Here is a 57671-nt window from a genome sequence, read left to right as displayed (position 1 = left end):
TGCTAAACGTTTTCCAACACGATATTTCGATGTCGGTATTGCCGAACAACATAGCGTCACTCTCGCAGCAGGACTTGCTTGCGATAACATGAAACCAGTTGTTGCTATTTACTCAACGTTTTTACAACGGGCTTACGATCAACTGATTCACGACGTTGCGATTCAAAATCTTCCGGTATTATTCGCCATTGATAGGGCGGGCCTGGTTAATGATGGTCCAACCCATTCTGGCAATTTTGATTTAAGCTACCTGCGTTGTATCCCTAATATGCTGGTCATGGCCCCCAAAGATGCCAATGAATGTCGCCATATGCTTTATACCGGCTTACAAGCAGGCGTGCCTGCTGCCGTGCGCTATCCTCGCGGCTGTGGCCCGCAAACAACCCTTGATGACAAATGCCAGGCTTTACCCATTGGTAAGGCAGAGCTTATTCAAGAAGGCCACCAAATTGCCTTACTCAGTTTTGGTTCGATGTTCACCACGGCGAAAAAAGTGGCTGATCAATTGGGAGCAACGCTCGTCAATATGCGGTTTGTGAAACCCCTTGATGAAGACATGATCATCGCCATTGCTAAAAAACATGCTTTGATTGTCACCTTGGAAGAAAATGTCGTGATAGGCGGTGCCGGTGAAGGGGTCAGCGCTTGCTTACAAAAGCACGATTGCCATCATCCTGTGCTTCATTTTGGCTTACCCGATCATTTTGTAGAGCATGGTACCCAAGAAGAAATGCTTGCCAGTGTTGGCCTTGATGAACAGAGCATCCTGGCCGCTATCCAGAAAAAAGTCAGCAGTCACTCTTGTAATGAGACCCTTTCTCCATTAGAGTCGCAGTGACCTTCCATTTACGTAAAATAGGCTGTTAAAAACAATGCAAATTCACGATCTCATCGCCGATATTCAAAATAGCCCAGATTCACGCAACCTGGCTGTTGACCGCGTGGGGATCCGTGATCTTTGCCATCCGATTGTATTTACAGATAATCATGAAGGGAAAACGATTTCACAGCACTCCATCGCTCACTTTGATATGCTGGTCAATTTACCTAAAAATGTGAAAGGGACGCATATGTCTCGTTTTGTTGAAATTCTCAACGAAAAAGAATGCCTCTTAAGCATTGCGAATATGCCATCGCAGTTAACCGAAATGGTAACACGCCTAAATGCTGATGATGGCTATTTACAGGTCAAATTTCCTTATTTTGTCACCAAATATGCGCCAATTTCTAAAGCGGCAAGCCTCATGAACTATAATGTTTCTTTACAAGGGATTTTAGAAAAAGGAAAAATGGATGTTTTCGCAACCGTCGTTGTACCGGTCACGAGCCTTTGTCCTTGTTCAAAGGAAATTTCCGATTATGGTGCTCATAATCAACGCTCTCATGTTACCGTAACGGTTAGAGCAACGCCTGAATTATCGCTGCGAGAAATTATCCAATTAGTTGAAAGTAAAGCATCCTGTGAATTATTTGGTATCTTAAAGCGCGCTGATGAAAAAGCAGTAACCGAGCGTGCTTATGATAATCCTCGTTTTGTTGAAGATACCGTGCGCGATATCGCCGCATCTCTTGAAAAAATCAGCACGATAAAAGGTTATAAAATTAGCTCTGAAAACTTTGAATCGATTCACAATCACTCCGCTTATGCTGAAATTGATCGTTTAAACATGACCGCACCTGTCAGCCAAGAATCAAGCGAAGCCATACTTTGCTGTGACGCTTAAATTGTAGTCAAGCTAGCATGATGATGTTAGCTTGACTATTTATCAGGCCACCTTTTTGTTTTTTACAGCAACAAGCGCAGGCATTTCTTCTTCAACTTTACTTTGCTGTTGACGTAGCTTTTCAAATTGCGTTGTAACGGTATGCTGATAAAGCTCTTTATGATCTCCAAATTCCTTTGAAGCCTGTTCTAACTTTTTTACATCCAGCACTTGTGGCTTTTTAGAAAGCATTGTGGCGACCTGCTGTGCTCTTTTAGTCACGATTTAATCGATAGGCATTAACGATCTTTCCAGATTAAATTCTGCGCGATACTGCTCCATAAAGTATTCAGCATTGTCACCAAAATTTTTAGCGATTTCAGCTAATTTTTGTTCATTAATATCATAACCGGTATTTGCTCGCTTTATGCCCATTTCTCCAGCTATCGCTTTAATTTTCGGGAGATTATCGGTTTCTTGCATCGATTTCCATTGCAGCATGTTTCCATTATTAAATCCTTTGAGGAAAATAGATTCATGCGCTTGGTATAGGCTAGGAATACGACATTTATCTGTTTTAAATCCTTGCCGAGCGGCAAGAAACCCTTCATATTCGCCGCGATAATAGGCTCGCTTTTTCTCAGAAAGAGAAGACCATACCGCTTCATGCCCTGTTTTAAATCCATTTATATATTGCTCGGCATACTGAGAAGAAAATTGTTGAGAAATCTTTTTAGTTAATTTATCGACATCTAATGGATAACCTCTCGCTGCATTCCTCGCTCCATGCACTTTACCCCATTCAACTACACTTAACTCCAGTGCTATTGCAGCTTCTTCTAAGCTTTCACCTTGTTCAGGAATCATTGGTTCATCGTTCGTGATTTCAAGTTGCGCAAGATATTGTTGTTCTTTGATCTTTTGCTTCTTGATAGCATCTGTCACTAATTCCTTTATTCGAGCGACCACTAGCTTTTGATGATCGCTAATATTTTCTAAAACCTTATCTTCTAGTTTTAACCAAGCATTAGCTAATTGAAAATCAGTATTGCCTTTCGCTTTATTCTGGGCGGCTTGATGACGCTCATGCCAGGCTACGCTATAAGGAATAACCCCCGCAATGCCTTCTTGTCCCTGAAGTTGCATTAACTGAATAATCGCTAACATGCTAAAATAATCTTCACCCCAGAGTAATGAAAAAGGCGAGAGGATATCCTGTAGCTCTTTATTCTGCGTTTGCAATTCATTTTTTATTGCGTCAAAATCAACGAAAGTAATTTTTGTGCCCAAATGTTGCTGTAAGTCTTCGATTTGAGCTGCTTCAAGCGGACGAGCGATGTTCTTATAGGGAGCATAGCTGCCAAGTGTTGCACATACCGCCCCTCTTTCTTTATAAGCTCTAAATAGTTGAAATAAAGCATCAACACTACCATCGGGAACAACTGTTTCTGCCATTTGGATTTGGCGCGTATTATCATCCATCAATATAAAATCTTTTAACTCATAATGATGAGCCAAAGCATAAGCCATAACGCGTTTAATGTTACAGCTTCGCAAATAGCTTGGCGGCTGTGATTCGGGTTGTTTTGCCACTTCACAAGATTCGATAATACATAATTTGATATGGGCTGGCAGTTTGCAAATAAAGGAACGACCCAAAGTGAATTGCATTTCTTCAAACTCTTTCTGTGATACCATCACAATAATGGTCGTTTGGTCTTTATCGGTTATCTTTGGCAACCATGCCGCTTCTTTTCTGCCCGCTCTGACAAAAATAACATTCTTTGAAAAAACGATTTCAGCATTACCTTTTTGCGAAGAATATAGCTTAATGGACCCTTTGATTCCTTGGGTGTCAAATTTAACATGGCCTGAGAATCTTCTTTTATTATCCGTTTCAAGCAACACTTCTTGAAATGAAACAAATGGGATGATATGACTTTTCGGCAACACTGATTCTTGGCTTGTTTTTGATGTCTCAGAATCAATTTTCCACGGAACGCTTAAAGCATCCTCAAGGTATTTTACTGAAACACCACCCTTGGTGCTCTGGATTGTTTGCGTTTTACCTGTTCTTTTTACTACTCTCTTCTTTTTATTATTAGTCAGCAATGATTCCCTAATAGTAGGATTTGCGATCCAACGCTCATAGTGCTCTATACTCATTTCAATACGTTTTCGACGTTGCTCAAATTTTACATCAATAGCTAATAATTTTGCTAAATTTACAAATGATTCCAGTAAAGTTTTGCCATCATAGTAATAAACACCATTTTTTTTATCTTTGGTTAATGCCTGCCCATAAGCATGGTATTTTTTAGCTCTCATTACAGAGAGAACTCCAATATATATTTTGTAGTTGGCAGCAGATATTTTTATTTGATTAGCATCTTCACATTTCTCAAAAAGATCAGATGGTAGTGAAAGCTTTTTGCATTTTTTAATCAAGTTGGAAAACATATACCTAAAAGTTTTTTTAGAAGCATATGTTTTTACATGGCAATTTTGATCTTTAACGAATAGAAATCCATGATCATCAACATTCATTGATGTCGATGTCGTTTGTGTTGTCACATTTAATGATGCACTAATGATAGGGTTTGTTATCCAGCGCGTATAATCACTCACGCTAATTTCAGTACGTTTATTTCTATTGTGAAATTTTACTTTAATATCCAATAGGGCTGCTAAAGCATTAAATGATCTTGTCTTATTCACAGGGTCATCGGAATTATAAAAATAAACATTTTTATGTTCATCTTTTGTTAAAGCAACACGATATATTTTACTCTGCTCAGCTTGTCTTTGTTTGCTTAGTTCAGCAAAAGCCTCATAATTCTCCTTTGATAAGGTTATTTCACCTTTTTTAAAGTTCCTACGAAGAATATTTTCCGGCAACGATAATGTTTTACATTTTGCTTTTAAAATATCATAAACCATTTGCAGTGATTCACTGTTAGACTTTTTCACAATGTAACAATTATTATTTTTATCAAAAATAAATTCCCGCCGCCTTACACTTTTCGAGAGAGATGCTTTGTTATTGATGAGTTTACTTTTCCATAGCGCATATTGGTTTTTAGGTATGCAAATACAATTATTTTTCTCTTCAATACTAAGCGTTATGCCAAGTTCTTTATGACTTCGATCAAAATGCCTTTTTAAATCATTATGAAGATTTTTCAGCGTTTCATTATTGACAGGTCTAGTATAAAAGCAATCTTCTCTTTCTTGAAATTCTCTTTTAGTTGCAAATGCTTTAGGGCGATATTTTTTTTGAATTAATTCGTTAAATAATTGATAACTTTTTTCATCTATGTCAACTCTATTCAGTTTGTTGTTTCTTTTTAACTCACCAGAGTGGTTGTTTCTGTTTAAGATTGCTCTTAAACAACTTAAGAGTCCTGTTAGTGTTTCTCCTGAGGTAGGAAATGTATAATAGCAATTTAATGTTTCATCTTTTTTAAATTCTCATTCATGAACTGGAACTCCCGCCCTTTTAACGAACAAATCCTCTTTAAAAATAAGATATTCTTCCGAAGAAATTTCAACCGTTTCATCTTGTGTTTTGACAAAGTTAACATTTATATCTCTTGTAGTAGCATATTTTGCTAAATTATTTTTTAACTTATTTGCTATTTCATTATTTAAAGGAATGGTAAATAAATTATTTCCACATTGAAAAAAAACGCGTTCTTTGGGCAAAATTCATTTTTTGCCAACCATTTGAGACGTTAATATGGCTTTTTGCCAATGAATAAAATTGGCTTTAGTTAATTTAATAGTTAAAGCAGCAGGATCAGTTTCAAACAACCCCTCTCCTAATTGGTGAGTTAGAACATCTTTTTTAAATTGAGCAAGCACTCGTTCAAATTGGCTATCACTATTTGCTCGTAATTCAAAACCAGGTTTATCTATGCTCTGATTCCACGTAAATAATTGACCAATTTCTTCATTTCGAACATTTTTTGTGGGGCCTTTTAACATTGGGGATATCTCGCATTGCTAAAGTAAATGCGAGGATTGTAACGCTGTAAAATAGTGTCAACAACTTTTTTAAAGAAAAATGTAGCGAGAATATCAGAACAAATATAAAAAAATAAAAATTTCGAATAAAATGCTGCCCACGTTAATATGGACAGCATATGTTATGTAAAAGAACATTACATAGTCATGGTGACTTTGTTATTTTGCAATTGCTGCTGAAATTGAACAATGCTGTGAAACAAGTTATCTTGTAGCGCATCTTTAGCAGGCAGAGGTTGTTCGTGGTTAACCTTTCCATCTACCTTTGGATAGAAAACAACGTTATCACCTTCTAATGCCGCATGAAAATAACGATTGGCAATATACAACGTATTATTATAGCGACTCCTTCCTAGTTGAAAATCATATTGTGCTCCCACAGAGTCCGCTTGCATTGGTATGCAAACGCCTGGTAGGGGATTCTTGCTTTGCGCTACTTTTTGCATGAAAGCTTTAACCTGATTTAATGATTCTATGGTTGGATCAATAACAGGTTGAATTTCATGTGCAAATTGATTCAAAATTGGTTTTGTCGTGGTTTGTGTTTTAGCTGCTTGCAGTGATTTTAATTGACTAACGATGCTTGAGAGTAAATTTTCATCAGCTACTTCTTCATAGTTTACTTTATTTTTGTAATCGACAATACCTTCATGTTTTTTATAGAATGAAAGGGTTCCATTTTCTTCTAAAGCCACATGAATATTACGGTTGCTAATATAAAATAATCCACTGGTGGATCCTACGCCCACTTGAAAATTATATTGGCTACCAATCCTCTCTTTTTTGATCTCCATACACTTACCTCTTTTTAGATGAGCATATTTGTTTTTAGCCCTTGAGATAAATTTTATTAGTATATCCAAATCTTTATTATGCGCATTGGTTGATAATTTTGGCGCAGACACTTGTGGTACACAAACATCCACCTTAGCAGCCTCTTCGTCTTTTGCTTTTAATTCTAATACTGGCTGATTATTCAACGTATACAATACTTTATAGTCAGCAATGTTCCGCATTTTACCAAAGCTATTATCGATATTGAAACAATGCTCTAAATTAGGACTACCCGAATCATGACCATGGGCATAATTAATCTTAAAGCCATTATGTATGGCAGGACGTTTGATATAGTTTTCATCATATATTCTATTCCAGATACTGCGTACAAACGGGTTATCTGTCTTTACATATCCACTGTAAAGCCTGCTCATTTCTTCAGCAGGAAATAATTCATGCATTCTTTTTTGTTCAACATAGTTTTCAGTAAAATGCTTATTAATATTATCTATAGTTTGTGCTAATTCTTTCGCAGAACCGTCTTTAAATGGCACATTAAATTTCAGTGCTTCTTCTTCAATGGTTTCAAGGCCCACTCCAGCATGACTAAAGAAAGTTATTTCATCTCCTTTTTCATTTAAATTATAGAAAAACAACCTTAAAGTAGGCTCATATATTTTTTTGATTAAATTATCGACATAAGGACGAGTGATGTTAGGAAAATTTTCACTATCAATTAATACTTGAAGATTTTGCATCGAACAAGCATGCTCATACATTAATAATGATTGCTCTTCAGAAGGGAATCCATAACCACATTGAAAGTTAAGACCACGTTCATAGAGTTTAAGTGGTTCAATGGTATGATTGGATATGCTCACATTTTTCAGTATTTTTGCATCAACCATTTTTTCCATCAATAACCAAACGAAAAGATCGCATTTCCCTCGATCGCCCGCTTCATCTCCTACCATCTGGAAGAATACATTTTTCAGCGAAGGATTAAAATGTGATTTATCATTATGCAGTAATGCTTGAAATGCACTTATATCCTCTTCGGTTAATTCGTCAATTTCTTTTTGATAAATTGTTTTTGCAAAATATTCATATTCTTCTTTGGTAATTCCAAGCAACAACCCTTCGCGAATGAGCGAATGTAAAATACTCAACACATTCCCATGCGCATCACCCATCGTTATTGCCAGGTTTTCATGGTGCTGATGATCTTCAATCTTGGATGGAAATTCTAGAATATTTACTTTAGATTCTTGATGTAATTGTGCTTCTGACATGGCAAAACCCTTGTATGAACTAAACATAATGCATATATGCCCGTTCATCATTGAAACTAGGGGTTACCAGTCCTCACAGAGGGTCCTGAGTGAGAAGACATATTCTGGTGTTCAATATATATACCAGGTATTTTCCTGACAATGTTGTTACTCAGCAAAATAGTGCCACTTATCTCAATCAAGATATTTGTTCGAATATGAGTAAAAAAAGCATGAGATCGCTACAAAATAAAGAAAGAGAAGCCCAACAGGGCTTAGTGTTATCCCCACGTTGCGCGGCGAGCGAAGCACAATCATTGCAACGTGGGTAAATGTATTATTTATTCTAAATTAAAAATAGGTTCATAATTATTTAAGGACAATGAAGAAGTTTCTGTCGCATCTAATAAATCTTGGTTTGCATTCTCTGTTTCAACAGCAAGTTCTGCATTGCATTCATCACAACCACCAGAAATAGTAGATAACATTGCATTTTCTAATGTAAACATTTTTTAAATTCCCTATTTATTTTAAGCTAATAAAACCGCTGCATGATATTCAGCGCTACTACAAAGCATTAACCTTGTAGATACACTCAAATTACAATGGAGTGCAGCCAGAAACAATCTTTCGCTTTCAGTGCATGACTAATGGTTACAATAAGCAGATAATTGGTTTGCTTTGCAATACTTAGAATTATAACTTTATATATTATGCAGAAAAAAAGGAGAACCCTGTTCTCCTTTTTTATTATTTACTTATTTCTTGCGCAGTGAACTTTTCGAATGAGCTTTTCGTTGTTTTCTTGTTGCGCTTCAAGGCCTGCATAATAGGCTTTGGGTGAGCGATACGCTTGCCAAGCAACAAAACTATAAACCCTTGAACCATAACTTTTTGTAGCATTAACGCCAATATCAAAAGCCGCTTGCTGTGTTCCACTCAATTGTTTAATTTCATCAGAACTTTTTTCAACATACGTTTGATACTGATCGCGTTTGAATGATTTGAATAATTCGCGCCCGGTTCTTAAGAGCCCAACGCCTGCAAATACCAACGTTACCTTCACAATGAGTCCTAACGCTAACCCCAATCCTAACCCGTAATGTGCACCCACTAAACACGCAGAAATTGCTAACAATGTGAAAAAGTCCTTCAATATTTCTTGCGTTTGCCTTTTTTTGATTTCTTGGTACTTGTTCACTGGTATAGTTAAAAACTGGCATTGCATTTCTTTATTACAAATAGGGCTAAAATTATTCCCCTTTCTAGCCAAATTCTCAGCAATCGCTGCATCCACACTGCCATAATGCATTTCATTACCGGTAGGTGCATGCGGATCAGAACAATTGGTGGTTGCGGTGATATATTTTTTGGAAGTTTGTGCTAATGCATCTTGATTGGTAGCAGAAAACTCAATGTCATGTTGGGCACAAATACTTGCAATTTCGTTTAAGGTATTCTCAATTACAACATTATCGACTTCTTTATAAAACGGAAGTTCAATACGTTTTATTTTATTTCTTTGTGCTAAAGGAAGCTTAAGCCATTGATACAACCCAAGCAAAACACCTTTAGTTAAATGTTCAGATAGCTGATTTTTGGCTTCGCCTTCTAAATCTTCTGCAAAAAAACCTGCGCCATATTTTAAAAATTTAAAATTGAGCTCTTTTTCTTCATTCTTAGCTTGAATATGAAGTGCTTTTGCGGCCAATATAAAATCCTGTGCGATAAATGCATAATATGCTTGAGTATCAAAATACACTTCTTTGTCTTTAAATGTACCTTTGATAAATCGATTGGTTTTGTTCTTGCGCGCGTCACTATAAGTCGGTTTATTTTCACCCACCGTATTGAGGTATATTTCTTGATCTAAATCACCTTGAGGAAAATCATTATTTACAGCAATTAAAACATGCCGCCCTGTATTATCGAGTTGTTGAAATTGCAAACCGGGTAAATCACAAACATAAACTTCTTTATTTAATTTTGATTTTGGCTGCCCTGCGGGATACCCGCCAAAATGGGTTGCAACATCTTTTCCAACAATCACACAATGCTTTACTAAATCGCGCAAGGCAATGATGATTTTTTTATCAATCCCATTATATTGGTCATATTGAATAATACCGGTGGTATTTGCACTTTCATTGCGTGCAATCGCAACGAGATCGATTAAAGTTAATTTATCAGCAATTTTATATTTCGCACCGTTGCGATTGCCAATCGCAAATGTCGAGCCTTTTAATTTCTCTGATAATTTTTCTAAGGCTTTTTCAACCCAGTGAGGTGCAAAAATTTGCACCGCTTTATCATTAGCAACTGTTTTTGCATTTTGTCCAACACGAAATTGAATTATTCCACTTTTACCAGCCATGCGTGAGTTTCCCGACATACAAAAGTTGGATTATCAAATAAATAACAGGCTGAGTCAATTAAAAATACTGTATTTTTCAGGTTGTTTTATACATTTGAACTTTGGAACCATTTGAAAAGTGTTTTCTCATGGTTCCAATAAGAAGTGATTATTATGCAGACGCTAATTCTCTGCGACGTAAGGCTTTTGCGGTTTTATCTAAGACACCATTAACAAATTTATGGCTATCTTGCGCACCAAATTGCTTGGCTAATAAAATAGCTTCGTTAATCACAACTTTATAAGGGATCTCAGGGCGTTCACTGAGTTCATAAATAGCGATCAGCAACACTGCATATTCAACCGGATTCAGATCTTCTAATGGGCGATCAAGATGTGGTCTCATCAAATCATCTAACGTCGATTTTCTAGCTGCTATTCCATGAATCAGCTCATGAACATAAGGCGCATCAAAAGAAATCTTAGGCATAATATCAACAGTTTGAGGATTGAACTGGAAATCGCTAGCAACGAGATCTTGTTCAATACTTGGTATACTGTTATTGGTTAAAACCCAAGCGTATAGTCCCTGCAAAGCAAGCCAGCGCGATCCGTGCCGGCCATGTACTTTTTTACTAGTCATGAATTTTTCTCAATAAATTCATCATTTCAATTAATGCCGTTGCTGCTTCAAAGCCTTTATTACCAGCGGTTGAGCCTGAGCGTGCGATAGCTTGTTCCATGTTCTCAGTCGTTAATACGCCCAAAGTCATTGGAATATCGGTTTTGAGCTGTGCTTGCATAACACCTTGGGCACACCCCCCTGCAACATAATCAAAATGTGCAGTATCACCTCGAATCACAACGCCCAGTGTAATAATACCGGAATAACGACCCGTTTTTGCAGCAGCTTGAGCTGCCAAAGGGATTTCATAACCACCAGGGACCTTGATCAGATCAATATTTTCTTCTTTCACACCATGGCGCAATAAGGCATCTTTAGCCCCATCGATCAGTTTGTCCACCATAAAATCATTAAATCGCGATGCAACAATCGCAATATTCCCTTTCGGGGTCATTAAATCACCAACAATCTCACGTGAAGTTGTCATCTTGCCGCTCCTTTTATGGGGTCGTCTATCTTACTCAAATTTAAGCCGAAATGAAATCTGTGAGGCTACTCGCTTCTTCTACTGCCTCTAGGCGTTGCCGATAGGCAACCAAATCGGCAATCGTTCCTAATTTCAAGCCATGCTTTTGCGCAAAGACCTTGAGCTCAGGTAATCTTGCCATCGTCCCGTCTTCATTGAGGATCTCACACAAAACACCTGCTGGTGCTAATCCCGCCAAATGGGCTAAATCCACACTCGCTTCGGTATGTCCTGGACGCTCTAGTACGCCACCTGGTAATGCCATGATAGGAAAAATATGCCCTGGTTGTACCACATCTTCTGGTTTTGCTTTGGGATGCACCGCGGTCAAAATGGTATGCGCTCGCTCTTTGGCTGAGATCCCGGTGGTGACGCCTTGCGCAGCTTCAATAGAAAGCGTGAAATTGGGAGCAATTTTAGAATGATTCGTACCACGAATACGTGCTAACCCTATCTGCTCGCAACATTCTTTTGACATAGGTAAACAGATTAACCCACAAGCTTCTCGCGCCATAAAGGTAATGTGTTTGTCTGTTACCATTTGCGCGGCCATGATGATATCACCTTCGTTCTCACGATCTTCATCATCAATCATAATGACCATTTTGCCTTGACGAATATCTTCAATAATTTCTTCTGTGCTATGAATGGTCATGATGTCTCCTCGCAAAATCACTTATTGCTATTCTAAAACGCGCATCTGTCCCTATCTTATCAATCGATAAATATTTTCCCTGAATATTTTCATTTAATTGGTGAATACTGGGAAGATGAGCCATGCTAATACTATTATTTCCCAAAAGCTTAGGCGCAACATAAACTAATAATTCATCAATCAAGCCTTTTTCTAACAATGCACCAACAAATTGCGCACCCGCTTCAATCATCACTTCATTGACGGTTTTTTCCGTTAACCAGGCTAATAAGGCGTTGAAATCAACATGCTCATTCTCTTCAGATAAAGCAATGCATTCTACTTCGCCTTGCACCTTATTTTGCCATGCGGATATAGCTTGTGAAGTGTGCTTTGTGCAAGAAACCGCAACCACCGTTTTACCGGCTTGAGAAAAAATTTGACTTGACTGTGGGGTTTTTAGCTGTGTATCGAATAGGATACGCAGCGGTTGCTTTGCCCCTGGAATATCTCTTACGGTTAAACGACAATCATCCTGTATGACGGTTGCTGCTGTTGTGACAATAGCGCAGCTTCTGGCGCGCCATTTTTGTACATCAGCACGTGCATCAGTTGAGGTTATCCACTGGCTCTCGCCGGTTTTCATGGCTATTTTACCATCAAAACTCATTCCCAACTTTGCTCGCACATACGGCCTGCTTCTTTGGAAACGTGAATAAAAACCTGGATTTAAGGCTTTCGCTTCTTGGGTTAAAACCCCTTGGGTAACCAAAATGCCAGCCTCTTGCAATAGTTGAACCCCTTTACCATTCACTTGAGGGTTGGGATCTCCTGCGGCAATAACCACATGCTTAATGCCCGCTTGAATAACGGCATTCACGCAAGGGCCCGTTTTACCAGTATGGGCGCAGGGCTCTAACGTCACATATAACGTTGCGCCCTTGGCTAATTCTTTTGCTTGTTGTAATGCATGAATTTCCGCATGTGCCTGACCATATTGAAGGTGACAGCCTTCCCCTACAATCTGTTGATTGGCAACAATCACACAACCCACCATGGGATTGGGCTTTGCGCCATATTCACCTTGTTTTGCTAAGTGAATTGCTTGGCGCATATACATTTCATCAATATTATTTGACATTATTTAGCCGTTTCATGCTCTTGACGTAAACGTTGAATTTCTTCTTCAAAGGCATGAACATCCTGAAAACGCCGATACACGGATGCAAAACGCACATAAGCAACATGATCAATTTGTCGCAATTCTTGCATGATCCAATCACCTAGCACTTTGGTTAATACCTCACGCTCTCCCACCGCACGCAAACGACGCTTAATACGACTAATCGCATCTTCAACTTGTTCCATGCTAACAGGACGTTTTTCTAATGCTCGTAATAACCCTTGACGAAGCTTATTTTCATTAAAAGCTTCACGGCTAGCATCTCGCTTAACCATCCGTGGCAAAGTAAGCTCTGCGGTCTCATAGGTCGTAAAACGTTCTTGACATTCAAGACATTCACGACGGCGACGTATTTGATCGCCTTCACCAGAAAATCGCGAATCAACCACTTTTGTTTCTGTTGCATTACAAAATGGACAACGCATCGCTTTACTCCTTTATGCAGTCCTTAGCCTTTGGGTGGACCATAGACCGGGAAGGACCGGCACAATGTAACCACTTCTTTTTTCACTCTTTCTTGTGTTGCGACATCTTGAATATTATCCAGAATATCTGCCATCCAATTGGCTAATATTTGCATTTGTTCTTCTTTAAAACCACGTGTCGTCACCGCTGGCGTTCCAACGCGCAAACCACTTGTGACAAATGGCGAACGTGGATCGTTAGGTACAGTATTTTTATTAACCGTAATATTGGCAAGACCTAACGCTGCATCGGCTTCTTTACCGGTATAACTTTTATCGATTAAATCGATTAAAAATAAATGGTTTTCTGTTCCGTTAGAAACAATTTTATAACCACGTGCTTGTAAGGCTTTAGCTAATGCTTTTGCGTTTTTAACCACTTGTTTTTGATAAGTTATAAATTCTGGTTGTAATGCTTCTTTTAATGCAACCGCTTTTGCAGCAATCACATGCATTAAGGGACCGCCTTGGGTTCCTGGAAACACCATCGAATTAATACGTTTTTCAATCTCAGGATTTGCTTTCGCTAAAATGAGTCCACCACGAGGACCCCGTAAGGTTTTATGGGTTGTGGTTGTCGTGATATCAGCAATACCGACTGGCGAAGGATAAATCCCCGCTGCAACAAGCCCTGCGACATGAGCCATATCAACCATTAAATAAGCATTCACGCTATCGGCAATTTGTCGAAAACGTTCCCAATCAGCAATGCCTGAATAAGCCGAAAAACCTGCAACAATTAAGCGTGGACGATGTTCTTCAGCTAAACGCTGGACTTGATCATAATCAATTTCGCCTGTGCTTGCTGAAAGTCCGTACTGTACAGAATTGTAAATTTGACCGGAAAAATTGACTTTAGCACCATGGGTTAAGTGGCCACCATGATCTAAGCTCATCCCTAAAATGGTGTCACCCGCTTTTAATAAAGCCATATAAGCAGCAGCATTCGCTTGAGAGCCAGAATGAGGTTGCACATTGGCAAAATCTGCCTTGAACAACTCTTTAGCTCGCTCGATAGCTAATCTTTCAGCTTCATCGACATACTCACAGCCGCCATAGTAGCGTTTTCCTGGATAACCTTCCGCGTATTTATTGGTTAAATCAGAGCCTTGCGCTTCTAATACGCGAGGGCTCGCGTAATTTTCAGAGGCAATCAGTTCGATATGCTCTAGCTGGCGAAGGGTTTCTTGCTTGAGTGCTTCAGCCAATTCATCGTCAAAACCACGAATATGCATGTCTTGGGTGAACATCATTTCTTCCTTAAAAGCCGCCATTGTAACTCACTCGCAGGCCCACGCCCATCCTTTTAAGACCAAATGATTGAATTAGCAGGCCCGTTAGGTTAGCGTGTACCTCACAAAAATTCGGAGAAAGCATCTATGTCTAATAAAACCATCTTTTCAATGCTGGAAGTTGGCAAAATCGTCCCTCCTAAACGAGAAATTCTGAAAGATATCTCGCTGTCATTTTTCTACGGCGCCAAAATCGGCGTCTTGGGTCTTAACGGCTCAGGTAAATCTTCATTATTGCGCATTATCGCAGGTGAAGACAAAGAATATGTCGGCGAAATAACTTACCAGAAGGGCTTACGCTTTGGTTATTTACCCCAAGAACCTCGTTTGGATCCCAACAAAACCGTGCGTGAAAATGTGGAAGATGGCGTACGTGCACTCAAAGATAAATTAATTCGATTTGATGAGATTAGCACGCTCTTTGCTGAGCCTATGGACGATGATGCGATGCAGACGCTCTTAGATGAACAAGCCAAGCTACAAGATGAAATCGAAGCAGCAGATGGGTGGAATCTCGATAGAAAATTAGATATTGCTGCCGATGCTTTACGTCTTCCTGCCTGGGATGCTGATGTCACCTCACTCTCAGGGGGTGAAAAACGCCGTGTAGCACTGTGTAAACTGTTGTTATCAGCACCTGATGTCTTATTGCTTGATGAACCAACCAACCATCTTGACGCTGAAAGTGTTGCGTGGATGGAAAAATATTTACAAAACTTCCCAGGTACCGTCATTGCTGTTACCCACGATCGATACTTCCTCGATAATGTTGCAGGTTGGATTTTAGAATTAGATAAAGGCCGAGGTATTCCTTTTGAAGGCAATTACAGTAGCTGGTTAATCCAAAAAGAACAACGACTTGAACAAGAAAAACGCCAAGAAGCTTCTCACCAACGCGCTGTTAAATCGGAGTTGGAATGGGTTCGTTCTAATCCACAAGGTCGACGTAAGAAAAACAAAGCACGTATTTCTAACTTTGAAGAATTAAATTCAAAAGAATTTCAACAACGTAACGAAACCCAAGAGCTTTATATTCCACCAGGACCACGTCTTGGGGAAAATGTTATTCAAGCCAATGCTATTTCTAAGACATTGGGTGGTAAATTATTAATTGATAAACTCTCAATCAATATTCCACGAGGCGCGATCATCGGGATTATCGGCCCTAACGGTGCGGGTAAAACCACTTTCTTCAAAATGATGTGTGGTTTAATTGAACCTGATGAAGGTAATGTTACTATTGGTGACACCGTTAAGCTTGCTTATGTTGATCAATCACGCGATGCGTTAGATGATAAAAAGACGGTATGGCAAGAATTATCCGATGGTCAAGATTTCATTACGGTTGGTCAATTTTCGATGCCTTCTCGTGCTTATGTTGGTCGCTTTAACTTTAAAGGAGCTGATCAGCAAAAGGTTATTGGCAATCTTTCCGGTGGTGAACGCAATCGTGTGCATTTAGCTAAACTTCTGCAATCCGGTGGGAATGTGTTACTCCTTGACGAACCAACCAACGACTTAGACGTTGAAACATTACGAGCGCTTGAAGAGGCACTGGTGTCATTCCCTGGCTGCGTTTTGGTTATCTCCCACGATCGCTGGTTCCTAGACAGAATTGCAACCCATATCATTGCTTTTGAAGGTGATAGCCAAATCAAATGGTTTGAGGGTGGCTATAGTGAATATGAAAAAGATCACTTAGCACGCCTTGGTACCGATGCGATTAATCCCCATCGGATCCGATATAAAAAGTTGGAAGAAGTTTAATGCTTCGACATCATTGCAAGCACTCTAATCGAGTGCTTTGCAAGTGATGAGTTTACAGATAAAAATCCCCCGCTCGTAGCATGCTTCGCATCCACGAGCTGCCCCCTTTGAATAAAAGGGGGCAGCGAGCTTTTAAGCGAGCGGGGGATTTTTATCTTAATTGCCCAAACAACAAGCTAGTATAATTGAGAACTCACTATGCTCGACCAAACCCTCATTCAATTTTTAAACCAGCATCAACTGCCTTTTAAAATTCATGAACATGAACCCATCTTTACCGTAGAAGAAGGGTTACATCTGCATGAAATTATCCCCGGACCTCACTGTAAATCACTTTTTTTAAAAGATCATAAAAAAAACTTTATATTAGTGAGTCTACGAGAAGAAAAACGCGTTGATCTTAAAGCATTATCACTGCTTTTAAATAAAGGGCGATTATCTTTTGGTAAACCAGAAGAATTACTTGCCAAGTTAAAATTAACCCCAGGTTCTGTGACCCCTTATGGTTTATTGTTCGATGAAAATCATGAAGTCAGCTTTTTTCTCGATGAAGATTTAGCGGAAGATGATTTGACTAATTTTCACCCAATGAGAAACGATAGGACCTTATCCATGCCAATTCATTCCTTTCTCCAATTTTTCGTATTAATTGAACACTCTCCTACTATTGTGAAGATCCCCACAATCTAACATTTACTTTTTTTGTACTGTTCAAACACCTGATCGCCCTCAAGGATTGGGAGTTAATTTTCGATATATTGAGAATATTCCTTATAATACGTTTATCCGTTATATGACATTACTCAGTATTCGCGATAAATTAGTTTTATTTTCAAGCGCCATCATTTTTTTGGTCGCTATCACTATTACTATTGCTTCATACCTGAATGAAAGAAAAGAATCATTAGAAGCTTATCAACATGAAGCCAATCGCGTCGCGCGAATGATAGAAGCGCCTCTTATCGAAGAAATTAGTAAAGATAATATCAGTGAGGTAATTAAGCAATTACAAAATTTGAAGGTCAATCCTGATATTCAAGACACTGTTATTTTAAATACACAAGGCCAAATTATTGCCGAACTTTCCCCCTCTTACAACCAACAAAATGAGCAATTCTTTAAGCCATTTATGGAGCAACTTTTAAAATCTACAGGGCTTAATACTTTCGTTGGTGAAAGATTAATGGTTGCAGGTGGCCCACTTAAAAATGATGGCAAAACCATTGGCTATCTTTATATTCAATTTTCTCTGGATAAACATTATCAACGCTTAAGAACTACTTTATTTAGTAACTTATTTATTCTTGGCGTGTGCTTATCCATTGGCCTTATTTTAGCCAGAATATTATCAAACCATTTTACCAATCCTATTATTGATCTCATTCGCTTGACCAATAATATCAGTTCAGGAAATAAAGATGTTACCTTCCCCAAACCGACTAATAAAGAGTTTGGCATATTAAATCAATCGCTCAAAATTATGTTTAGAAATTTACAACAAACGAATACTCAATTAGAAGAGGCAACGATTGAGTTAGACAAAAAAGTCAAAGACAGAACAAAAGAACTTGAAAAAGCAATGTCCATTGCCGAAGAAGCTAATCTTGCCAAATCACGATTTTTAGCTAACGTATCGCATGAAATTCGTACTCCTATGAATGGATTAATTGGCACAGCGAGCTTATTGAAAAATACTCAACTTGATCATGAGCAACGACAATATGTTGAAATTATGCAGCTTTCAGCAGAATCTTTACTAAATCTTATTAATGATATTCTGGATCTATCAAAAATTGAATCTGGCAAGCTAGAAGTAGAAGAGATCCCATTAAATATCAGACAAGTCGCTGAAGAAGTAATGGATTTACTAGTATACCGGGTAAAAGATAAAAACCTTAGCTTGGGTTGTGTTGTTGATAAAAACATTCCAGAGAAGTTACTAGGTGATCCTAGTCGTATAAGACAAATACTACTCAATTTAGTCGGTAACGCAATTAAATTTACTCAACAAGGATTTATTAAAATTACGATTTCAACTTTATCTGAAAGCGCTGACAATGTAATGATAAAATTGAATGTTGAAGATAGCGGAATGGGGATCCCTACTAATAAGCTTGATCGCTTATTTAAGGCATTCAGTCAAGTCGATGCTTCAACAACACGTCATTTTGGTGGTACAGGGCTTGGATTGGCTATCTCAAAAAAACTCGCCGAATTAATGGGTGGGGAAATAGGCGTAGAAAGTGAAATGGGTGCGGGGTCTTCTTTTTGGTTTACCCTATCTTGCAAAAAGGAAGGTGAAAATGTAGCATCATACTCTCAAGCACTAAAAAACAAGCGTCTGTTGGTTTTAGAAGATGATGTCGTTAATCTTGAAGTTTTAAAAAATATTTTACCTAAATTTGAATGCAACGCCATTTTTACCAAAAAACAAGAATTAACATTCTCTGCGTTAAAACAAGCTTATGATACCCAAGCTCCTATCGATATCTTAATTGTTAATCAAAAAATGATTAATCCTGATTTTTTTGCACAAGCTAGAAATAATTATCTTGCAGCACAAACACCTATTATTTTTATTACATACGAATCTAATGCTACTTATTTTAAAGAGTATTTTAGTTTAGAAAAAAGTGACATTTTCCAGATCCCATTAAAAGAAGCGGAAATTTATCATAGTCTCCTTCGAGTTCTTGGTGAAGAAACAGCCGCCAGTGCCGCAAAGCTATCAACCCCTACTGAAATTATTCCTTTTGAAAATGCTAAAGATATTCAAATTTTAGTGGTTGATGACAACTTAATTAGCCAACAAGTGTCTATTAAAATATTGCAGCAAATGGGTTTCACAGTGCATGGCGCCAACAATGGGAAAGAAGCCTTGGAAGCTATTCATATTTTACAATTCGATATTGTTTTTATGGACTGTCAAATGCCAGAAATGGATGGATATGAAGCAACACGTATATTACGCCAAGATAGTAGTAAGGCCAATATTCCTATTATTGCGCTCACGGCCAATGCCATGAAAGGTGATAAAGAAGCCTGCATTAATGCAGGGATGACCGACTATATTACCAAACCCATTAAAGCCGCTTCATTAGCAAAGATTTTACATAAATACGCTGATCTGATTAAAGCGAACAAAGCTACTAGCTCACAACAATCAGCAAAAGGCTAGGGCTTACCAATATCCCTAGCTGACCATTTTGAAGGTTTTAAACGGTTTATATAAGCAATATACTTAGCAATGGGTTGGTCAATTTTTAGCAAACTGTTGGTATTAAACCGAATATTTTCATATATCATCCCATCTTCTTCTTTGAGAAAATAAAATAATCTTTGTGTCAACCATAAAAGAAAATGACTTATTATCCACCCCAATACTCCTTTGCGCTTTTGTGTCACATAAATGGGCACCACTTTTGAGCGTTTTTCTTTTAAAGGCAAATAAGCGTAAAGCATGTGTAACATTGGCAAATTCCACTTGCCGAATAATTTAACATTTTGCATCATTGTCAATGCACCTATCGTACCGTATGCATAAATCATACGATAAGCATATTGCCCACCAAATAATTTTCTCATCCATTGAGCCCGCTTATTACCTTGAGGAAATTCACCGCGCATTGAAATCTCTAAATGGTGAGGCTGCGGCTCGCATAGACTTGCTTGCATATTAACAGCGAGATCATGAACCGTGCGCAAATGTTGAGCATCAATGCCATTGACCATCGTAATATGAAAATGACACCCTCGAAAATAAGCTTCATCGTGTTTAAAGAAGATTGCTTTATCTTCTAATTCTGGGATTTCAAGCACTTTCGCTTTTGAACTTTGATCTGGCCAAATCCAAATATAACCATATTTTTCAGTAACCGCATAATGCGCTAAACATACATTGCTAGGAACTTCTTCTTGGCAAGGGATATCAACACATTGGCCGTTTTCGTTAAATTGCCAATGATGAAATAAGCATTGAATGTTTTCACCAATAACATTCCCAAGCCCTAAGTCAACTCCCATATGTGGACAAAATGCATCTAAAGCATAAACACTCCCAGAATCTCCACGAAAAAAAACAATACGTTGCTTGCCAAGCAAGCATGATTTGGCCGTTGCTTTCTTCAAATCACTACTTTTAAGCGCTATATACCAACCTTCAGTCATAACGTCCCAGTTATTAAAGACAGTATGCTCTCTTAATTGTTGTGTTTGTATATTGAGTTGTTCAGGGATAAAATACATCGTTAACTTTGCTATTGCTTGAAGACTGTGCAAAACATCGAATGAATATAACACGCAGAATTCGTATCTTAAAATATAATGGGTCTATCGCCGCATCAAAAGGAAAGGTTGAATCACTATGAAAAAGTTTATTGTTCCTTTTATTTGTTTGTTTATAACTTGTTTTTCCTCAGTTAGTTACTCACAAACTGAAGCAGATCATGAAGCATTACGTGAGTTACTTACCAAATCTTCTAGCGCGCTAAACGAAAATAATTTCGAAGCTATTCGCCCTTACCTTGATGAAAAATTTACCATTATCACTATTGATAATAGTAAATTTACCTCCCTTGATGATTTTAAAGCTTATTGGGATAAAATGTTTAAAGGAGAGCATGCTAAATTAAAAAGCATCTCTATCAAAGCCGTTGCCGATGATAAAACCTACTTTCCTAGCACCGACGTGGGTGTGGTCGACGGCACAGCCGATCAAACCTTCACCTTTTCTGATGGCGATGTTAGAACGATTCAAACTCGCTGGACCGCCGTTGTTCATAAAGAAAATAATCAGTGGAAATTAATGAAAATCCATTTTTCCGGTAATATCCTAGATAATCCGGTGCTTGATGCTGCCAAAAAACAGCTTTTTCTCTTTGCAGGCATTGGCGCTATTGCTGGTTTACTTTTAGGATTTATTCTGATGAAACTAAAATGTCGTTCTAAAACAGCCTAATGATGTTTGATCTCATCTTAAGTGGAGGAGTCATCTACGATGGTAGTGGTGCTCCTCCTTTTCGCGCAGATATCGCTATCAAAGATAAAAAAATAATACTAATAGCGCCTTCTATTGTAGAGCCTGCCTTTGAAAAAAGAGATGTTTCTTCTTTTTGGATCTGCCCAGGATTTGTCGATATTCATACCCATTATGATGCCGAAGTCGAAATCAAACCTGACTTAAGTGAGTCAGTTCGACATGGTGTCACAAGTCTCGTGATGGGAAACTGCAGTTTATCTTTAGGCATTGGTTCGCCCCATGTTAACGGCGACTTATTTGAGCGCGTTGAAACAATGCCCGAATTAATTACCTTATGGAAACAGCAAGCAAAAAAATGGCCCAATACCAAATCGTATTTATCATTTCTTGAACAGTTACCTCTAGGCCCGAACGTGGGTTGTTTACTAGGACATAGTGCCCTTCGTGCAGAAGTGATGGGCTTAAAACGAAGCCTCACCGAAAAAGCAACGCCAACTGAAATTAACGTGATGAAATTGCTGGCGCAAGAAGCCTTAGATGCTGGCTGTATTGGGATCTCCATCGACATGGTACATTGGCATCGCACGACTGGATTATACCCAGGCCACTCTTTGCCTTCTCATCATGCAGGATTTGAAGAATATGCCATGCTTGCAGCCCTCTGTCGTGAACGTGATGCGGTTTTTCAAGTCACCCCGAATCCTAAAAAATTATGGCCCTCGATTTTGGCCATTATCCGTTTAAGTTATGGTATTGTTCGAGCGCCCTTACGCTGTACTATTCTATCTGCCATGGATATGACGATTAATAAGCATGCTTGGCGTGCCTTTCCTGCTTTTAGTACCATCTGTAACCAATTTCTAGGTTGTAACATCCGTTTTCAGACGATTCCTGAGCCTTTCACTATCTATTCTGATGGTCCTATCACGCCGTTGTTTGAAGAATTTGAAACGGGCGCGCAGCTTAATAGTCTCAAAACGTCGATTGAGCGAAAAGCGCAATGGCAATCATCTGAATTTAAAAAACGATTTAAACAACAATGGAATTGCTTAAAGGGTCGAACTTTTGATGGTGACTTTGCCAAAATAATCCTGATCAAAGCGCCCCAACTAGCATGGCAAGGAAAATCTTTACAAGACATCGCTCAATCGATGAACGAAGATCCTTTAACCTTGTTTATCTCATTATTAGAAACTCAAGATACGGCCTTACGATGGAAGCATACTGGCGCCAATCATCGTGAAGCTATTCGTCATAAATTATTAAAGCACCCTTATATATTACCAGGTTTCAGTGATGCGGGTGCACATTGCCGGAATATTGCCTTTTTTGATAGTGCTCTATCTTTGCTTAAACAAAGTGTACAATCGCAATTTATTCCGCCTGAACAGGCGATTAAACGTGTCACTTATGAACCAGCAAAATGGTTTAATCTCGCAGCAGGTCAGCTTAAAATGGGCGCTAAAGCCGATCTGGTTATTTTAGACCCTCAAAAGCTAAATCAACCTATTACCATGCCAAATGAATATATTGATGCCACACTGTTACATTCCATGCGTATGATTAAGCAAGACTCGCATTCGCCGATTGAAAGCGTTTACATTGCAGGTCAAGAAGTTATTTCTCAAGGAAACCCACACTCATCATTAGGAAAAAAGAAGACGGGCACTATCTTAAAATCAACAGTGCCAGTCATGGGGCTTCAACCAATTTATGAACGTTATCGCAATCGCATTAATCATGAACTGCTTGATCACCCATTCACAAACTATTGGGATATCTTTATTTTAAAGCACCAGCAAAAATATAATGTTCTTTTTCATTGTATTGCTTTCTTTCTCATGTATACTTTCGGGATTTTAAGCATTGCGACTCAAAATCTGTGGTTTTTACTGCTCATGCCACTTTCTCAACTAACCGGTTTAGTGGGGCATTTTTGTTTTGAACGCTCAAGTATTGATCAACGAGATACTGCCTTTTCATTTCGTGCATTCATTAGCCTACATAAACTTTTTTTTCATGTTCTTACCGGCCAATATCACCATGAAACAGAACGTGTGCAAAAAGCTTTGGCATGCTATCAAGCGAGTAAAACATGAGCTCCTTACCTTCTTTTACCCATACTACTCGTTTAAGGCTTATCGTGTTGGGTTGTAGCTTCTTTGCATTGATCTATTCTGGCATTGGTGGTCATCCCATTAGGGAAGTTATGCAAGCACCGATGATCGGATTGGATACGCAAATTCCGTGGCTACCTTGGACGGTCATCATTTATCTTTCGCAATATGTGTTCTTGTTATTGGCGGTCCTCTATTCTCCTAATCAACGCATTGCTACGCAAACCTACTATGGTTATTTACTAGCGACCCTTCTTGCAGGTTGCATTTTCATTTTATATCCAACCCAGCTACCTCGGGTTTTTCTACCTCAACAAGATACTCACCTTGTTATTTATTATTTGTATCAATTTTTATACTTCAGTGATACACCCTATAATTGCTTTCCATCCCTACATACGACGCTTGCTTTGTTTGCATTGATAAGCCTTAAGCAACGCAATGCTTTTTGGCAAATAGTGGCGCCTTTGTGGGGTTTTGCTATTATCCTCTCTACATTAACAACGAAGCAGCATTGTCTTTTAGATGTGTTGGCAGGAATGTTATTATTTCTTCTTTGTATTGGATTGTATCAAAAAGTATTTGATGAGAGAGTCAATGGAGCAATTGCATCCCAAAATTACACCGATACAACAGTTAGATCTTGATAGTATCAATGCGATGTATCGTTTGTATGCAGATTATTACGCCTGCACAAACTTAGTCGCCTTTCAAAAAGATCTTTCCCAAAAGAATACTGTTTTACAAATTTTTAATGACGAAAAACAATTAATTGGCTTTACTACCATATTAAATTACGCCATCTCTTATCAAGGCCAAACACTACAAATCATTTATTCTGGCGATACCATTATGGCGGAGCAATATTGGGGAACACCCATTCTTGCTTTTTCTTGGTTAAAGTTCGCAGGAGGCCTTAAAGCACAATATCCCGAGCAATCGCTTTATTGGTTTATTATTGTAAAAGGTCATCGCACTTATCGATATCTGCCCGTTTTTAGTAAGGTTTTTTATCCCAACTATCAATATCCAACACCGCAGTGGGAACAACATTTAATTGATCATCTCGCTCATGCGACTTTTGGTAAACACTATCAAAAAACACTGGGTACTGTACATTTTCCAACTTCCCAAGGGCATTTAAAGCAACATTGGGCGCAAATACCTGAAAAATTACTACAGAGAAAAGACATTCAATTTTTTAAGCAAAAAAATCCAAACTATCATTTAGGGGATGAGCTCGTTTGTTTATGCAAATTAGATGAAAACAATTTAAAGCCATTAGCACAACGCTTGTTTCAAGAAGGATATTTAAAGCATTATGATGAACACGTTGTCGTTTAACTCTGCCACCGATATCCCTTTAGGTTGGATATGGGTTTTCCCAGCAAAGCAAATCAAAAGAAAGCAAATACATGCCGTCAATCTGATGGGACGCGAAATCATTGTGTTTAGGGGAGAAGATAATCAACTGGGTGCCCTTGATGCCTATTGCCCTCATATGGGAGCTCATCTGGTTGATGGAAAAGTTGAAGGCAATGGGATTAGATGTTTTTTTCATAATTGGAAATTTAATCGAGACGGTAACTGTATTGATATCCCTTGTCTTAAAACATTGCCTGCAAAAAAAATACAGCAGCGCTCTTTTACTGTCAAAGAAAAATATGGGCTGATTTGGTTATGGACAGGAGAAACTTCACCTTCTTTTGATATTCCTTGCGTTCCAGAATTAACCAATCAAGCACTTGATTTTTCTTTAGGTAATCAATGGCAAAAGAAATGCCACCCTAATGTGGTTATGATTAATGCGATTGATGAACATCATTTTCAAACCGTTCATAAATTACCTGGTCATGTTTTAAATATGTCTCCCAAAGTGATTGATGACATTAATATTCATTTTGAAAATCAGGGAAAACCCTCTGCGCATCATTGGTTTGGCCGATTGATGCAGCGCTTTTACCAAGGGCCTATTACCTATCAAATGAGTTATTGGTATGGCCTTGTTGGCACCGTAACTCTCGGGCCTGATTTTATGCATCTTCATCTGATGTTTGCTTTACGGCCACAAGCAGATGGGTCTACCTTAGGAAAAACCATTGCTTTCACTAAGCAACGCGCAGGGCTATTAGGTCGCATCTTTAATACCGCTTTATTACAAGTGACTAAGCTTGCAGGCTTTTATTTTGCTATCGGTGATACCAAAGTTTTTCAAAAAATTCGTTTTGATTTAAAACACCCCATAAAACATGATAAAACGGTCCTTGCCTTTATTAAGCATCTTGAAAAACAGCCAAAAGTAGATTGGCAAGCCTCGTTAAAACAATCTAGTCATGAAAATGTAACAAAAAGGATGATTCATGAGCACTAAGCGTGTTGTAATATCGGGTTGTTCTTCTGGTTTAGGTTTTGCAATGGCACAAGCTTTTTTAGATCGTGACTGGAAAGTCATTGGTTTATCTCGAAACGAGCAAAACCACCCTATCGCTCATAAAAACTTTATGCTTGTTACTATTAACAATGAGTCCCTTGATTTTAATGAACTTCAAAAAATCATGATCTCGCATTTGACACCAGGGATCGATCTCTTAATTAATAATGCAGGCTTTGCACTAGTAGGCGCATTAGAAAGTTTAGATGAGAAAAGCATCACCCAACAAATGACGGTTAATTTTTTATCTCATGTCATGATAACTAAAGCTTGCTTACCTGCTTTAAGAAAGAAAAAAGGGAAAATATTAAATATTTCTTCTGCTTTTGGTTTAGTTGGTTTCCCATTACATTCACTCTACTGTGCATCAAAGTTTGCGTTAGAAGGTTTTAGTGAATCATTATATTATGAACTACATGGACAAGGCATTCAGTGCAGTGTGATTGAACCGGGTCGTTATAAAACGCAATTTAGCCACCATATGCAGGTTACGCCTCCAAAGGAATCACTTCATGCGACTTATCTTGATTCCCACCATGGCTTTTTACGTTTAAAACAAGAACTTAGTAACAAAGCGGCTAACAACATCGATTTATTTGCGCAAAAAATTGTTCAACTAGCACAGCGGGATAAATTACCCATACGAATACCGATTGATCTTGATAGCCGATTGCCCTATCTATTAAAGAAATATTTACCTTCACGGTTATTCGCTTGGTTACAATATAAAATGATCGCTAAATATGTTTAAATGTGACGATATACTTTCAATTAATCATAATAAAGCTCATCCAAAGGCAACTCAGTTAATTGATAGCTTTCTTAAAAAAAGGCAACGCCCGCAACATGAAGCTTTAGCTATACAGCCTTATTGGCCTGCGGCATTTTATCATCTGGAAAAATCTTCGCTTTTTCGTCAGGCTAGCAACGATGTGCAACAACAGATTTTGGTTCATTGTGCACAAGATTTATTGAATGAATCTTATTTCATTGAAAAAATTGGTATTGCCTATTCTGCAAAATTGATATTGCTTTCATCAAGTCTTGAAGCCAAACAAGTCTTTAGTTTTATCGGCGCTGATGAAGCGGCCCATTTGCAATGGATTACTCCCTATATTCCAGAAGCACTTCGTATCCAGCCTCAAGGCCCATTACTGTCATTGATTAGCGAAGTAGTACAACTAGACAATGCCAATTTATTATATTATTTGGTACAAATTATTTTAGAAGGTTGGGGACTCAAACATTATAAATCTTTAAGCCAATATTGCCTGGAGCCTACCTTAAAAGGCGTTTTTACACTTATTTTGCAAGATGAAGCATTACATCACCATTCAGGAAAAACCTTTTTTTGTGCAGATCATCTGAGTACTGCTGATTTATTGTTAATCAAAGATCGCCTGAAAGCTTATTGTGAATTAGTTCGTATTGGGCCACAAGCAGTGATTGCAACGATGGATAAATCACTAGGCGGGTTAAATGTTGCACAACGCATGCAATTATTTGATGAACTGGGTGGTGAAGCAACCTCTCAAGAAAAACTCCATTTATTATTCAAATTAATGAAGCAACCTGGTCTTGAGAAAATACTACATGAACTTGCTGAGTGTGGATACTTTACACCTTACGCTGCAAAACACCTTGCAAAAGTTTCTCTCCCATTGTAGCGCAACAAATGAGTGAAACAATTTTCTGATCACCCATTTTAATACCTCGCTTTTCCATTGCTTGGTTCATAATCGCCATCATATCCGCATGGTATATTATTTCAGGAACGCAAAGTTGTGCCATTTTTCTTGCATTTTTATAATGAAAAGCATCACAGAGCATTTGGTCAAGCAATGCTTCTCTCTTTAATAACTGTGGATTATCTGTTAATAAATAGTACTGACCTTGGCCTGAAACCAATTGCGCCGGCACTAATAGCAAATAGTTTGCCTGACTAAAGGGCGCTCTATTAAATATGGTTGTCACAAATGCTTCATGTAACTTTTCGCCAACGAGATCACTGGTTTGTTTAGTACGTCCAATAAATTCCAAACAAGGCGTCTTCTGGTGAAAATGTGTCACTCGAATACTATCCCCCATTCGATAGCGATAAAGTCCAGACTGTTGGCTGATAATGATTTCATACTGCTCATTTTCTTTTAATTCATGTATTCGAAAAATATTTTGCTGATTATCTTCAAATTCAAAAAACACCTCTTGCAACATAGGCACATAACCATTCGCCTGATGTAAAGGAATAGTTATCGGTGCTTCTGTCGCTAATAATCCTTTACCTTGCACTAAGACATGAGGAAATTGGGCTGCTAATAACTCAGCGCTTCTTTGTGAAGAGCCAGCACACCAGCATGATAGCAGTTTTAATTTAGGCCATAGTTTTTGGTATTGAAAATGATTGTTTAGCGTCTTTAAATATAATCTTCTTTTTTGGGTTATTGCAGGCAATGTGATGTCAATATTTTTATATTGAAATGCAGATTTGCCAAGATAAAAACACATTTCATCAAATCGTTCTTCAATTATCCTTAACAAGATATGTAAATACGATGGGCTCCAAACAGAAATCATTTCTAGATTTTCTTCTGCCAAAAGCGTTAGTGCTAAAATAAAACGAAAATCTTCTGCTTCGTTCAATTGATGAATATTAGGTTGCGTCACTAAAAATGGTTTTACTAACCATTTTGTTAACCCCGTTAGATAATCACTATCCTCTTTCAATACGATGGTATTTGCTTCATGAGAAATATGTGGGGAAATACTCATGAAAATTTTCATTGCATTAAATGACAAACCACTTTGTAAAATATCCATTCCCCATATTTTAAAACAACTTGAAAAGCTTTTTCTTAAACGTTGGGTATAAGGAATTGACTTTTTTGCCCCCGTGCTACCCGAGGTCAATTCAAAAAAATCAATATTCTCTTTGGTTAAAATGCACTTGCTTGATTTTGCTTTTTCAATCCAATTCACTAAATCTTCATAATTCACGATGGGTACAGTGCGACAATAGGCGTCATAGTTTGCATTTTTAGGCAATTGCAAATATTGTCCGTATTCCGTTTCTCGTAAATGGGCAAGCATGATATTCAGCAGCTGTGTTTGAACTGCAGCCGGCGTTTTTAAAGCAGCTATAAAATGATGATAGGTATTAGCACTTATCGTTTTAAAGAGCGTCTGAGCTAATTGGCCTTGGAATGGGATCATGGTGCACTGCTTTTAGCTGGTCTTGAGATTCAATGTGTTGATCAATTAATAATGTACTACAAACAGGGATTGATATGTTATCAGCAATGATAGTTCCTGGCCCTAATCGTACTCCAGCCCCAACTAAAACCCTTTTACCCAAACGAACTTTACCGATTTGCAGTCGCAATTTATTATTTTTTTGACTAATAATATGGCTTGAGCACGCTGCACGGTGACCGAAAATAACATAATCACCTATTTCCAATAAGCTTCTATCTACAATTTCAATTCGTGGTGTCCAATAGACTTGTTTACCAATTTTAGAACCCCAAAGCCTTAACCAAAAACTGTAAGCCCCCGGAATGATCCGCAATAACCCTTCTAAAAAAGGTACTGCAGCATAAAGCTGTTGAATTTGATGCGCCCCCCACCACGGACAATATGGATGCTCATCAAAATCAAATTTTCCTTCTTGCAAGGGAACAAAAATGTCTTGAAGTCTAAATACGATGATTGGCAAAAAATAAATACTAAAAAGGAGCCCAGCAAACCATATCATTGAGGGTGAAAGGATGAATTGCCATCCTGAAAAAACAATGGTTACAATATGCAAAAAACCAAAGAGCGTCATCGCTTTTTTCAATATCAAACCCAAAATGTAATCTCCTTTTCTTGATCAGGTAACATTTGTGGTTCTAATCCATTATTTAATGCATCTATTATTTCAGAAGTATAATGATGAATAAGATCGGCAGAGGTCGTACTAAACTTCTGGCCATATTTTTTGATTACCGTCATTTGATCATTTAAAATATTCATGTCCTGATCAATCACTTTTTGAGCTTGCCGTTTAATAAGCCATTTTGTGAAGGGATGATAGTTCCACAGTCCAAAGTCGTAGCAAATTTCAGTATAGACAATCGAAGTCTCATTCGTTATGGGAACCGTTTGACTCGTGATCCTATATTCCCATTTTCCCGTAAGACGATAAATAACATGCGTAATATTAGGCGCATAATAATTATCTTGATGAAAAATAACTTTCTTCTTAGGATTTAATAGCCAAGAAAAGCTTCCTAAGTTATTTTTTTCATTCTCATAATCAATTTGAATGTGCCCATTTTCTCTTTTTACTTTAGCTTTAATTTGTTCGTTTGCTTTTTTACGAAAAATGCCTTGATGAACAAAGGCAGTATGGGGAATATCAATAAAATTCTCAACACAGTTAGCTAAAGTATTATTAAACACATTGACCAGCCGCACTTTTTTATAGCGACCATTATTAAATTGTGGCATCGCATAGGGTTTGGATGCGAGAGGCTTGTTGCTTAAACAAACATAGATATAACCTTCCTGCTCTATGCACGCAAAGGCATGAGAAACGTTCATTACCTCTTCTTTACGTTGACCAAAATGGGCCGGCACCGAAACGAGCTGTCCCTTTCCATTGTAAACCCAACCATGATAAGGACAAGTCAATAAGCCTTTACTCACCTCACCTTTTGATAAGCGCGCACAACGGTGCAAACATTTATCACGCATGACACAAGGTTTGTTATCTTCTCCACGAAAAACAACCAACCATTCATCTAATATTTGACGAGCTAGTACCTTATCTGCTGTTAACTCACTGGATTCTGCAACAATGTACCAATAATGTTGTAATAAACTATTCATAACATTCTATTTTTTTAATCGTGATATCTGCTAATAACTGTACCTGACAAGCAAGCCGTGCTTTTTTATTGCTCGGCGCATAAAGTGCTAAAGCATCTTGCTCTTCGAAACTGGGTTCTGGCAGTTGCCCTTGTATTGCCTCTATTTCGCATAAACAAGTACCACAAATTCCTGAGCGGCAGCCAAACAATACCGGTGAATTAATGGCCGTTAAATGTTCACACAGTTCTGAACCTTCTGTTAAAGTTATCTGCGCTTTATCTGAATCAATAAAGTTAATGGTGTATTTTTTCATTGGCAATAAATCTTTTGAATTGACGCTGATTTTGTTTTAAGTGCAACCCTATATTATTTTTAGACATGATGGTCATTTCTTTATTGGTTTTATTCAAATACGCTAAAGGTGACAATAATGCTTTATAAGAGGCAATCGCAATATTATGTAACTCAAAACTCTTATGCATTGCTTCATTTTCCTGGGTAAAGCATCTTTTCAGCATATTTAATGCTTCATGTTTGTCCATATTAAACACATTTGAGGTTAATAATTGATACATCGTGCGATATAATGCAGGTTCATACCAAAATATGCCGTTGACTACAACGGAGAAATTAAAATGATCCTGCTGGCAACCTTCAATAGCTTTATTCACCACCCATGTTTCATAAGCAGTGGGTTTTTCTAAGCATTTAATAATTTCTAATCCAACAATTTTAGAAGTATTAAAATGGTAGCTTTCATCCATGAAGTGAAAGTAATTAATTTGTGTTGGGATAGGCGCTATACTTTTATCTTGCAGTACCATGTAATCTTTGGCTAATTTATGCTGAATAAGCTTGCCATTGAGTGTGCGAAGACCTCTAATCAGTAAATATTGACTTGCTAAAAATGCATTTTGTGGAGAAATAAGTGAATATGCTTTTAGTCTTAATTTCCGCCAAAAATCACTAAAACGATTACGATCAGCAAAGACCATGGTTTGTTCTAATGGGCCTCTCATTGGATAAGTAAAAAGCCTTTTACCAAATAACCGCCATTCAACATCTTCACTAATCGTTTTAAAAGCATGAATATGTGATCTTTCTTGTCTTGTTTCTAAATCTAAGGTATCACAAATAATTCTAAAATCTTCTAACGAGTAAAGTCCAGTAGCGGCGATATGATTAAAATAAATTGTGGCGATTTCGGCTGAAACAATTTGACTATAATAAGCTATCCAATACAATTGATTTAAAATAATTCTCTGCGTTTGGCTTGCTTCATCCCACAAGGGTGTTCCATGCATTAAAGAAAGCTGTTCAGGATTCCAATACGATTCTTTACAAGCCTCATAATCAAAAGCCTCGGTTGCCTTGTCAATCAAAGCAGTATGATCGAGTTCTTTATTTTTTTCATAATTAAAATGTAGTTTTTTGTGAATAAGAGGTTCATCTAATAAGCTTTTGTTTTGACGCTGTGTTAAATGGGGATGCATAATTTTTCTCTATCGAGTAAAAGGATAGTAAAACTGGTAGCGATATGAGCTGGAGTTTAACAGTTGATATTGAATATTCTGCTGGCCACTTTCTTCAAAAGTTTTAAAAATTTTATCCCAAATAATTAAATTAGCACCAAAATTATGCGCTTTTTTTAACATGTTATGATGGCTATGATGCATCCATGGCATAACGATGATTTTTGCCATTGCTTGAATCCATTTTTGTTTGGGCAGTCGCTTGAAATCAATTTTCGAATGTCTAAAAATATCTAAACTTGCTGTTAGCATACTACCCGCAAAAAAACCTTCCGGATTTTGGCATAAATAGCCAATGACAGGATTTATCAGTAAATAGACAAACAAGAAATTCACCCACAAATTATTTCGCGATGTTGCCCAAATATCAACCCGAGGTGAGCTATGGTGGCATTCATGTAGTTTCCATAAAAATGAAAAACGATGGAACAGACGATGTTGCCAATAGTATAGGAAATCAATAACAATAATGTTGAACAAAAATGCACCAAACCAACTTAATTTGAGGGCTCCTGGCTTAAGAAAATCTAATTGGGGAAACAGCGTATAGGCAAACACAATGCCTAAAAGTGGGATTAGCACACCTTGAATAAATAAACCGATTATGTTTAAAAGCCAATCAGATGGTTGGTAGATCTTCGGTTGTTGATAACATGGCAACCATAACTCACCCAAATAGAGTAGAAAAAAGCTTAATGCTGGTAAGCCATAGAACCAATACAACGCTAAATCCATTATGCTAAAAAATAAAACCTAGCTTGCCATTACAGGCTAGGTTTATCAATCCTTCGTAGTTATACAAAGCTTCTAACTTTAATCTAATTTTGACAAGGCCTCTTTGAGTGTTTCTACCGCAAACACTTCCATTCCTTCAGGATTTTGACGGGGTGCATTACCTTTAGGCACGATTGCGCGTTTAAAACCATGTTTTGCTGCTTCAATAATTCGCTCTTGTCCACCCGGCACAGGACGTAATTCTCCCCCCAAGCCAATTTCGCCAAAAACGACAGTCCCTTTGTCTAATATTTTATCGCGAAAGCTGGTTAATACTGCGACAACAATCGCTAAATCCGCTCCCGTTTCTGTCACCTTCACGCCCCCAACCACATTCAGAAAAACATCCATCTGATGCATGGTGATCCCAGAATGACGATGAAGCACGGCTAACAGCAAGGCTAAACGATTATGATCATATCCCACCGTAACTCTTCTTGGGACACCATGACTATCATCAACCAACGCTTGGATTTCAAGTAATAGTGGACGACTCCCTTCCCACGACACTAACACAATGGTTCCAGAAGACGGCTTGGCGGTTCGTGATAAGAATATCGCAGAAGGATTATTCACCTCACGTAATCCTTTATCCGTCATCGCAAAAATACCTAATTCATTCACTGCGCCAAAGCGATTTTTAATTGCACGAACAATACGAAATCGACTTTCTTTTTCGCCTTCAAAATACAATACCGTGTCGACCATATGCTCTAACACACGAGGCCCTGCAATAGCACCGTCTTTATTAACGTGTCCAACCAGGTATAAGGAAATACCCGATTGTTTAGCAAAGCGGACTAAGAGAGCCGCACTTTCTCGTACTTGGCTTACCGATCCTGGTGCTGATTGAATTAATTGCGTAAAGATCGTTTGAATAGAATCAATGACCATGACACTGGGTTTTAATGTCGTTGCTAAAGCAATGATGGTTTCTACTTGCGTTTCTGCCAACAATTTCAATGGCATCTGCCCCACACCTAAACGTTTTGCGCGCAATGAAACTTGCTGTAATGACTCTTCCCCTGTCACATATAATGCTTTATCAGGTTCGGGTAAGTGCGCTAAAGCTTGTAACAATAAGGTAGATTTACCAATACCGGGATCGCCACCAATTAAAATAACGGATCCCATGACTAGACCGCCACCTAGTACTCTATCCAGCTCTTCTAGTCCGGTTGAAAGTCGCTCAGTTTGGGTGGTTGAAATTTGAGGTAACGCAATGATGCTTGCTTCACTTGCCCCTGCATAACCTTGCCAACGTCCGCTATTAGGTGTCTTCGAAATAGCAATTTCTGTCAGGCTATTCCAAGCACCGCAATCTGTACATTGTCCCAGCCATTTAGGGCTGACACTTCCACACGCTGAACAAGAATACTGTGTTTTAACCTTTGTCATATTTTGTTAACTTTCTAAAGTTTGATTAATAAATGCCGATATCCCGCATATGAGCACCTATATTGCCAATGAAATACTCATCAATGCCTCGCGGGTAAAACCGGATCACAGGCCAGACATTCATGAGTTCGTTTTAAACGAAAATCTGCATGTCATTGAATGTGTTCACGTGGAATCTCTGGCAGAAGGTATTGTATACCCCATACACGACTTCCGTGTTACTTTACATGGGGTATTATTTGAACTCAATCATGTTCGTGTAAACCCTCGTCTAGATAATACCTTTATGATTGCTCAGTTAACCAAGGCATTGGCTGATATTGGCGTCAATGTGTACAACACCCCTTCTTCCGATGCGATGGCTGTTTGTTATCGTCCTCTGGGTGAAATCACTGAAAATGTTCGATTTTATTTTAATGAATCAGGCAGTTGCGTTTTCCTTTGCCCTAATGCCAAACTCAGAGCAGTCCCTTCTCCTAAGCATATCCATTTTGGCTAACTCTCTTTATTCTTACAAAAGCTTGTAAGTTTACTCATAAAACTTTATGATGCCGCCCCTCAGCAAGGAAGCCTGTTATTGATTGATCGATTGATTTATTTATTTACTTAACAGCAGGTATCAAATGTCTCAAAATGGCCCTCAAGATTTTCAAATTAAACATCATGTTGCAAGCCCCCTCAAGCATAAAGTCATGACTTCATTGCCAAAAGATGAAAAAATTTTAGCGCTAAAAACACTTAAAAAAGATGAACCTCAATTATTCGCTGATATTATGGCGAGCTTAAAGCAAGTGTATTCTTACATCACCGATCGTCAGTATGTTGAAGACACCCCCACTTTTTTTCATCATAACGCCAGTGCCGCATTGTATGAAGAACATTGTCGCACCAAGATAAAAAATAAAAGCCATGGATTAAAACTCGGCGGTATTTATTGCAACCTTAAAAAAACATTAACTAAAATCCAACAAGCTTTAAGACAAAAGAAACTGTGTGAACAGCAAGATATTTTACGAGACTTTGAAGCCGAATTTATTTGGCACATTAACATTTGCATCCATGTGTTGCCTTTACTCTCAGAGGAGCTAAAAGCACATCTTGCAAAGCATAATGCCTTGAAAGTCGATGAACTTCAGGCAATGCCCGTTTCTCCACAAAAAAGAAAACGGGTCAGCGATATGCACCCTGCTACACCCGAAAAAATAAAATCATTACCTTTTGCAGAACGCCAAACCCCTAAGAAAATGAGCTCAGAAGATAAAAAGAGTGAGGCATTGATTCGCAAAAATGGCTCTCCATCTAAAGTGAGAAGAACATCCCCTCTTTTTTCATCCGTTGCCAGTATTTTGAACACGCATCCATGCATATTAGAGATGAAAAATAAGGCTGATGCAGAAGACACCCCCGCCTTGAATGCGAGAGTTGCTTTAACGTTTCAGTTTGACATGCAAAAGGAAGAAGAGAAGCTGCCAAAACGATTAGAGCCTGAAAATATCGAAAATAAAACGTCTACTTTAAAAGTGTAGTCATCTCACAAAGTGGCAAGAGAGGCTTGCGAGTCTTAGTCGGGTTGCATAAGCTAAGATATAGGCCTCTCACTTTAAGCCATACTGATGATTCTTTCACTATTGTCATTACTTCGTACCCTAATCGGCTGGATTGATCTGGCCGTACTAACATTATTTCTTTATCTATTTAGTTTCTTGCCCAAGAAAATGCTTGGCACATGGTATCGTCTTTGTTATCGATATTGGAGCATGGTTTTTGTTCGTGCGCTACGCGTCGAACTTTATTTACATCAAAAGAATCATCAACCATTACCCTCGCAATATATTTTGATTGGTAACCATCCTTCCGCGCTAGAAGATATTGGCATGCCAGCCTTATTTGATGTGTACTACTTAGCCAAAATTGAAGTCAAAGATTGGTGGATTGTCGGGCGCATTAGCAAGGCTGTAGGTACTTACTATGTCGATAGGGAATCAAAAGATTCCAGACAAAATGCTTCAGAAGAACTAAAACAAACCTTATTGTCACAACATATCAATATCGGGTTATATCCAGAAGGGGGATGTAAAGGCCGTCGCATTTTTACCCCCTTTCGTTATGGCGCATTTGATTTGTCTATCCAAACAGGGGTTCCCATTGTCCCTGTTTTTTTACATTATGAAGCCCAGGCTGATTTTGAATGGCAACATCAACATTTGTTACACAAGCTGTGGATGATTTTGACGGCACAAAATCATCGCGCCAATTATTATGTTTACGATGCGATTGATCCTAAAAATTTTCCTTCTAAAGAAGCTTTTTGTGAGCATATACAAAAGTTATATTTAGAATGGCAAAGGCGGTATTTAGATTAGTCTTTTTCCGTTACGTTGCACAATGATGCTTGTTTGGCTTACGCACTTTTAACTCAATCTCGTTTGGCATTTTAGTTTCTGTCGTTGCTCGATGAGGTTCGTCGATATTTCCCGTCCATTCATATGCGACAGTCCCTTTAGGGTGTTGGTACCAACCTGGATCTTGATAATTCCCTGGCGGCTGATTTTCTCGTACTTTAACCACCGTAAACATACCGCCCATTTCAATGGGGCCAAATTGTCCTGTCCCGGTCATCATGGGTAAAGTATTTTTAGGTAATGGCATATGCATTTCACCCATACTTGCCATCCCATCTTCACCCATTGGCATATAATCGGGAATTAATTTTCTTATTTTATCGTTTACCCCTTTGGTATCGACCCCAATCATCGTTGGCACATCATGTCCCATTGCATTCATCGTATGATGTGCTTTGTGACAATGAAAAGCCCAATCACCCGGTAAGCTTGCATCAAATTCAAGAGCACGCATTTGTCCTACCGCAATATCGGTTGTGACTTCAGGCCAACGTGCTTCCGGTTTTATCCAGCCACCATCAGTCCCTGCAACAACAAAGTCTACTCCGTGTAAATGGATGGGGTGATTGGTCATGGTAAGATTGCCAACACGAATGCGCACGCGATCGCCCTGGCGACAAACTAAAGGATCAATTCCTGGAAATACCCGACTATTAAAAGCCCATAAATTAAAATCTAGCATGGTGCTTACTTTGGGGGTATAACTGCCAGGATCAATATCATAAGATGCCAATAGGAAGCAAAAATCACGATCAACTTTCATGAATTCAGGATCTTTAGGATGGGTTACCCAAAATCCCATCATCCCCATTGCCATTTGTACCATTTCATCGGCATGTGGGTGATACATGAATGTGCCACTGCGTCTTGCTTCAAACTCATATACAAAGGTTTTACCGGGTTTGATTTGTGGTTGCGTTAATCCACCAACACCATCCATCCCATTGGGCAAAGGTTGACCATGCCAATGGATGCTGGTGTGCTCTGGTAATCGATTGGTGACAAAAATACGGACCTTGTCTCCTTCTACCACTTCGATTGTTGGTCCAGGAGATTGTCCATTATAACCCCACAAATGCGCTTTCATACCAGGGGCAAATTCACGAACAACAGGCTCTGCCACTAAATGAAATTCTTTCCAACCATTTTTGATGCGCCAGGGTAACGACCAACCATTTAATGTCACGACAGGATTAAAAGGTCGCCCATTTTCAGGCAATGTCGGTAATTGGGTGTTAGGTGTATTAACCGTTGCTATTTCGGGTAAACCTGCAAGCGCAACTTTACTGACAGAGGTTGCAGCAAATGCTGCACCTAGTCCAATCGCTCCTTTTGCTGCGCCTTTGATAAAGTGACGTCTTGAAACCATTCTGTCCTCTTAATTCACCGCATGCGAAGGTGAGGTTACCATCAGCGTTGTTTGCAGATCCGCTTGGGCAAGCCAAAAATCTCGTAATGCTTCAATGTAGGCATTGACACTCATGATTTGTTCTCGCTCATCCTCGAGCAATTCAAAAGTACCAATTAACATTCCGTTATAACGCAATAAACTTTCATCTAATATATTTTTACGTAAGGAGACAATTTCATCCCGATAAAATTTTGCTTTATCATAATGAATACGATAAATCTGATATGCTTCTCGTACTTCAGAGCGGGCATTAATAGCCACTTCTCGCAAATGCCATACCGACTGCATATAAATATCTTGTGCTTTTGAAACTTTAGCATCACCCCAATCAAATAGTGGTATTTCGAGCGCGATAGCATATCCGGTTTGATGTGGTCTATCGTCTGAACTGTTGCGGATATATCCTAAATCAAAAACATCAATAAAACGTGTCGCCTTGGTTAATTTTAATGCTTTGCATTTTTTATCGATTTCATGCTTGATTGCTTGAATATCTAAACGCAAACACAATGCTTGCTTTTCAAGCTCATCGGGTTCTTGTACCGATGAGGGTAATTCCGGTAATCGTGCAGGTAATTTAAAAGCAATTTGCTCTCCCCACAGTCCCAACAAACGTGTTAATCGTTCTCGCTCTTTTATTGCCTGTAATTTGGCATCCGCAAGTTGCGCCATGATTTGCGCATAAAAAGCTTGTTCACGCGCTTGTTGTAAGCGATTCCAATTTCCTACCTCTACCATTCTCTGTGCTAACTGCGCACTAGCTTGTGAGGCTTCTTTCACTTTTTCTAAATATCCGACTATCTGCTGGGCAGCGATAGCTGAATAGTAGGCCTTGGTCGTTTGCGTTGCTATTTCTAAAATATCGATTGCTGCTTGCAATTTAGCTTGTTGGAAATGCTGTTTTTCAATGGCAGAACGCATTGGCATTGTCAAAAAACTCATCACATCGAAAACGGCAGCTCGCTCTATATCATATTCATCACTGACGGGATTAAGCTTGGCATAAGAAAGACTGGGATTACGTATTCTACCTGATTGTACTAAATCCGCTTCTGCGATACCTAAATCCATTAATGCTTTTTGTAAAGCTGGATTATTCATTAATGCAATACTAACAACCTTATCTGCAACTAAGATTTCTTCTAACATGGCATTAACAATTTCTTGCTGCGCTGCTCTTTGTTCATCGGTTCGCAACCAAACAGGTTGCTGAATAACTCTCTCTTGCACAAGAGAACTGACCTCACAAAATCCGCCATCTTTTGAAAAAGTGCTACATCCACTCAAATAAAGTAATGTTAAAAAAGCGCATGGAATTTTAAAGCATGTGTTTATGTGCGCCACCTAGTGATTTCCTTTATGCGCAGGCTTCATAGGCTGCATCCGTTGATTCATAACCGTTTCATTTGCTTTACGCCAAGACTCTAGTTTCATCGGACCTTGAGGCTCGTAATCATGAAAGGGGGAAATATAATGAATATGGGAAACACAAGCATTGGGATCGTCTGGCTCCATCGCTTCTAGAAGCTGTTCTGGTTGAGCACACAGCCCGAAACTGATGAAGATCATTCCTAATGTAAGAACATTCTTCATTACAGAAAACCAACGCAAAGACGATAGTTTTTTATCATACTCATACTCATTTCCTTATGTGATATGACATTGATGAATTATGTTATAACAATTAGGCAATAACAGAGAAATAAAGTTAATAGATTGATAATGGTATAATCCTATTGACCATAAAAAGATATCAGCTTATTTCTCTTACTTAGCAAAAGATCCTATATACCCCAATTTTCATAAAGGTGAAAAATGAAACGACTCAATCAAGCAGAATTAAATAACATTGCAGGTGGTAACCTAAATGAGGTTAATTGTGAATGCTGGAAAGTGATGGGCTTAATGGGCTTTCTTGCGTTTTATGGTGATGTAACAGAAGATTATGCGTTGGCACAAGTGGATATTGTTTGCTCTGAAAGGGAACAAGATATCGCAATGGAATTGGCTAAGGTTTATTATTAACTGTCACGCCAGCGAAAGCTGGCACCTAGCACTTTTAGAAGTGCTAAATGAGCGATGGAACTCTTTTTTCATCCGTCGTTTCCTGTCCACCATAAGCTTCCATAAGAATCTTCTCATATTCAGTATGCCAATTTAATAGTTCTTGCTCACTTTCTGAGAGTGCAGGGGTAGGATTATAAAATAAACCTTTTACATACTTTGAAGTTTTATCCCAGGCTGCTTTTCGAGCATCACGTTCTATATTCTTTTTTACCGTGTTTACCACATAGGCACCAGAACCATATGCGATACCCCATATCATTTTTTCAACAGTTGATGAGACATTATCTTCAAAGCTTGATGCTTTGTTATCTTCTAAAGAGAAATGGATGTTTTTTAATTCAGCGGTGCAATTTTCAAGCCGAGAATTTAAAGATTCAATGACTCTCAAATTACCGATACAAATATCCTTTAGTTCATCAAGTTTACCCTGTTGAATATAATGATAAATGCTCACAGCAGTTAATCCGCTTAAAGTCATTAAGGCTAAAATTTGCCATCCAGATAATTCTGAGGGCGAACCCAGTCCTTGAAATTCTTTTTTAATTTTTTTAGACGTTTTATGTTTCATCATCAACTCTGAGGCTCAATTAGTAAAAGTTGATCAAGAATATCGACATGCCTACTTATATTTCAATTTAATGCAGACCAGTGGTTTCAAAGATTGGATAAGGCAAGGAGGTTGTATTTCCCCAGATGCTAGTCATCGGCACCAAATTAAAACAGTAACTCGAACTCAGGGTTTATTCGAAAAATATTTTATTGCCAACTTCCCTCAGTTTGACCGCGGGATCCAGAATTGCTCATAGCCGCAGTCAAACCACAGTAAATAGCCAGGTTCTTTATCCCTAAGCGGAATATCTTTTGCGTTTTTCTTCTTTTTTCGTCACTACTTCATCGATGACATAAAGTCTTTTGGTTTGATTTTCAACCTTGATCTCTTGTCTAACTTGGCCACGAGCACGAAGATGACCTTCTGTGCCTAATATCTTTAGTCTTGCTGTCGCTATTTGTTGCGGTCTGCCATGAGGATTGAAAATGCTAGATGTTCCTAATTTTACACCTTGTTTATTAAAACCTCTTTCTGGAATACTAGGAATCGTATGATATCCCACGTGTCGATTATAGATAAGTCCCAAAAAAGGCGAAAATTCTCCAGCATTCGATAACGTAAGAAATAAAACGTTATCTGGAATTCCGCTACCGGTAATCGGAATAATAGGTGAGAATCCATCAGGACGGATAAACCCATAATTTTCATCTGAGGTTGTACTGCTTGTCTCTGTTTCCTTCTCAGCTTCCTTCTCTTTACCTTTTCTTTTGGCAGGATCAGCAGTTCCTTTTCGCTTTTCTTTTGGCTTTTCTTTTGGCTTTTTCGGTTTTTGCATTTGGATGGTTAGCGCATTAAATTGATGCGTCATACTATCAACGAGGTCGACCTTGCTACCCTCACTCGCACTCATTTTCGACTCAGTTAATCCATGCTTGAGTGATAAGAGCGCAACCAAGCTTCTTACTGCTGCAATGCAATCGGCAGATCCGACAAATGCTTCCGTAAAAATGAGTACTCCTCTTGCTTCCTCATATTGAATGAGAGGGTGATTTTCAAGAAATTGCTTGAATAAATATTGATTGCCGCCATGTAGATCTTTTTGCTGCAAACAATAACTTAAGCTGAATGCCTCACAACTGATGGAGCCTAATACTGCCAATATTACCTTTAATTGCTGAATACCTTCATGTTTACATTCAGCGCATTCATTGTAGAGAGCTTGTAAAAGAAATTCACTTCTTTCAATATCTTCTCTTGTTTCTAATTGAAGGCTTTTTAAATGTTCTATTGTCGCATTCAACAATGTTATGACAGCGTTATAGCGTTGTTGTTCTTTGAGTGCATTTTTGATAGCCATAATTAATACTAACATTTCGACATGAGGAAATGTCCTCTTATCACAAAATGGCATTGCGCGAATAATATTTTCTAACGCTTTATCTATCCATCTCTCGTTTAAGGCTGCGCTAGCAAGGATGATTAAACAATGAGAAGCAAACATCCCTAAAGACTTTTTGTCCTCAGTCGAGGCTAACTCAAAAAGCTTTTCTAGAGAAGAAAGCGGCTGCCTAACCATAGAAAATGCTAAATAGCCACTTCCCACTTTTAAATGCGCCCCAGCAATGTTTATCGCAATTTTTGCTTGCAGTTCGACTAATCTCATATATAACGGAATAGCATTTTGACGAAGCAGATTCCCCTTTTGTTTGATAACAGATTTTAAGGCTGAATGAAAAGTTGAACCATATGTCTCTAGGGAAACAACATTTCCAATCTCTAGCAAAGAATATATTTTATTAGCCATATCAGCAGGGATTTCATCAAAAATGGTCCCTCTCACGCCTATAACACTTGCTGCCGCTTCGTGCTCTGCAAAATCTAGCATTTGATCCAACGCATTAAAATAAGCATCAAGCATGCCCTCATAACTCAAATACCTTTCATCTTCTGATAGAGTACTAACGTTAAGACTTTTAATGCATTTATCGAATTTAAAACGTTTTTCATTAAACGCAATATAATACAGCTGCATCTTTTGGGAAAATTCTGAAAAATCATCTCTTTTCATCCTTGCCACATCAGGAGGAGCAAGGTTAAGACTTGGAAACGGAGTGAATAAACTTTGTGCCGTACTCATGATTTCTTCTGGCAAAAATGCTTGAATTTCTTTAACGTGCGGTAAATGCCGAACACTGCCACAAGTAGCACGAGCAATTTGTGCTAAATGAAACTCCCATTTTGTGGGATGGCTTTGTGCTAATTTAAGCGCTAGTTCGAGCGTTTGCAAATTAGGGATGTTTCTTACGTATCTACCGTCTGCACTACATTGATAATATTGTAATAAAAATTTCCCTATGTTCTCTCGCTTTAATTCTAGCAAATTTAATGCTGCCTCTGGGATTGTTGAAGAATCAAGCCCGGCACCTGCAGCGAGTAACGCATTGATTGATTTTATTCTATCACTTCTTTCCACTTCCTTATTCATTAACACGATGTCTAAGGGCTTTCTTAACTTTTCTTGAAAAAGGGTGGAAGCTGGTGATATTTGCGTACATTTAAGCATACAAGCAATGCACTCATGATGGCAAAGGAATAAGGCAATGTGATAAGGGGTATAGCCTTGTTGATTAACCATCTCAAGATTTTTATTAGGTGCACTTAATAAATACTCAACAACTTCACAAGAGCAATACTCCGTTGCAATATGTAAAGGAGTATTAAAATCTTTAAACTGCATGGTACGCAGCGCGGGTTCTTTGATAAAAAGTGCCTCTACGACTTTTAACTGATTTCTTTGAAGAGCATCATAGACCGATGCATAACCGGAAAATTGAGCAAATTGCTGAGATTGAACATTCAATATTTTATCTACTTTTCCTATTAAGTAGATCGCAGCTTCTTCATGAGAATTTCCGATCGCTATCTCGAGTGGCGTTTTCCCATTATTCAGCGCCAAGTTGGGATTAGCCTGCTTTTCTTCTATTAAGAATCTTAATATTCGCACATAACCAAGCCGTGCTGCTTCGGCAACGGGAGTAGCCCCGCGTTTTTTGACATTTCTAGTCGTGGTTAAAATAGGTGTTTTTTCGAGCTCTTTTCTTAGCTTAGCTAATTTTTGTTCTTCATTTAGATCTTTGCTCGAAATAATTTCTATCAATGTCATGCTACGTTCGTTCCCAGGTAATTAATAAGCAATCGCGACGTTAGCAAAGCCATTTTTTCAAGTCAATGAAGAGACACTTAAAAACAATTTTTTCATGTTCAGAAAATTCATTTCGAATCATTCATTCGTTTTTTATTCGAAAAAATATTTTGTGTTTTGAATTGGAAGCTTGCACCCTATTAATATGAAAGTTTAGTTCTAAACTATTTCTTGATTATTTTGCAAAAAGTTCGAAATAACAGAACTGCTTATTTTACTTTATTTTGAGCTGTTGCATGTCAGCGTTGATTGCGAGCAGAAGCTATCTGTAATAGATTGAAAAAACACTAAAATATCACAGCGTACGCGACTCGCCCGGCAAGCCTTGGCGTAGTGGGGAGCAATCTATCTGAATATATTTTTTACGGAGCGCGGTCAGATGCATACTCAGATGGATTGCCACGCAAAAGACGGAGCAAATTTTGTGGGGAACTCTCAGAGACAAGCCACGAAAGAGATAGAAAACACCGTTAAATCATCTCATATGCATCGCACAACAAAAAGCCTCCTACCGTTACTCCGTTAGCATGACAGCACCCAGCGGTCCTGCAACATATTCTCCAATCAGGATGGTATTGATACCAATAATCCCTAAGCCAATAAAATCATTGGTGGTAAATGTCCCCGAACCAGAAACGATACACGTTTCTTGATAAGTTAATGCTTGCACGCTATTTCTTCCATTGCTGAATAAATAGAACGTCATTATATTGCTCTATTTCAGCAAAAACTATGACAAACTTCTTTAATATGCTATCTTTCGCGTCATAATCATAAATTTTGGTGACTAAATGAAAGAGCTTGCATTACTTGAATGTACATCTATTTCTGCCGGTTTAAGCACACTCGAATGTGTTTATGGGATTTTTTCTGGCCTTGTGATTGGTAGCATCTGCAGTATTGATACCGGTGTTAAAGGCTTCATCGTTGGTGGTGTTACCGGTTTTGTTTTTGGTGGAATTATTGTGCCTGTTATGACAGAAGGCTTGAGCAAAGCCATCAATCATTTATACGGCCAGGTTTCTTATGATGATTATGATTGGTAATTACCAATAAAAAACCCTCTTTCGAGGGTTTTTTATTCTATGAATTTTCTGCATTATAAAGAGCCATTCCCACCCCAACTATTACCCCAGCGGTCCAAGATATCCCTAAGCCCATCCAAAATACTGTCATAAAGCTATTTTCTATTGTCAACAAAGTTCCAGTCATCATTGTCACCGAGTGATTAGTACAAAGCCCATAAATACCACTCGCTGCGCCCCCAAGTAGAGCGCCAAAAAAGGAATATTCTTGCATTGAACTTAACATTTCTTCTGGCGTTACTTGCCGGCCGCCACTCACTTCATGGATTTCAGAATATGATAGTAATTTCATAAGCATCTCTTTCTTAACTGCGAAAATATCGCATTTTAAATCACTTTACTGAATAAAAATACTACACCTGCGCGCTTTATTAACCAGTATGTTGAGAATTTCTACACATACTGGTTGATATTTTTTTACTAGTCTAACGCGCATCATATATCCAATAAAGTTGACTTAATAAGTTAGGGCCTAATTTCCGTATTTTTTACGGATATTTATGAGAACTGGATATTGCTAATTTATTTGTAAAGTAAAAGTTCATGTATTTTGCCAATAAGTTCTGTTTTGGTATGGCAATCAAGTTTTTCTTTAAGGTGTTTTATATGGGTTTCGACTGTTCTTGGAGAAAGGAATAAAGCTTGGGCTATCAATCGTGCTGATTTACCTTGAAGCAGTAATTTTGCGCAATCTAGTTCACGAGCAGATAAGCGAACACCGTTACCAACATGCAATTTGTTAAAATGAAGGATTTTTTCGACGTTAATAGCTGAATTTGCAGGAAGCCCCTGCTCTTGTGAGTAAACTTTGTTGAATTTTTTGGGGATAATAATACGATGTTGATCTGCCTTCCTTAAAAGATGGCTGGCTTTTTCTTTAAAATAAAAAGTAAATTGATGTAAAAAATCTAAATGATTGAGTAACAAATTAGCAACGAAGGGTTTGTCGCTTGTGGTCCCAAAAAAATAAAGCTCACAACCATCCGCTGTTTTTTGAATGATGCTCATTCCATGATCAATGTTAAAACAGCGTGCCTCACTTAATATAGGCTGATGATGAGTGAGATGGGACCAAATTGCATAACCCGATTGGAGTTTGCTCGGATGTTGTTCAAAACCACTATTTAAATACAGCGCGTTTTTATAATAATGTTCAATCCAAGCAGGTTGATTCGTAAGACGGATTTCTGAGCCATCATGATAATTTTTAGCATAGACCAAACTGGTGATACCCAAATATTTTTTTAAAGGGCGCGCAATTTCATCGACGTCTTGACTAGATGCCAGCGCGATAGCTAAATTTGAAAACAATGAAGGATTAACCATAGACTCGGCATTTTATATTCTTCATAACAAAAGGCAATTTTATGCAAAAACGTAAACTGGGAAAGTTAAAACTTGAAGTATCCGCGTTAGGGCTCGGGTGTATGGGCATGTCGATGGGCTATGGGCGCGCAGATGATCAAGAGTCCATTAAAACGCTTCATTATGCGATTGAGAAGGGCATTTCATTTCTAGACACTTCTGATTTATATGGTATGGGTCACAACGAAATCCTTATTGGAAAAGCATTATCAGGCTCTAGACGCGATAAAGTAGTGCTTGCGACTAAATGTGGATTTGTAGACATGGTAAAAGTAGATGGCTCGCCACAACATATCAAAAAAGCCTGTGACGCCAGTTTAAAGCGATTAGGGTTAGAGGTGATCGATCTATACTATTTGCATCGAGCCGATAAAAATATTCCTATTGAAGAATCGGTAGGTGCTTTTGCCGATTTAGTCACAGCAGGGAAGATCCTTCATATCGGCTTATCTGAAGTAACACCTGCCACCTTAAAACGAGCAGCAACGGTACATCCCATCACTGCGCTGCAGTCTGAATACTCATTATGGGAAACCAAGCCTGAAAGTGACATTTTGCCTCTATGTGACGAATTAGATATCGGGTTTGTTCCTTATAGTCCATTAAGTCGAGGTTTTTTATCGGGTCAATATCGAAAAACGGAAAATTTTGAAGAAGGAGATTTTCGTCGACTTTTACCCAAATTCCAAAGTACTAATTTAGAACATAACTTACAGATCGTCGATAAATTAATCCGCTTTTCTAAAGATAAAGGATGTACGGCTGCTCAGCTTGCTCTGGCCTGGCTATTGGCGCAAGGGCAAAACATTGTCCCCATTCCGGGAACTCGCTCTATCTACCGATTAAATGAAAACATAGGTGCCTTAGATGTGCATTTATCAGCAGCTGAGCTAAATGAAATGCGCGATTTTCTCAAAACGCATCAAGCGATTGGCAAGCAATATCCCGATGAATTTAATTTTGAGGTTTAAACTCGCGCTGTTGTCAGGCATAAAAAAGCCTCTGATATCTTTACAGATAGAAGAGGCTGATTATTTAAAACACTTTCGTTTTATTGAATCAGAACGGAATATCATCATCAAAATCATGACTCGTTGGCGCGGGTGCTTCTTGCGCCATGGGAGCTGCACTTCTGCTACCTTGGTTAGATTGCGTACGAGGAGCATCAGAGCCACCTTTGCCATCTAGCATTTGCATTTCTGCAGCAACAATCTCAGTGGTATAACGTTCAACACCGGATTGATCTTGCCATTTACGGGTACGCAAGCTGCCTTCCACAAACACTTTGCTACCTTTGCGTAAATATTCGCCAGCAATTTCTGCTAAACGGTTGAAAAACACCACACGATGCCATTCTGTTCTGTCTTGTTGCTCGCCCGTTTGCTTGTCTTTCCAGCTTTCACTGGTCGCAATGGTGACATTGGTAACAGCGCCGCCACTTGGCATGTAACGCACTTCAGGATCTGCTCCCAAGTTACCAATTAAAATTACTTTATTAATACCTCTAGCCATTTTTAACCCCCAGATTATTAGATTTAAATTGTTGAATCGCAACCCAACCAATGCTTATCAGTAACAAGCAAGTGATGCTAACGCCTTGCGCACCAAATTGTTGTAGTACACGTCCTCCTAATGCCCCGCCACAAAACATCCCTAAAAATTGCGCGCAAGAATACATTCCTAATGCCGATCCTTTACTTTCTTTGGGTGCTACTTTTGACACCATCGAAGGTAAACACGCTTCTAAAAAATTAAATGCCACAAAAAAGAGCACGACTGCAATGGTAAAAAGGCCCACTTGGGTTGTGTTCATAAAAGCAAAGATCGTCACTCCTAACCCGAGCACCGCCACGGGTAATAACCTGCGTTGCCAATCCCCTTTGTCCGCGATGCGTAACAAGGGTGTTACTAACAATAAAGAAGCGAGTAATACCGGTAAATAAAAACGCCACACTTGGTCTGAAATAAAACCGGTGACTGCCTCAATTTTGCTGGGTAATACCAAAAAGCTCGCAATCAATACCGCATGTAACATAAAAATACTGATATGCAAAGCCCATAATTGACCTTGTTGCGTAATTAAACGTAATTGTTCACGCAATGATAAAGCCACCGGAGAAACCGGCTTGTGTGGTTTTAGCAAACATAATAAACCAATGCCCACAACCGCTAAGATAGCAGTCAAGGTAAAAATACCTTGTAAACCAATGTAGGCATCAAAGATGGGCCCTAATAAAATCGCTAACGTAAACGTTAAGCCAATCGTAATACCAATTAATGCCATTGCCCGCGTACGTACTTCTTCTCGAGTCACGTCGGTAACTAAAGCCAAAATCGGAGAACCAATGGCACCGGCGCCTTGTATGGCTCTGCCTAAAATTAATCCGCCAATAGAACCTGAAAAGGCAGCTACCATACTTCCAAGTGCAAAAATGGAGAGCCCGCCAATAATCACGGGTTTGCGCCCCCAACGATCGGAAAGAACGCCACAGGGTAACTGGAGTAAGGCCTGCGAAAAGCCATAAATCCCAGCCGCTAAACCGATTAAGGCGGGAGTCGCACCAGGGATTTTTTGTGCATAAAGCGCCAACACCGGCAAAACCATAAAAAGGCCCAGCATGCGCAATGCAAAAACTAATGAGAGAATAAGAGTACTCTTAAGCTCTGTTAAGGTCATGCGGATCAACGTAATGATTTCCTCTTAAAGGCCTAGATCTAAGCAAAAGTGGGCGCTAGGCTTCGCATTTTGAAGCGTAACCGGTATATTAGCAAGTTTGCCCAAAGCCTGGAATTGTATGGATAAAATCATTGTAAGAGGTGCACGCACACATAACCTCAAAGCCATCAACTTAGAACTCCCACGCGATAAACTTATTGTGATCACCGGCCTATCTGGCTCAGGGAAATCTTCATTGGCATTTGACACGTTATATGCGGAAGGACAGAGACGTTATGTCGAATCGCTCTCATCCTATGCCAGGCAGTTTCTTTCTGTCATGGAAAAACCTGATGTTGACCATATCGAGGGATTATCACCGGCTATTTCTATTGAGCAGAAAACCACCTCGCACAATCCACGCTCAACGGTTGGTACCGTAACTGAGTTGTATGACTATTTGCGACTATTATTTGCGCGCGCAGGCCAACCCAGGTGCCCTGATCACGACACGCCTTTAGAAGCACAGACAGTTAGCCAAATGGTAGATTCTGTGCTGGCAAAACCACAAGATACCAAAGCCATTTTACTTGCTCCGGTTATTCGAGATCGCAAAGGGGAACATCTACACGTTTTTGAAAACCTGCGCAGTAATGGTTTTGTGCGTGTTCGAGTAGATGGCAAATTATATGATTTACAAGAAGTACCCAAATTAGATCTGCGCAAAAAGCATACGATTGAAGTGGTTGTCGATCGAATTAAAGTTCGTGCAGACCTTCGATTACGCTTAGCCGATTCTTTTGAAACCGCACTTAAATTAAGTGATGGCTTAGCTAAAATTCTCTGGGTAGATAGCAATGAAGAAGAAATCTTCTCTGCCAAATATGCTTGCCCGATTTGTGGCTACAATTTAACCGAACTTGAACCACGGATTTTTTCTTTTAATAACCCTGCTGGCGCCTGTGAAACCTGTGACGGTCTTGGTAGTAAGCAATTTTTTGACCCCAAGCGCGTTGTGCAAATGCCTGAGGTCAGTTTAGCCAGTGGTGCGGTACGCGGCTGGGATAGGCGTAACCAATATTATTTTAGCTTGTTACGCTCTTTAGCCAAACATTATCAGTTTGATTTAGACACACCTTATAAAGATCTACCTAAAAATATTCAAAATGTCATCTTATACGGTAGCGGTGATGATGAAATTTCATTCTCCTATACCAACGAGCGAGGAGAAACGCGTCGCCGGCGTCATACCTTTGAAGGGGTGATTACCAATTTAGAACGTCGTTACCATGATACCGACTCAGAATATATTCGCGAAGAACTCGCGCGTTATATCGCAGAGCAAGCCTGCCCAGATTGCCAAGGTTCCCGTTTACGTAAAGAAGCACGTCATGTTTTTGTCGCCAATAAGTCTATTGCAACCATAACATCGATGGCCATTGGTGAATGTTTACATTTCTTTCAGAAAATCAATCTAACGGGTCGCCGTAAAGAAATTGCCGATAAAATCTTAAAAGAGATTTCTCAACGTCTGCAATTCTTAGTGGATGTCGGGCTTGATTATTTAACCTTAAATCGTACTGCAGAAACGCTCTCAGGTGGCGAAGCACAGCGCATTCGCCTGGCAAGCCAAATTGGGGCGGGACTTGTCGGCGTGATGTATATTCTCGATGAGCCGTCAATCGGATTACACCAGCGAGATAACGCGCGTTTACTTGGCACATTACAGCACCTTCGCGATATTGGTAATACCGTAATTGTTGTTGAACATGATGAAGATGCTATTTTAACAGCCGATCATGTGGTTGATATTGGCCCAGGCGCCGGGGTACATGGCGGTGAAATTGTTGCCGAAGGCACGCCCGCCCAAATTAAAAAAGCCAAACATTCCTTAACAGGCCAATATTTGTCTGGGAAAAAAGCCATTCCGGTTCCTGCGGTGCGTAAAAAAATCGATCCCGAACGTACGATTACCATTACTGGCGCAAAAGGAAATAATCTTAAGAACCTCACGGTTGAATTTCCTATTGGCTTAATGACTTGTGTCACCGGCGTTTCAGGTTCGGGCAAATCAACCTTAGTCAATGACACGCTCTATCCGGTTGCGGCTCATGTGCTAAATCATGCAGGGCTCTCCCATCATGCACCTTATGATAAAATTTCAGGGCTTGAACACTTAGATAAAGTCGTGGGCATCGATCAAAGCCCTATTGGTCGCACACCGCGTTCTAATGCAGCAACTTATACTGGTTTATTTACGCATATTCGGGATTTATTTGCCGGCACGCAAGAAGCTCGCTCTCGTGGTTATTCTGTGGGCCGTTTTAGTTTTAACGTCAAAGGCGGACGCTGCGAATCTTGCGAAGGGGATGGTTTAATTCGAGTAGAAATGCATTTTCTCGCTGATGTGTATGTGGTGTGTGATGTTTGTAAAGGCAAACGTTACAACGATGAAACATTGCAAATTTTATATAAAGGTAAAAACATTCATGAAGTGCTAGAAATGACCGTCGAAGATGGTCATGAATTTTTTAGCGCGATTCCTGCTATTAAACGAAAATTAAAAACCCTCATGGATGTTGGTTTGTCTTACTTAAAACTGGGACAAAGCGCAACCACCTTATCTGGTGGCGAAGCACAGCGTATAAAATTGTCGAAAGAGTTATCACGGCGCGATACCGGTAACACCTTATATATTCTCGATGAACCTACCACCGGATTGCATTTTCACGATGTGAAGCAACTGATGGATGTTTTGTTACACTTACAAAATAGCGGTAATACCATTGTGATCATTGAACATAATCTCGATGTCATTAAAATGGCCGATTGGCTGATTGATTTAGGTCCCGGTGGCGGCGATCGCGGTGGTAGCCTCGTTGCGGTGGGGACGCCTGAAAAAATTGCGGCAACCAAAAATTCCTTTACCGGTGAATTTTTGGCGCCCTTACTTAAAAAATCGAAAGAAAAACCAAAAACAAAAACGAAGTAATCTACATATTGGAGATCTATTATGAAAAATGGTCCTGCTACTCTTGAGAATCAAGCTAAAATCACCTATACCTATAGCCCAGGGTTTTTGCTACAATTTAAAACAGCCTGCACACAACGGCCAGACAATTTGCCCAACCTACCTTGTATTAAAACAGAAAATACACCTGCTAACTCATCAATAAAAAGAAAAAAAATAAAATAGTCACTTTGACTCTTTATTTACAAGCAAAGGATTGCTTGACACAACACCAATCTCTTCTATGCTTTTTACAAGAATTCACTTTCAGCAAGGAAAGCAGCGCATGACCACTGCTTCTACAAACACCTCTATTCAAGTTTATGATTTGAATAAGAAAAAGCGACTTACTGTCGCTATAAAAAAGCAACTCGGTGAAGGTAGCTTTGGTCAAGCTTATTTGGCAGAATCCCTTGCCTATAAAAACCCGCTGGTTTACAAATGCGTCGATCTCCAAGCCAACAATGAGTTCATTCATTATTCTGCGCACCAATTATTGCGTTTGACCTATCGTGAAGTTGACTATTTACAACAATTAGGATTATTAGTCGGCTACCAGCATGACAAAAAAAATAAAAAAATGCACATTGTCATGACTTATTTACCCGGCACGCCGGAATATTATGTTGCTCCTAAATTACGACGTTTAGCAGAATTTTCTTCGTTCTGTGCGCTTCGAGATCTACATCGCAAAGGGATTGCCCATATGGATCCTCATGAATGTAATTTCTTATTTGATGAAAAAAACGAAAAAGCAGCCGTGATTGATTTTGGATTTGCGCAAAATACACACTTGTTTCGTCAATTACGTGATTTTTACATTTTCTTAAATATGCGCAGAACAAAACCGTCTTTTTTCAATCAAGCAGGTCGCGATACGCTTTGGTATTTTGTTGATTTTTATTGTACAGAACTGAAAGATTATATATTAGCGAATCGTTTGGAAGCCGCACAAACCGTTTTTTGTTATGCCGTGGTCATTATTGCGGCAATTTGTGGTACTAGCATGCTGGGTATAGCCAGTATTTTGGCTCAAGAATTAATTAGAGCAACGTTGCTACCCTCTTTAAGTCAATTGCTGGAAGCATTACAAGATCATTATGAACTGCGCGCATTCAATCAAAAACAAAAAGTCGCCATGCGTTGTTTTTATTATGCGGTGATTGGCGTAATGATTACCTTGCAAGGCTTATTGTTGGCACTACAAGCAATCACCTTGCAAAACTGTTTCTCGTCTTTGTTCTCACAATTATCGCATTTGGGTGAAGTTTGCATGCAGAGTCAGCAATTCTTTCAAACTTGCCTTCAAGCTTTTCCTATTGAAGAGGTTGCTAAAATATTTATTCACTTACAACCTTGGATGCATATCTGTCAGTATTGGTTTAATAATGCTGAAAAATATCTCTTTAATGAAGAGATAATTGTTACTCATTATCAACACAAAATTGCCAACCCAACCAAGCCTTTTTTACCGCTTTTTAAGCAGCAGATCTTAAGCAATAAGCTTCGTGAAGCTACACCGCTTAGCCTATCACAGCACATATTACCCCGCTTGTAACGTCAAGATGAACGTTTATCGGCTTCCATTAGTTTTTTAGTTGACCAATTAACTTCTAAACCTATAATCCGACCCAAGTAACACATTTTATATCTATTTATGAGGTCGCATTATGTCACTGGATTGGTTTAGCAAAGCAAAAGAATTATGGAACAGCATCCCTATGCTCACTGGCGCCCAAGCGCGTTGTGGTGACTTTGTTTATAATCTTTCAAGTGGTCGCTATAGCATTAATGGTTTGCCTAATTTTATTGCCAGTCTTGCTTCTGCCGGTGGCCAAAATACTTCTTCTTCAATTGGTTCGGTCATTGATTCATTAAAGCCCTACTTAAGTGAAACTGCTTTGAGCGACGCAGGTTGTGCTATCGAAAGCAAAACAGGCTTACCCGCACCGATTGTCTGTGGTGGAGTTATTGCCGGAGCTTATGCTGGTACTAAATTAACCCAATACGCATATCGTCTTTTTAACGTTAAAAACCCTGTCGAACTACTTGAAAGACTGGTTACGCAAAATATTACCAAGCTGTTGAATGTTGATTATCATCAACTCGCATTGTCATTCGATCACGTACTCGATAGCAAAGCTGATGCAATGCTGAATAATCTGCAACGCAAATTTGGTTCTGCGCTTGATAAAATGTCACCGCAAGACATTAAAGAATACAAAGAAATCGTTAAGAAAGAAGCGCTCGATGCTTTACCTAAGCAACTGCAAGAAAAGCAAGAAGCAATTACCGCTGCGATTGCACAATCTCAAACACCCAGTCGTGTAACGGGTGCAAAAAATATTGCTGGTATGCAAGAGGCAAGTGGCATGAACGTTGCGTTTGACTTAGCTGCTGCATTAAGTCAAATTTTATATGGTCAAAATTTCGTTGCAACGGCTAAACCTAGCATTAAAGCAACGCTCTAAACTCACCTCATTAAAATTGTTTAGATAAAAAAAAACCAGGCTCTGCCTGGTTTTTTAATTTTAGAATAAGGGTCTTATTCTGCTGCTTGTTGACGTTCAACCAATTCAACATAAGCCATTGGTGCATTGTCACCGGCACGATAACCGCATTTGATAATACGTAAATAACCACCTGGACGTGAAGCATTGCGTGGGCCAACATCCGTAAACAATTTGGTGACCATTTCTCTATCACGCAAACGGTTAAACGCAAGGCGGCGATTTGCAAGTGTATCAGTCTTAGCGATCGTAATTAAAGGTTCAACAACTGAGCGTAAAGACTTTGCTTTAGGCAATGTTGTTTTGATCAATTCATGACGCACAATGGACGCAGCCATGTTTCTAAACATCGCATCGCGATGGCTGCTGGTTCTATTTAATTTACGACCTGATTTTCTGTGACGCATTGCTTTTACCTATTACCTTGCGTGTACCCTGTGGGTATATTTTAACTGTTTATAATGGGATCTTTCTTTTCCAAACCAGCTGGCGGCCAACCTTCTAGTTTCATTCCTAAAGATAATCCTTTTGCAGCGAGAACATCTTTGATTTCAGTCAAAGATTTCTTGCCTAAATTAGGAGTCTTCAGTAATTCCATTTCAGTGCGTTGAATTAAATCGCCGATGTAATAAATGTTTTCGGCTTTCAAGCAATTCGCTGAACGGACTGTTAACTCAAGTTCATCAACGGGACGCAATAAGATTGGATCGATTCCGACTTCTTTCTTCGTTTCCGTTGGACGTTCTTGGCCTTTTAAATCAACAAATACGGATAATTGTTCCGCCAAAATCGTTGCTGAGCGACGAATCGCTTCTTCGGGGTCAAGCGTACCATTAGTTTCGATATCAATAATAAGTTTATCGAGGTCAGTACGGTTTTCAACACGAGCACGTTCAACATTGTACGTTACACGTCGAACAGGGCTAAATGAGGAATCCACTTGTAAATGACCAATCGAAACAGACTCTTGCATTTCAGCTGTTTTACGAATGGTGACAGGTTCATAACCACGACCACGAGCAACGGTTAAAATCATTTTGATTTTACCTTCTGGCGACGTAATGTTTGCCAATACGTGCTCAGGGTTTGCAATTTCAACATTCGAATCTAATTGAATATCACCCGCTTTGACTGGACCAACGCCAACTTTATCTAAACGGAGTTCTACTTCATTTCTACTTTCACCTAACATCTTGAAAGCGATATCTTTAAGATTTAGGAGGATTTCGATGACGTCTTCTTGAACGCCTTCAATGGTGCTGTATTCGTGTAATACACCCTCAATTTTAACTTTAACAACCGCAGCGCCTGGCATGCTAGAAAGCAAAATGCGACGTAGCGCATTGCCCAATGTATGTCCAAAGCCACGCTCAAGAGGTTCTAACGTTACCCTTGCCTGATTACGACCTTTGTCTTGAACAATGATCGATCGGGGTTTTAAAAATTCTGCCACAGCACGTTGCATGCAAACCTTCCTCCGGTTAAGGATTATTTAGAGTAGAGCTCAACGACCAACTGCTCGTTAATATCTGATGGTAATTCATCACGATCAGGTACTCGCTTAAATTCCCCGGACAACTTTTTAGCGTCGACCTGAACCCAATCTACCCAACCTCTGTCTTCAGCTTGTTTCAAAGCATCCAAAATGCGCACTTGTTCGCGAGCACGCTCACGAATAGAGATAACATCTGTTGGCTGAACTTGATACGAAGGAACATTCACGCAGCTGCCGTTAACAAAGATCGCTTTATGTGAAACTAATTGGCGAGCTTCTTTTCTTGTTGCTGCAAAACCCATGCGGAACACAACGTTATCTAAACGTGATTCCAGCATTTGTAATAACAACACACCGGTTGCCGCTTTGCGTCGCGCCGCTTCTTTAAAGAGCTTTCTGAATTGTCTTTCAAGTAAGCAGTATTTGAACTTAAGCGCTTGCTTTTCGGTCAACTGTAAACCATGGGTGGTTTCTCTTTTACGTGTCGCACCATGTTGACCAGGACGCGTGTCTTTCTTGCACTTTGATTCAATAGGACGCGTTTTGAATTCTAAATCTTTCCCATATCGTCGGGATAATACGCATGTGGGGCCGATATATCTCGCCATGTTAATTCTCTCTTTAAATTATACTCGACGTTGCTTGGGCGCACGGCAACCATTAAATGGTATACCCGTGACATCGAAAATAGCCGTGATAGATACAAAATCACGCACAGCACGAACGGATGCATCTCGACCAGGTCCTGGACCATAGATTCTGACTTCAGCGGATTCAACGCCGTAAAGTTCTCTCGCTTTTTGAATCGCTTTACCAGCAGCTACCTGACCTGCAAAGGGGGTGCTTTTTCGGGAACCTCTAAAACCACAACCACCTGCTGTTGCCCAAGATAAAGTATTACCTTTAACGTCGGTAACAGTGATTAAAGTGTTATTAAAAGATGCATACACATGAACAATGACATCACTGATCGTGCGCTTTGATTTTCTCTTAAGACGAGCTTTACCTGCGCCTGCTGCGCCACCAGCCGCTCCACCTTCTGTTCCGGTGATCGCGCCTGAACCGCTTTCTTCTTCAGTGACTTGTGTGCTTTCTGTAACCATGACTATCCCAAGTAATAAATAAGATTATTTCGCTTTACCAGCGTCTTTACTAATACGATTACCACGCGGCCCCTTACAGGTTCGAGCGTTGGTACGAGTACGTTGACCTCGAA

At 39.0% G+C, this 57671-nt stretch carries 58 protein-coding genes and 1 pseudogene (2 of these 59 cut by a window edge); 23 read left to right on the top strand and 36 right to left on the bottom strand.

Translation table 11 applies throughout. The annotated features are described in order from the left end of the window. Both dxs and folE2 read left to right on the top strand, forming a co-directional pair. Nucleotides 1-838: the 3' end of a 1-deoxy-D-xylulose-5-phosphate synthase gene (gene dxs / locus HT99x_RS02800; protein WP_075065780.1), read on the top strand. Its footprint begins 1046 nt before the window's first position; 838 of the gene's 1884 nt are visible here — the last part of the coding sequence; its start codon lies off the left edge, out of view; it ends in the stop codon at nucleotides 836-838. Nucleotides 839-872: 34 nt separating this feature from the next. Next, nucleotides 873-1724 carry a GTP cyclohydrolase FolE2 gene (folE2, locus tag HT99x_RS02795; protein ID WP_075065781.1) on the top strand — a complete coding sequence of 284 codons (852 nt, stop codon included), beginning with the start codon at nucleotides 873-875 and terminating at the stop codon, nucleotides 1722-1724. A 42-nt stretch (nucleotides 1725-1766) separates the two neighbouring features. Here folE2 and HT99x_RS02790 read toward each other — a convergent pair whose 3' ends face one another. The 5 genes from HT99x_RS02790 to HT99x_RS02770 form a co-directional block, all read right to left on the bottom strand. Next, nucleotides 1767-1985, bottom strand: a complete 219-nt coding sequence (locus tag HT99x_RS02790) for a hypothetical protein (RefSeq protein ID WP_158003364.1) — start codon at nucleotides 1983-1985, stop codon at nucleotides 1767-1769. Between the two features lie 3 nt (nucleotides 1986-1988). After that, nucleotides 1989-4673: a hypothetical protein gene (locus HT99x_RS02785; RefSeq protein ID WP_139016575.1), complete on the bottom strand. Its 2685-nt coding sequence runs from the start codon at nucleotides 4671-4673 to the stop codon at nucleotides 1989-1991. Nucleotides 4674-5174: 501 nt separating this feature from the next. Further along, nucleotides 5175-5408, bottom strand: coding sequence for a hypothetical protein (locus HT99x_RS02780; RefSeq protein WP_075065784.1), 234 nt, complete (start codon nucleotides 5406-5408; stop codon nucleotides 5175-5177). 3 nt (nucleotides 5409-5411) lie between these two features. Next, nucleotides 5412-5690 (bottom strand): hypothetical protein, encoded by a 279-nt coding sequence (locus tag HT99x_RS02775; protein ID WP_075065785.1) that lies wholly within the window; start codon nucleotides 5688-5690, stop codon nucleotides 5412-5414. Nucleotides 5691-5866: 176 nt separating this feature from the next. Next, the gene (locus tag HT99x_RS02770; protein ID WP_075065786.1) at nucleotides 5867-7798 is read right to left on the bottom strand and encodes a hypothetical protein; all 1932 of its coding nucleotides are present in this window, start codon (nucleotides 7796-7798) and stop codon (nucleotides 5867-5869) included. Between the two features lie 89 nt (nucleotides 7799-7887). Here HT99x_RS02770 and HT99x_RS02765 point away from each other — a divergent pair, with 89 nt between their 5' ends. Beyond that, nucleotides 7888-8109, top strand: coding sequence for a hypothetical protein (locus tag HT99x_RS02765; protein ID WP_139016576.1), 222 nt, complete (start codon nucleotides 7888-7890; stop codon nucleotides 8107-8109). 9 nt (nucleotides 8110-8118) lie between these two features. Here HT99x_RS02765 and HT99x_RS02760 read toward each other — a convergent pair whose 3' ends face one another. The 8 genes and pseudogenes from HT99x_RS02760 to glyA all read right to left on the bottom strand — a co-directional run bounded on the left by HT99x_RS02760 (nucleotide 8119) and on the right by glyA (nucleotide 14812). Beyond that, complete coding sequence (locus tag HT99x_RS02760) at nucleotides 8119-8286, bottom strand: hypothetical protein (RefSeq protein ID WP_158003365.1); 168 nt, start codon at nucleotides 8284-8286, stop codon at nucleotides 8119-8121. A 245-nt stretch (nucleotides 8287-8531) separates the two neighbouring features. Next, on the bottom strand, nucleotides 8532-10151 hold the full coding sequence (locus HT99x_RS02755; RefSeq protein WP_075065787.1) for a hypothetical protein: 1620 nt from the start codon (nucleotides 10149-10151) through the stop codon (nucleotides 8532-8534). Nucleotides 10152-10302: 151 nt separating this feature from the next. Next, nucleotides 10303-10773 (bottom strand): transcription antitermination factor NusB, encoded by a 471-nt coding sequence (gene nusB / locus HT99x_RS02750; RefSeq protein ID WP_075065788.1) that lies wholly within the window; start codon nucleotides 10771-10773, stop codon nucleotides 10303-10305. Next, nucleotides 10766-11242, bottom strand: coding sequence for a 6,7-dimethyl-8-ribityllumazine synthase (ribH, locus tag HT99x_RS02745; RefSeq protein WP_075065789.1), 477 nt, complete (start codon nucleotides 11240-11242; stop codon nucleotides 10766-10768). Before ribH ends, nusB begins: the two co-directional genes overlap by 8 nt. A 52-nt stretch (nucleotides 11243-11294) precedes the next feature. After that, a pseudogene (gene ribB / locus HT99x_RS02740) lies at nucleotides 11295-11936 on the bottom strand (3,4-dihydroxy-2-butanone-4-phosphate synthase); the annotation flags it as partial. Further along, nucleotides 11923-13056 carry a bifunctional diaminohydroxyphosphoribosylaminopyrimidine deaminase/5-amino-6-(5-phosphoribosylamino)uracil reductase RibD gene (gene ribD, locus HT99x_RS02735; RefSeq protein WP_075065791.1) on the bottom strand — a complete coding sequence of 378 codons (1134 nt, stop codon included), beginning with the start codon at nucleotides 13054-13056 and terminating at the stop codon, nucleotides 11923-11925. The gene ribD and the pseudogene ribB, both read right to left, overlap by 14 nt. Next, nucleotides 13056-13523: a transcriptional regulator NrdR gene (nrdR, locus tag HT99x_RS02730; RefSeq protein ID WP_075065792.1), complete on the bottom strand. Its 468-nt coding sequence runs from the start codon at nucleotides 13521-13523 to the stop codon at nucleotides 13056-13058. The genes ribD and nrdR overlap by 1 nt, the downstream gene beginning before the upstream one ends. A 23-nt stretch (nucleotides 13524-13546) precedes the next feature. Continuing rightward, entirely contained in the window at nucleotides 13547-14812 is a 1266-nt protein-coding gene (gene glyA, locus HT99x_RS02725; protein ID WP_075065838.1) for a serine hydroxymethyltransferase, read from the bottom strand. Between the two features lie 129 nt (nucleotides 14813-14941). On the opposite strand from glyA, the gene ettA reads away from it, so the two are divergent. The 3 genes from ettA (at nucleotide 14942) to HT99x_RS02710 (ending at nucleotide 19799) form a co-directional block, all read left to right on the top strand. Then, nucleotides 14942-16621 (top strand): energy-dependent translational throttle protein EttA, encoded by a 1680-nt coding sequence (gene ettA, locus HT99x_RS02720; protein ID WP_075065793.1) that lies wholly within the window; start codon nucleotides 14942-14944, stop codon nucleotides 16619-16621. A gap of 198 nt (nucleotides 16622-16819) precedes the next feature. Beyond that, on the top strand, nucleotides 16820-17311 hold the full coding sequence (locus tag HT99x_RS02715) for a YbaK/EbsC family protein (protein WP_075065794.1): 492 nt from the start codon (nucleotides 16820-16822) through the stop codon (nucleotides 17309-17311). 103 nt (nucleotides 17312-17414) lie between these two features. Further along, nucleotides 17415-19799, top strand: a complete 2385-nt coding sequence (locus tag HT99x_RS02710) for a response regulator (protein WP_075065795.1) — start codon at nucleotides 17415-17417, stop codon at nucleotides 19797-19799. Here HT99x_RS02710 and HT99x_RS02705 read toward each other — a convergent pair. Next, complete coding sequence (locus HT99x_RS02705; protein ID WP_200957106.1) at nucleotides 19796-20920, bottom strand: Rieske 2Fe-2S domain-containing protein; 1125 nt, start codon at nucleotides 20918-20920, stop codon at nucleotides 19796-19798. The genes HT99x_RS02710 and HT99x_RS02705 overlap by 4 nt on opposite strands. A gap of 64 nt (nucleotides 20921-20984) precedes the next feature. On the opposite strand from HT99x_RS02705, the gene HT99x_RS02700 reads away from it, so the two are divergent. From HT99x_RS02700 to HT99x_RS02670, 7 genes are read left to right on the top strand one after another with little or no spacing between them, the layout of a single operon-like run. Continuing rightward, complete coding sequence (locus tag HT99x_RS02700) at nucleotides 20985-21578, top strand: nuclear transport factor 2 family protein (protein ID WP_075065797.1); 594 nt, start codon at nucleotides 20985-20987, stop codon at nucleotides 21576-21578. Beyond that, entirely contained in the window at nucleotides 21578-23698 is a 2121-nt protein-coding gene (locus tag HT99x_RS02695) for an amidohydrolase family protein (RefSeq protein WP_139016577.1), read from the top strand. The genes HT99x_RS02700 and HT99x_RS02695 overlap by 1 nt, the downstream gene beginning before the upstream one ends. Further along, nucleotides 23695-24363, top strand: coding sequence for a phosphatase PAP2 family protein (locus HT99x_RS02690; protein WP_075065799.1), 669 nt, complete (start codon nucleotides 23695-23697; stop codon nucleotides 24361-24363). Before HT99x_RS02695 ends, HT99x_RS02690 begins: the two co-directional genes overlap by 4 nt. Further along, nucleotides 24302-25060 carry a hypothetical protein gene (locus HT99x_RS02685; RefSeq protein ID WP_259565277.1) on the top strand — a complete coding sequence of 253 codons (759 nt, stop codon included), beginning with the start codon at nucleotides 24302-24304 and terminating at the stop codon, nucleotides 25058-25060. The genes HT99x_RS02690 and HT99x_RS02685 overlap by 62 nt, the downstream gene beginning before the upstream one ends. Then, nucleotides 25038-26087 (top strand): Rieske 2Fe-2S domain-containing protein, encoded by a 1050-nt coding sequence (locus HT99x_RS02680; RefSeq protein WP_083482825.1) that lies wholly within the window; start codon nucleotides 25038-25040, stop codon nucleotides 26085-26087. Before HT99x_RS02685 ends, HT99x_RS02680 begins: the two co-directional genes overlap by 23 nt. After that, nucleotides 26077-26898 (top strand): SDR family NAD(P)-dependent oxidoreductase, encoded by an 822-nt coding sequence (locus tag HT99x_RS02675; protein WP_075065801.1) that lies wholly within the window; start codon nucleotides 26077-26079, stop codon nucleotides 26896-26898. The genes HT99x_RS02680 and HT99x_RS02675 overlap by 11 nt, the downstream gene beginning before the upstream one ends. After that, a complete protein-coding gene (locus HT99x_RS02670; RefSeq protein WP_075065802.1) occupies nucleotides 26891-27814 on the top strand; it encodes a ferritin family protein in 924 nt (307 codons plus the stop codon). Before HT99x_RS02675 ends, HT99x_RS02670 begins: the two co-directional genes overlap by 8 nt. On the opposite strand, the gene HT99x_RS02665 is transcribed toward HT99x_RS02670, so the two are convergent. From HT99x_RS02665 to radA, 7 genes are all read right to left on the bottom strand, one after another. Next, nucleotides 27765-29357 (bottom strand): GH3 family acyl-acid amido synthetase, encoded by a 1593-nt coding sequence (locus HT99x_RS02665; protein ID WP_083482826.1) that lies wholly within the window; start codon nucleotides 29355-29357, stop codon nucleotides 27765-27767. The genes HT99x_RS02670 and HT99x_RS02665 overlap by 50 nt on opposite strands. Next, the gene (locus HT99x_RS02660) at nucleotides 29317-29994 is read right to left on the bottom strand and encodes a hypothetical protein (protein WP_075065803.1); all 678 of its coding nucleotides are present in this window, start codon (nucleotides 29992-29994) and stop codon (nucleotides 29317-29319) included. The genes HT99x_RS02665 and HT99x_RS02660 overlap by 41 nt, the downstream gene beginning before the upstream one ends. Continuing rightward, a complete protein-coding gene (locus tag HT99x_RS02655) occupies nucleotides 29985-31016 on the bottom strand; it encodes a Rieske 2Fe-2S domain-containing protein (protein WP_075065804.1) in 1032 nt (343 codons plus the stop codon). Before HT99x_RS02655 ends, HT99x_RS02660 begins: the two co-directional genes overlap by 10 nt. Then, the gene (locus HT99x_RS02650; protein WP_075065805.1) at nucleotides 31009-31311 is read right to left on the bottom strand and encodes a 2Fe-2S iron-sulfur cluster-binding protein; all 303 of its coding nucleotides are present in this window, start codon (nucleotides 31309-31311) and stop codon (nucleotides 31009-31011) included. Before HT99x_RS02650 ends, HT99x_RS02655 begins: the two co-directional genes overlap by 8 nt. Further along, nucleotides 31292-32491 (bottom strand): P-aminobenzoate N-oxygenase AurF, encoded by a 1200-nt coding sequence (locus HT99x_RS02645; RefSeq protein ID WP_075065806.1) that lies wholly within the window; start codon nucleotides 32489-32491, stop codon nucleotides 31292-31294. Before HT99x_RS02645 ends, HT99x_RS02650 begins: the two co-directional genes overlap by 20 nt. A gap of 9 nt (nucleotides 32492-32500) precedes the next feature. Next, nucleotides 32501-33265, bottom strand: coding sequence for a sterol desaturase family protein (locus HT99x_RS02640; protein WP_075065807.1), 765 nt, complete (start codon nucleotides 33263-33265; stop codon nucleotides 32501-32503). 78 nt (nucleotides 33266-33343) lie between these two features. Continuing rightward, nucleotides 33344-34702 (bottom strand): DNA repair protein RadA, encoded by a 1359-nt coding sequence (gene radA / locus HT99x_RS02635; protein ID WP_075065808.1) that lies wholly within the window; start codon nucleotides 34700-34702, stop codon nucleotides 33344-33346. Nucleotides 34703-34751: 49 nt separating this feature from the next. On the opposite strand from radA, the gene HT99x_RS02630 reads away from it, so the two are divergent. From HT99x_RS02630 to HT99x_RS02620, 3 genes are all read left to right on the top strand, one after another. Continuing rightward, nucleotides 34752-35201, top strand: coding sequence for a hypothetical protein (locus HT99x_RS02630; RefSeq protein ID WP_075065809.1), 450 nt, complete (start codon nucleotides 34752-34754; stop codon nucleotides 35199-35201). A 124-nt stretch (nucleotides 35202-35325) separates the two neighbouring features. Continuing rightward, the gene (locus tag HT99x_RS02625) at nucleotides 35326-36228 is read left to right on the top strand and encodes a hypothetical protein (RefSeq protein WP_075065810.1); all 903 of its coding nucleotides are present in this window, start codon (nucleotides 35326-35328) and stop codon (nucleotides 36226-36228) included. A gap of 87 nt (nucleotides 36229-36315) precedes the next feature. Beyond that, nucleotides 36316-37065: a 1-acyl-sn-glycerol-3-phosphate acyltransferase gene (locus tag HT99x_RS02620; RefSeq protein ID WP_083482827.1), complete on the top strand. Its 750-nt coding sequence runs from the start codon at nucleotides 36316-36318 to the stop codon at nucleotides 37063-37065. Between the two features lie 10 nt (nucleotides 37066-37075). On the opposite strand, the gene HT99x_RS02615 is transcribed toward HT99x_RS02620, so the two are convergent. From HT99x_RS02615 to HT99x_RS02605, 3 genes are read right to left on the bottom strand one after another with little or no spacing between them, the layout of a single operon-like run. After that, a complete protein-coding gene (locus HT99x_RS02615) occupies nucleotides 37076-38473 on the bottom strand; it encodes a multicopper oxidase domain-containing protein (RefSeq protein WP_075065812.1) in 1398 nt (465 codons plus the stop codon). 9 nt (nucleotides 38474-38482) lie between these two features. Continuing rightward, nucleotides 38483-39859 carry a TolC family protein gene (locus tag HT99x_RS02610; RefSeq protein WP_200957107.1) on the bottom strand — a complete coding sequence of 459 codons (1377 nt, stop codon included), beginning with the start codon at nucleotides 39857-39859 and terminating at the stop codon, nucleotides 38483-38485. Then, complete coding sequence (locus HT99x_RS02605) at nucleotides 39860-40108, bottom strand: hypothetical protein (protein ID WP_075065813.1); 249 nt, start codon at nucleotides 40106-40108, stop codon at nucleotides 39860-39862. A gap of 222 nt (nucleotides 40109-40330) precedes the next feature. Between HT99x_RS02605 and HT99x_RS02600 the strand changes: the two genes are divergently transcribed. Beyond that, nucleotides 40331-40540 (top strand): hypothetical protein, encoded by a 210-nt coding sequence (locus HT99x_RS02600; protein ID WP_075065814.1) that lies wholly within the window; start codon nucleotides 40331-40333, stop codon nucleotides 40538-40540. A gap of 43 nt (nucleotides 40541-40583) precedes the next feature. On the opposite strand, the gene HT99x_RS02595 is transcribed toward HT99x_RS02600, so the two are convergent. The 3 genes from HT99x_RS02595 to HT99x_RS02585 form a co-directional block, all read right to left on the bottom strand. Beyond that, complete coding sequence (locus tag HT99x_RS02595; protein ID WP_139016578.1) at nucleotides 40584-41153, bottom strand: hypothetical protein; 570 nt, start codon at nucleotides 41151-41153, stop codon at nucleotides 40584-40586. A 274-nt stretch (nucleotides 41154-41427) separates the two neighbouring features. Beyond that, nucleotides 41428-44295, bottom strand: a complete 2868-nt coding sequence (locus HT99x_RS02590; RefSeq protein ID WP_075065816.1) for an ankyrin repeat domain-containing protein — start codon at nucleotides 44293-44295, stop codon at nucleotides 41428-41430. Nucleotides 44296-44848: 553 nt separating this feature from the next. Further along, nucleotides 44849-45040 (bottom strand): hypothetical protein, encoded by a 192-nt coding sequence (locus HT99x_RS02585; protein ID WP_075065817.1) that lies wholly within the window; start codon nucleotides 45038-45040, stop codon nucleotides 44849-44851. 85 nt (nucleotides 45041-45125) lie between these two features. Here HT99x_RS02585 and HT99x_RS02580 point away from each other — a divergent pair, with 85 nt between their 5' ends. After that, nucleotides 45126-45380: a hypothetical protein gene (locus tag HT99x_RS02580; protein ID WP_075065818.1), complete on the top strand. Its 255-nt coding sequence runs from the start codon at nucleotides 45126-45128 to the stop codon at nucleotides 45378-45380. 37 nt (nucleotides 45381-45417) lie between these two features. Here HT99x_RS02580 and HT99x_RS02575 read toward each other — a convergent pair whose 3' ends face one another. Together HT99x_RS02575 and HT99x_RS02570 are read right to left on the bottom strand one after the other, a co-directional pair. After that, the gene (locus tag HT99x_RS02575) at nucleotides 45418-45711 is read right to left on the bottom strand and encodes a hypothetical protein (protein WP_075067636.1); all 294 of its coding nucleotides are present in this window, start codon (nucleotides 45709-45711) and stop codon (nucleotides 45418-45420) included. A gap of 230 nt (nucleotides 45712-45941) precedes the next feature. After that, nucleotides 45942-46745 (bottom strand): LuxR C-terminal-related transcriptional regulator, encoded by an 804-nt coding sequence (locus tag HT99x_RS02570; protein WP_075067637.1) that lies wholly within the window; start codon nucleotides 46743-46745, stop codon nucleotides 45942-45944. 41 nt (nucleotides 46746-46786) lie between these two features. On the opposite strand from HT99x_RS02570, the gene HT99x_RS02565 reads away from it, so the two are divergent. Next, nucleotides 46787-47755, top strand: a complete 969-nt coding sequence (locus HT99x_RS02565; protein ID WP_075067638.1) for an aldo/keto reductase — start codon at nucleotides 46787-46789, stop codon at nucleotides 47753-47755. Nucleotides 47756-47843: 88 nt separating this feature from the next. On the opposite strand, the gene ssb is transcribed toward HT99x_RS02565, so the two are convergent. Both ssb and HT99x_RS02555 read right to left on the bottom strand, forming a co-directional pair. Beyond that, a complete protein-coding gene (gene ssb / locus HT99x_RS02560) occupies nucleotides 47844-48296 on the bottom strand; it encodes a single-stranded DNA-binding protein (RefSeq protein WP_075067639.1) in 453 nt (150 codons plus the stop codon). Beyond that, nucleotides 48289-49461, bottom strand: coding sequence for an MFS transporter (locus HT99x_RS02555; protein ID WP_075067640.1), 1173 nt, complete (start codon nucleotides 49459-49461; stop codon nucleotides 48289-48291). The genes ssb and HT99x_RS02555 overlap by 8 nt, the downstream gene beginning before the upstream one ends. A gap of 118 nt (nucleotides 49462-49579) precedes the next feature. Between HT99x_RS02555 and uvrA the strand changes: the two genes are divergently transcribed. The 4 genes from uvrA (at nucleotide 49580) to HT99x_RS02535 (ending at nucleotide 54921) form a co-directional block, all read left to right on the top strand. Beyond that, complete coding sequence (gene uvrA / locus HT99x_RS02550; protein ID WP_075067641.1) at nucleotides 49580-52432, top strand: excinuclease ABC subunit UvrA; 2853 nt, start codon at nucleotides 49580-49582, stop codon at nucleotides 52430-52432. 21 nt (nucleotides 52433-52453) lie between these two features. Then, nucleotides 52454-52636, top strand: coding sequence for a hypothetical protein (locus HT99x_RS02545; RefSeq protein ID WP_075067642.1), 183 nt, complete (start codon nucleotides 52454-52456; stop codon nucleotides 52634-52636). Nucleotides 52637-52736: 100 nt separating this feature from the next. Next, nucleotides 52737-54008, top strand: a complete 1272-nt coding sequence (locus HT99x_RS02540) for a protein kinase domain-containing protein (protein ID WP_075067643.1) — start codon at nucleotides 52737-52739, stop codon at nucleotides 54006-54008. Between the two features lie 112 nt (nucleotides 54009-54120). Then, nucleotides 54121-54921, top strand: coding sequence for a hypothetical protein (locus HT99x_RS02535; RefSeq protein WP_075067644.1), 801 nt, complete (start codon nucleotides 54121-54123; stop codon nucleotides 54919-54921). Nucleotides 54922-54995: 74 nt separating this feature from the next. Here the strand turns inward: HT99x_RS02535 and rplQ are convergent, their stop codons facing one another. The 5 genes in view from rplQ to rpsM are tightly spaced (at most 41 nt apart) and all read right to left on the bottom strand, a layout consistent with a single transcriptional unit that may run on beyond the window. After that, nucleotides 54996-55367 (bottom strand): 50S ribosomal protein L17, encoded by a 372-nt coding sequence (gene rplQ / locus HT99x_RS02530; protein WP_075067645.1) that lies wholly within the window; start codon nucleotides 55365-55367, stop codon nucleotides 54996-54998. Nucleotides 55368-55408: 41 nt separating this feature from the next. Then, nucleotides 55409-56425, bottom strand: a complete 1017-nt coding sequence (locus HT99x_RS02525) for a DNA-directed RNA polymerase subunit alpha (RefSeq protein ID WP_259565250.1) — start codon at nucleotides 56423-56425, stop codon at nucleotides 55409-55411. Between the two features lie 23 nt (nucleotides 56426-56448). Beyond that, nucleotides 56449-57063: a 30S ribosomal protein S4 gene (rpsD, locus tag HT99x_RS02520; RefSeq protein ID WP_075067647.1), complete on the bottom strand. Its 615-nt coding sequence runs from the start codon at nucleotides 57061-57063 to the stop codon at nucleotides 56449-56451. Nucleotides 57064-57081: 18 nt separating this feature from the next. Next, nucleotides 57082-57558 (bottom strand): 30S ribosomal protein S11, encoded by a 477-nt coding sequence (rpsK, locus tag HT99x_RS02515; protein ID WP_083483004.1) that lies wholly within the window; start codon nucleotides 57556-57558, stop codon nucleotides 57082-57084. Nucleotides 57559-57582: 24 nt separating this feature from the next. Beyond that, nucleotides 57583-57671: the 3' end of a 30S ribosomal protein S13 gene (gene rpsM / locus HT99x_RS02510; RefSeq protein ID WP_075067686.1), read on the bottom strand. 289 nt of this gene lie beyond the right edge of the window; the window shows 89 of its 378 coding nt (coding positions 290-378); the start codon falls outside the window, past its right edge; it ends in the stop codon at nucleotides 57583-57585.

It is taken from the genome of Candidatus Berkiella aquae (assembly GCF_001431295.2).
GTDB classification, from domain to species: Bacteria; Pseudomonadota; Gammaproteobacteria; order Berkiellales; family Berkiellaceae; genus Berkiella; species Berkiella aquae.
Note: the sequence above shows the minus strand (reverse complement) of the source record. Positions and strands in the feature narration are given on the sequence as shown.

Coding starts and splice junctions, on each gene's coding strand:
- ettA (WP_075065793.1), top strand. CDS start 14,942: ATGTCTAATAAAACCATCTTTTCAATGCTGGAAGTTGGCAAAATCGTC.
- HT99x_RS02555 (WP_075067640.1), bottom strand. CDS start 49,461: ATGACCTTAACAGAGCTTAAGAGTACTCTTATTCTCTCATTAGTTTTT.
- HT99x_RS02685 (WP_259565277.1), top strand. CDS start 24,302: ATGAGAGAGTCAATGGAGCAATTGCATCCCAAAATTACACCGATACAA.
- HT99x_RS02620 (WP_083482827.1), top strand. CDS start 36,316: ATGATTCTTTCACTATTGTCATTACTTCGTACCCTAATCGGCTGGATT.
- glyA (WP_075065838.1), bottom strand. CDS start 14,812: ATGTTCACCCAAGACATGCATATTCGTGGTTTTGACGATGAATTGGCT.
- HT99x_RS02710 (WP_075065795.1), top strand. CDS start 17,415: ATGACATTACTCAGTATTCGCGATAAATTAGTTTTATTTTCAAGCGCC.
- HT99x_RS02760 (WP_158003365.1), bottom strand. CDS start 8,286: ATGTTTACATTAGAAAATGCAATGTTATCTACTATTTCTGGTGGTTGT.
- rplQ (WP_075067645.1), bottom strand. CDS start 55,367: ATGCGTCACAGAAAATCAGGTCGTAAATTAAATAGAACCAGCAGCCAT.
- HT99x_RS02595 (WP_139016578.1), bottom strand. CDS start 41,153: ATGATGAAACATAAAACGTCTAAAAAAATTAAAAAAGAATTTCAAGGA.
- HT99x_RS02655 (WP_075065804.1), bottom strand. CDS start 31,016: ATGAATAGTTTATTACAACATTATTGGTACATTGTTGCAGAATCCAGT.
- HT99x_RS02680 (WP_083482825.1), top strand. CDS start 25,038: ATGATGAACACGTTGTCGTTTAACTCTGCCACCGATATCCCTTTAGGT.
- HT99x_RS02585 (WP_075065817.1), bottom strand. CDS start 45,040: ATGACGTTCTATTTATTCAGCAATGGAAGAAATAGCGTGCAAGCATTA.
- HT99x_RS02755 (WP_075065787.1), bottom strand. CDS start 10,151: ATGGCTGGTAAAAGTGGAATAATTCAATTTCGTGTTGGACAAAATGCA.
- HT99x_RS02565 (WP_075067638.1), top strand. CDS start 46,787: ATGCAAAAACGTAAACTGGGAAAGTTAAAACTTGAAGTATCCGCGTTA.
- HT99x_RS02580 (WP_075065818.1), top strand. CDS start 45,126: ATGAAAGAGCTTGCATTACTTGAATGTACATCTATTTCTGCCGGTTTA.
- HT99x_RS02670 (WP_075065802.1), top strand. CDS start 26,891: ATGTTTAAATGTGACGATATACTTTCAATTAATCATAATAAAGCTCAT.
- uvrA (WP_075067641.1), top strand. CDS start 49,580: ATGGATAAAATCATTGTAAGAGGTGCACGCACACATAACCTCAAAGCC.
- ribD (WP_075065791.1), bottom strand. CDS start 13,056: ATGTCAAATAATATTGATGAAATGTATATGCGCCAAGCAATTCACTTA.
- HT99x_RS02545 (WP_075067642.1), top strand. CDS start 52,454: ATGAAAAATGGTCCTGCTACTCTTGAGAATCAAGCTAAAATCACCTAT.
- HT99x_RS02700 (WP_075065797.1), top strand. CDS start 20,985: ATGAAAAAGTTTATTGTTCCTTTTATTTGTTTGTTTATAACTTGTTTT.
- ribH (WP_075065789.1), bottom strand. CDS start 11,242: ATGACAACTTCACGTGAGATTGTTGGTGATTTAATGACCCCGAAAGGG.
- HT99x_RS02770 (WP_075065786.1), bottom strand. CDS start 7,798: ATGTCAGAAGCACAATTACATCAAGAATCTAAAGTAAATATTCTAGAA.
- HT99x_RS02535 (WP_075067644.1), top strand. CDS start 54,121: ATGTCACTGGATTGGTTTAGCAAAGCAAAAGAATTATGGAACAGCATC.
- HT99x_RS02615 (WP_075065812.1), bottom strand. CDS start 38,473: ATGGTTTCAAGACGTCACTTTATCAAAGGCGCAGCAAAAGGAGCGATT.
- HT99x_RS02715 (WP_075065794.1), top strand. CDS start 16,820: ATGCTCGACCAAACCCTCATTCAATTTTTAAACCAGCATCAACTGCCT.
- ssb (WP_075067639.1), bottom strand. CDS start 48,296: ATGGCTAGAGGTATTAATAAAGTAATTTTAATTGGTAACTTGGGAGCA.
- nrdR (WP_075065792.1), bottom strand. CDS start 13,523: ATGCGTTGTCCATTTTGTAATGCAACAGAAACAAAAGTGGTTGATTCG.
- folE2 (WP_075065781.1), top strand. CDS start 873: ATGCAAATTCACGATCTCATCGCCGATATTCAAAATAGCCCAGATTCA.
- HT99x_RS02575 (WP_075067636.1), bottom strand. CDS start 45,711: ATGAAATTACTATCATATTCTGAAATCCATGAAGTGAGTGGCGGCCGG.
- HT99x_RS02665 (WP_083482826.1), bottom strand. CDS start 29,357: ATGATCCCATTCCAAGGCCAATTAGCTCAGACGCTCTTTAAAACGATA.
- HT99x_RS02645 (WP_075065806.1), bottom strand. CDS start 32,491: ATGCATCCCCATTTAACACAGCGTCAAAACAAAAGCTTATTAGATGAA.
- HT99x_RS02600 (WP_075065814.1), top strand. CDS start 40,331: ATGAAACGACTCAATCAAGCAGAATTAAATAACATTGCAGGTGGTAAC.
- HT99x_RS02690 (WP_075065799.1), top strand. CDS start 23,695: ATGAGCTCCTTACCTTCTTTTACCCATACTACTCGTTTAAGGCTTATC.
- HT99x_RS02625 (WP_075065810.1), top strand. CDS start 35,326: ATGTCTCAAAATGGCCCTCAAGATTTTCAAATTAAACATCATGTTGCA.
- rpsK (WP_083483004.1), bottom strand. CDS start 57,558: ATGGTTACAGAAAGCACACAAGTCACTGAAGAAGAAAGCGGTTCAGGC.
- HT99x_RS02605 (WP_075065813.1), bottom strand. CDS start 40,108: ATGAAGAATGTTCTTACATTAGGAATGATCTTCATCAGTTTCGGGCTG.
- HT99x_RS02590 (WP_075065816.1), bottom strand. CDS start 44,295: ATGACATTGATAGAAATTATTTCGAGCAAAGATCTAAATGAAGAACAA.
- radA (WP_075065808.1), bottom strand. CDS start 34,702: ATGACAAAGGTTAAAACACAGTATTCTTGTTCAGCGTGTGGAAGTGTC.
- HT99x_RS02630 (WP_075065809.1), top strand. CDS start 34,752: ATGAGCACCTATATTGCCAATGAAATACTCATCAATGCCTCGCGGGTA.
- HT99x_RS02675 (WP_075065801.1), top strand. CDS start 26,077: ATGAGCACTAAGCGTGTTGTAATATCGGGTTGTTCTTCTGGTTTAGGT.
- nusB (WP_075065788.1), bottom strand. CDS start 10,773: ATGACTAGTAAAAAAGTACATGGCCGGCACGGATCGCGCTGGCTTGCT.
- HT99x_RS02775 (WP_075065785.1), bottom strand. CDS start 5,690: ATGTTAAAAGGCCCCACAAAAAATGTTCGAAATGAAGAAATTGGTCAA.
- HT99x_RS02640 (WP_075065807.1), bottom strand. CDS start 33,265: ATGGATTTAGCGTTGTATTGGTTCTATGGCTTACCAGCATTAAGCTTT.
- HT99x_RS02540 (WP_075067643.1), top strand. CDS start 52,737: ATGACCACTGCTTCTACAAACACCTCTATTCAAGTTTATGATTTGAAT.
- HT99x_RS02695 (WP_139016577.1), top strand. CDS start 21,578: ATGATGTTTGATCTCATCTTAAGTGGAGGAGTCATCTACGATGGTAGT.
- HT99x_RS02570 (WP_075067637.1), bottom strand. CDS start 46,745: ATGGTTAATCCTTCATTGTTTTCAAATTTAGCTATCGCGCTGGCATCT.
- HT99x_RS02650 (WP_075065805.1), bottom strand. CDS start 31,311: ATGAAAAAATACACCATTAACTTTATTGATTCAGATAAAGCGCAGATA.
- rpsD (WP_075067647.1), bottom strand. CDS start 57,063: ATGGCGAGATATATCGGCCCCACATGCGTATTATCCCGACGATATGGG.
- HT99x_RS02525 (WP_259565250.1), bottom strand. CDS start 56,425: ATGCAACGTGCTGTGGCAGAATTTTTAAAACCCCGATCGATCATTGTT.